The organism is Pseudomonas sp. GD04058 (assembly GCF_029836855.1).
In the GTDB taxonomy this organism is placed as follows: domain Bacteria; phylum Pseudomonadota; class Gammaproteobacteria; order Pseudomonadales; family Pseudomonadaceae; genus Aquipseudomonas; species Aquipseudomonas bharatica.
The window spans coordinates 1-57,671 of record NZ_JAOECN010000014.1; the positions used below are offsets into that span (position 1 = coordinate 1).

General features: G+C 63.9%; 48 protein-coding genes and 1 pseudogene (1 of these 49 running past the window's edge). 26 read left to right on the forward strand and 23 right to left on the reverse strand.

Going from position 1 to position 57,671, the window contains the following annotated elements:
• Positions 1 to 5,808: retention module-containing protein (locus tag N7650_RS13800; protein ID WP_279898691.1), on the reverse strand; the 5,808-nt coding region annotated here is incomplete at its 3' end.
• A gap of 352 nt (positions 5,809 to 6,160) precedes the next feature.
• On the opposite strand from N7650_RS13800, the gene N7650_RS13805 reads away from it, so the two are divergent.
• Genes N7650_RS13805 through N7650_RS13815 form a run of 3 tightly spaced genes read left to right on the forward strand, consistent with a single transcriptional unit; the run spans position 6,161 to position 11,074 of the window.
• Positions 6,161 to 7,519: a TolC family outer membrane protein gene (locus N7650_RS13805; protein ID WP_279898693.1), complete on the forward strand. Its 1,359-nt coding sequence runs from the start codon at positions 6,161 to 6,163 to the stop codon at positions 7,517 to 7,519.
• Between the two features lie 38 nt (positions 7,520 to 7,557).
• Entirely contained in the window at positions 7,558 to 9,711 is a 2,154-nt protein-coding gene (locus N7650_RS13810; protein WP_009405336.1) for a type I secretion system permease/ATPase, read from the forward strand.
• A complete protein-coding gene (locus N7650_RS13815; RefSeq protein ID WP_064304358.1) occupies positions 9,701 to 11,074 on the forward strand; it encodes an HlyD family type I secretion periplasmic adaptor subunit in 1,374 nt (457 codons plus the stop codon). The genes N7650_RS13810 and N7650_RS13815 overlap by 11 nt, the downstream gene beginning before the upstream one ends.
• A 178-nt stretch (positions 11,075 to 11,252) precedes the next feature.
• On the opposite strand, the gene N7650_RS13820 is transcribed toward N7650_RS13815, so the two are convergent.
• On the reverse strand, positions 11,253 to 11,822 hold the full coding sequence (locus N7650_RS13820) for a xanthine phosphoribosyltransferase (RefSeq protein ID WP_009395836.1): 570 nt from the start codon (positions 11,820 to 11,822) through the stop codon (positions 11,253 to 11,255).
• 66 nt (positions 11,823 to 11,888) lie between these two features.
• Entirely contained in the window at positions 11,889 to 13,898 is a 2,010-nt protein-coding gene (gene rep / locus N7650_RS13825) for a DNA helicase Rep (protein WP_009395835.1), read from the reverse strand.
• Between the two features lie 262 nt (positions 13,899 to 14,160).
• Between rep and N7650_RS13830 the strand changes: the two genes are divergently transcribed.
• Positions 14,161 to 15,825 (forward strand): bifunctional diguanylate cyclase/phosphodiesterase, encoded by a 1,665-nt coding sequence (locus N7650_RS13830; RefSeq protein ID WP_009395834.1) that lies wholly within the window; start codon positions 14,161 to 14,163, stop codon positions 15,823 to 15,825.
• A 101-nt stretch (positions 15,826 to 15,926) separates the two neighbouring features.
• On the opposite strand, the gene N7650_RS13835 is transcribed toward N7650_RS13830, so the two are convergent.
• A complete protein-coding gene (locus N7650_RS13835) occupies positions 15,927 to 17,309 on the reverse strand; it encodes a NorM family multidrug efflux MATE transporter (RefSeq protein WP_009395833.1) in 1,383 nt (460 codons plus the stop codon).
• Positions 17,310 to 17,441: 132 nt separating this feature from the next.
• Between N7650_RS13835 and N7650_RS13840 the strand changes: the two genes are divergently transcribed.
• Positions 17,442 to 18,386, forward strand: coding sequence for a LysR substrate-binding domain-containing protein (locus N7650_RS13840; RefSeq protein ID WP_009395831.1), 945 nt, complete (start codon positions 17,442 to 17,444; stop codon positions 18,384 to 18,386).
• A 154-nt stretch (positions 18,387 to 18,540) separates the two neighbouring features.
• A complete protein-coding gene (locus tag N7650_RS13845; RefSeq protein ID WP_279898695.1) occupies positions 18,541 to 20,523 on the forward strand; it encodes a methyl-accepting chemotaxis protein in 1,983 nt (660 codons plus the stop codon).
• Between the two features lie 91 nt (positions 20,524 to 20,614).
• On the opposite strand, the gene N7650_RS13850 is transcribed toward N7650_RS13845, so the two are convergent.
• Entirely contained in the window at positions 20,615 to 21,991 is a 1,377-nt protein-coding gene (locus N7650_RS13850) for a VOC family protein (protein ID WP_279898696.1), read from the reverse strand.
• 83 nt (positions 21,992 to 22,074) lie between these two features.
• A complete protein-coding gene (locus N7650_RS13855) occupies positions 22,075 to 22,986 on the reverse strand; it encodes a LysR family transcriptional regulator (RefSeq protein ID WP_009395827.1) in 912 nt (303 codons plus the stop codon).
• Positions 22,987 to 23,117: 131 nt separating this feature from the next.
• Here N7650_RS13855 and N7650_RS13860 point away from each other — a divergent pair, with 131 nt between their 5' ends.
• Together N7650_RS13860 and N7650_RS13865 are read left to right on the forward strand one after the other, a co-directional pair.
• A complete protein-coding gene (locus N7650_RS13860) occupies positions 23,118 to 24,608 on the forward strand; it encodes an aldehyde dehydrogenase family protein (protein ID WP_279898697.1) in 1,491 nt (496 codons plus the stop codon).
• Positions 24,609 to 24,726: 118 nt separating this feature from the next.
• Positions 24,727 to 26,016 (forward strand): FAD-binding oxidoreductase, encoded by a 1,290-nt coding sequence (locus N7650_RS13865; RefSeq protein ID WP_279898698.1) that lies wholly within the window; start codon positions 24,727 to 24,729, stop codon positions 26,014 to 26,016.
• A gap of 39 nt (positions 26,017 to 26,055) precedes the next feature.
• Here the strand turns inward: N7650_RS13865 and N7650_RS13870 are convergent, their stop codons facing one another.
• Positions 26,056 to 27,474 (reverse strand): mechanosensitive ion channel family protein, encoded by a 1,419-nt coding sequence (locus N7650_RS13870; protein ID WP_009395821.1) that lies wholly within the window; start codon positions 27,472 to 27,474, stop codon positions 26,056 to 26,058.
• A gap of 457 nt (positions 27,475 to 27,931) precedes the next feature.
• Between N7650_RS13870 and N7650_RS13875 the strand changes: the two genes are divergently transcribed.
• Complete coding sequence (locus N7650_RS13875; protein ID WP_279898699.1) at positions 27,932 to 28,249, forward strand: DUF3077 domain-containing protein; 318 nt, start codon at positions 27,932 to 27,934, stop codon at positions 28,247 to 28,249.
• Between the two features lie 51 nt (positions 28,250 to 28,300).
• Here the strand turns inward: N7650_RS13875 and N7650_RS13880 are convergent, their stop codons facing one another.
• On the reverse strand, positions 28,301 to 29,797 hold the full coding sequence (locus tag N7650_RS13880) for a YifB family Mg chelatase-like AAA ATPase (protein WP_279898700.1): 1,497 nt from the start codon (positions 29,795 to 29,797) through the stop codon (positions 28,301 to 28,303).
• Positions 29,798 to 30,001: 204 nt separating this feature from the next.
• Here N7650_RS13880 and N7650_RS13885 point away from each other — a divergent pair, with 204 nt between their 5' ends.
• The gene (locus tag N7650_RS13885; RefSeq protein WP_009395815.1) at positions 30,002 to 30,250 is read left to right on the forward strand and encodes a helix-turn-helix transcriptional regulator; all 249 of its coding nucleotides are present in this window, start codon (positions 30,002 to 30,004) and stop codon (positions 30,248 to 30,250) included.
• Entirely contained in the window at positions 30,240 to 31,493 is a 1,254-nt protein-coding gene (locus tag N7650_RS13890) for a type II toxin-antitoxin system HipA family toxin (RefSeq protein ID WP_279898702.1), read from the forward strand. The genes N7650_RS13885 and N7650_RS13890 overlap by 11 nt, the downstream gene beginning before the upstream one ends.
• Before the next feature lie 340 nt (positions 31,494 to 31,833).
• Here N7650_RS13890 and dmeF read toward each other — a convergent pair whose 3' ends face one another.
• From dmeF to N7650_RS13905, 3 genes are all read right to left on the reverse strand, one after another.
• Entirely contained in the window at positions 31,834 to 32,739 is a 906-nt protein-coding gene (dmeF, locus tag N7650_RS13895) for a CDF family Co(II)/Ni(II) efflux transporter DmeF (RefSeq protein ID WP_279898703.1), read from the reverse strand.
• Positions 32,740 to 32,747: 8 nt separating this feature from the next.
• Positions 32,748 to 33,023 (reverse strand): metal/formaldehyde-sensitive transcriptional repressor, encoded by a 276-nt coding sequence (locus N7650_RS13900; RefSeq protein WP_009395812.1) that lies wholly within the window; start codon positions 33,021 to 33,023, stop codon positions 32,748 to 32,750.
• Positions 33,024 to 33,181: 158 nt separating this feature from the next.
• Positions 33,182 to 33,445 (reverse strand): accessory factor UbiK family protein, encoded by a 264-nt coding sequence (locus tag N7650_RS13905; protein WP_009395804.1) that lies wholly within the window; start codon positions 33,443 to 33,445, stop codon positions 33,182 to 33,184.
• 416 nt (positions 33,446 to 33,861) lie between these two features.
• Here N7650_RS13905 and glnK point away from each other — a divergent pair, with 416 nt between their 5' ends.
• The 3 genes from glnK (at position 33,862) to sutA (ending at position 36,371) form a co-directional block, all read left to right on the forward strand.
• Positions 33,862 to 34,200: a P-II family nitrogen regulator gene (glnK, locus tag N7650_RS13910; protein ID WP_002555808.1), complete on the forward strand. Its 339-nt coding sequence runs from the start codon at positions 33,862 to 33,864 to the stop codon at positions 34,198 to 34,200.
• Positions 34,201 to 34,240: 40 nt separating this feature from the next.
• Positions 34,241 to 35,578, forward strand: a complete 1,338-nt coding sequence (locus tag N7650_RS13915) for an ammonium transporter (protein ID WP_037058946.1) — start codon at positions 34,241 to 34,243, stop codon at positions 35,576 to 35,578.
• Between the two features lie 469 nt (positions 35,579 to 36,047).
• Positions 36,048 to 36,371, forward strand: a complete 324-nt coding sequence (gene sutA, locus N7650_RS13920; protein WP_009395717.1) for a transcriptional regulator SutA — start codon at positions 36,048 to 36,050, stop codon at positions 36,369 to 36,371.
• A gap of 197 nt (positions 36,372 to 36,568) precedes the next feature.
• On the opposite strand, the gene N7650_RS13925 is transcribed toward sutA, so the two are convergent.
• From N7650_RS13925 to N7650_RS13950, 6 genes and pseudogenes are all read right to left on the reverse strand, one after another.
• A complete protein-coding gene (locus tag N7650_RS13925; RefSeq protein WP_009395715.1) occupies positions 36,569 to 37,264 on the reverse strand; it encodes an HAD-IA family hydrolase in 696 nt (231 codons plus the stop codon).
• Entirely contained in the window at positions 37,261 to 38,160 is a 900-nt protein-coding gene (gene xerC / locus N7650_RS13930; protein WP_064301074.1) for a tyrosine recombinase XerC, read from the reverse strand. Before xerC ends, N7650_RS13925 begins: the two co-directional genes overlap by 4 nt.
• The gene (locus N7650_RS13935) at positions 38,161 to 38,898 is read right to left on the reverse strand and encodes a DUF484 family protein (protein WP_009395711.1); all 738 of its coding nucleotides are present in this window, start codon (positions 38,896 to 38,898) and stop codon (positions 38,161 to 38,163) included.
• A gap of 13 nt (positions 38,899 to 38,911) precedes the next feature.
• Positions 38,912 to 39,742 carry a diaminopimelate epimerase gene (dapF, locus tag N7650_RS13940; RefSeq protein WP_009395709.1) on the reverse strand — a complete coding sequence of 277 codons (831 nt, stop codon included), beginning with the start codon at positions 39,740 to 39,742 and terminating at the stop codon, positions 38,912 to 38,914.
• Between the two features lie 4 nt (positions 39,743 to 39,746).
• The gene (gene lysA / locus N7650_RS13945) at positions 39,747 to 40,994 is read right to left on the reverse strand and encodes a diaminopimelate decarboxylase (RefSeq protein WP_009395707.1); all 1,248 of its coding nucleotides are present in this window, start codon (positions 40,992 to 40,994) and stop codon (positions 39,747 to 39,749) included.
• Between the two features lie 12 nt (positions 40,995 to 41,006).
• A pseudogene (locus N7650_RS13950) lies at positions 41,007 to 41,141 on the reverse strand (lipoprotein); the annotation flags it as partial.
• A gap of 185 nt (positions 41,142 to 41,326) precedes the next feature.
• Between N7650_RS13950 and cyaY the strand changes: the two are divergent.
• The 3 genes from cyaY to rnk all read left to right on the forward strand — a co-directional run bounded on the left by cyaY (position 41,327) and on the right by rnk (position 42,494).
• Positions 41,327 to 41,659 carry an iron donor protein CyaY gene (gene cyaY / locus N7650_RS13955; protein WP_009395705.1) on the forward strand — a complete coding sequence of 111 codons (333 nt, stop codon included), beginning with the start codon at positions 41,327 to 41,329 and terminating at the stop codon, positions 41,657 to 41,659.
• Between the two features lies 1 nt (position 41,660).
• Entirely contained in the window at positions 41,661 to 41,882 is a 222-nt protein-coding gene (locus tag N7650_RS13960; RefSeq protein ID WP_009395704.1) for a DUF1289 domain-containing protein, read from the forward strand.
• 201 nt (positions 41,883 to 42,083) lie between these two features.
• Positions 42,084 to 42,494 carry a nucleoside diphosphate kinase regulator gene (rnk, locus tag N7650_RS13965; RefSeq protein ID WP_009395703.1) on the forward strand — a complete coding sequence of 137 codons (411 nt, stop codon included), beginning with the start codon at positions 42,084 to 42,086 and terminating at the stop codon, positions 42,492 to 42,494.
• Here rnk and N7650_RS13970 read toward each other — a convergent pair whose 3' ends face one another.
• The 3 genes from N7650_RS13970 to N7650_RS13980 form a co-directional block, all read right to left on the reverse strand.
• Positions 42,495 to 45,350 carry a class I adenylate cyclase gene (locus tag N7650_RS13970; protein ID WP_279898707.1) on the reverse strand — a complete coding sequence of 952 codons (2,856 nt, stop codon included), beginning with the start codon at positions 45,348 to 45,350 and terminating at the stop codon, positions 42,495 to 42,497.
• Between the two features lie 176 nt (positions 45,351 to 45,526).
• Positions 45,527 to 45,772, reverse strand: a complete 246-nt coding sequence (locus N7650_RS13975; protein ID WP_009395701.1) for a TIGR02647 family protein — start codon at positions 45,770 to 45,772, stop codon at positions 45,527 to 45,529.
• Between the two features lie 83 nt (positions 45,773 to 45,855).
• Positions 45,856 to 46,140 (reverse strand): hypothetical protein, encoded by a 285-nt coding sequence (locus N7650_RS13980; RefSeq protein WP_009395700.1) that lies wholly within the window; start codon positions 46,138 to 46,140, stop codon positions 45,856 to 45,858.
• A gap of 147 nt (positions 46,141 to 46,287) precedes the next feature.
• On the opposite strand from N7650_RS13980, the gene N7650_RS13985 reads away from it, so the two are divergent.
• A complete protein-coding gene (locus N7650_RS13985; protein ID WP_279898709.1) occupies positions 46,288 to 46,956 on the forward strand; it encodes a glutathione S-transferase in 669 nt (222 codons plus the stop codon).
• 118 nt (positions 46,957 to 47,074) lie between these two features.
• Here the strand turns inward: N7650_RS13985 and argH are convergent, their stop codons facing one another.
• Positions 47,075 to 48,469 carry an argininosuccinate lyase gene (argH, locus tag N7650_RS13990; protein ID WP_009395695.1) on the reverse strand — a complete coding sequence of 465 codons (1,395 nt, stop codon included), beginning with the start codon at positions 48,467 to 48,469 and terminating at the stop codon, positions 47,075 to 47,077.
• A 303-nt stretch (positions 48,470 to 48,772) separates the two neighbouring features.
• Here argH and N7650_RS13995 point away from each other — a divergent pair, with 303 nt between their 5' ends.
• From N7650_RS13995 to N7650_RS14025, 7 genes are all read left to right on the forward strand, one after another.
• Complete coding sequence (locus N7650_RS13995) at positions 48,773 to 49,519, forward strand: LytTR family DNA-binding domain-containing protein (RefSeq protein ID WP_279898711.1); 747 nt, start codon at positions 48,773 to 48,775, stop codon at positions 49,517 to 49,519.
• A gap of 115 nt (positions 49,520 to 49,634) precedes the next feature.
• A complete protein-coding gene (hemC, locus tag N7650_RS14000; protein ID WP_279898713.1) occupies positions 49,635 to 50,576 on the forward strand; it encodes a hydroxymethylbilane synthase in 942 nt (313 codons plus the stop codon).
• Positions 50,573 to 51,340, forward strand: a complete 768-nt coding sequence (locus N7650_RS14005) for a uroporphyrinogen-III synthase (protein WP_009395689.1) — start codon at positions 50,573 to 50,575, stop codon at positions 51,338 to 51,340. Before hemC ends, N7650_RS14005 begins: the two co-directional genes overlap by 4 nt.
• A gap of 44 nt (positions 51,341 to 51,384) precedes the next feature.
• Positions 51,385 to 52,515: a uroporphyrinogen-III C-methyltransferase gene (locus tag N7650_RS14010; protein WP_279898714.1), complete on the forward strand. Its 1,131-nt coding sequence runs from the start codon at positions 51,385 to 51,387 to the stop codon at positions 52,513 to 52,515.
• Positions 52,512 to 53,750: a heme biosynthesis HemY N-terminal domain-containing protein gene (locus N7650_RS14015; protein WP_279898716.1), complete on the forward strand. Its 1,239-nt coding sequence runs from the start codon at positions 52,512 to 52,514 to the stop codon at positions 53,748 to 53,750. The genes N7650_RS14010 and N7650_RS14015 overlap by 4 nt, the downstream gene beginning before the upstream one ends.
• Positions 53,751 to 53,950: 200 nt before the next feature.
• On the forward strand, positions 53,951 to 54,472 hold the full coding sequence (locus N7650_RS14020) for a disulfide bond formation protein B (RefSeq protein WP_279898718.1): 522 nt from the start codon (positions 53,951 to 53,953) through the stop codon (positions 54,470 to 54,472).
• 227 nt (positions 54,473 to 54,699) lie between these two features.
• Complete coding sequence (locus tag N7650_RS14025) at positions 54,700 to 55,170, forward strand: Rsd/AlgQ family anti-sigma factor (protein ID WP_037058943.1); 471 nt, start codon at positions 54,700 to 54,702, stop codon at positions 55,168 to 55,170.
• Positions 55,171 to 55,197: 27 nt separating this feature from the next.
• Here the strand turns inward: N7650_RS14025 and N7650_RS14030 are convergent, their stop codons facing one another.
• The gene (locus N7650_RS14030) at positions 55,198 to 55,860 is read right to left on the reverse strand and encodes an FKBP-type peptidyl-prolyl cis-trans isomerase (RefSeq protein ID WP_064301085.1); all 663 of its coding nucleotides are present in this window, start codon (positions 55,858 to 55,860) and stop codon (positions 55,198 to 55,200) included.
• Positions 55,861 to 56,101: 241 nt separating this feature from the next.
• Here N7650_RS14030 and N7650_RS14035 point away from each other — a divergent pair, with 241 nt between their 5' ends.
• Positions 56,102 to 57,235 (forward strand): AlgP family protein, encoded by a 1,134-nt coding sequence (locus N7650_RS14035; RefSeq protein ID WP_279898719.1) that lies wholly within the window; start codon positions 56,102 to 56,104, stop codon positions 57,233 to 57,235.
• Here the strand turns inward: N7650_RS14035 and N7650_RS14040 are convergent.
• Positions 57,211 to 57,671, reverse strand: the 3' portion of a protein-coding gene (locus N7650_RS14040; protein WP_279898720.1) for a TIGR02444 family protein. It continues 22 nt past the right edge of the window; the window shows 461 of its 483 coding nt (coding positions 23–483); its start codon lies off the right edge, out of view; it ends in the stop codon at positions 57,211 to 57,213. The genes N7650_RS14035 and N7650_RS14040 overlap by 25 nt on opposite strands.

Genomic DNA, 57,671 nt, shown 5'->3' on the forward strand with positions numbered 1-57,671 from the left:
GGAGCTGTTGACCGGGATGGTGATGCTTTGGCCGTTGGCGAGGCTGATAACCAGCGGAGTGCCGGTGACCGGAGCCGTGACGGAGGCGGTGTAGGTGACGACACCACCTTCCACTGCGCTCGAAGTTGCGGTCAGGGTGACGGTCGAAGTATCAATCGAATCCGTAACGGCGGTGACAGCCGCGGTCGGGCTGACTTCCAGGTGCTCGAAGTCACCACCAGTAGTCCCGGTGACAGTCACGCTGACGTTGCCGCCATCTACATAGACGGTGTTGGCAGGCGCTGCGAAGGTCACGCTGCCTTCGGAGAGGCCCTTGCCAATGGTGATCACTTCGCCATTACTGAGGGTGACCTTCATTTCGCTGCCGGCCGGATTGGTCAGGCGGGCGGTGTAAACGATATCGCCACCCTCCTGGACGGTACCCGTGGCGGACAGGGTCAGGCCAGTAGTGTCCAGGCGAGCCGGATCGTCTGTCACGACGGTGGTCGGGGTGCCGGCGGTTTCAAGCTTCTCGTAATTGCCACCGGTAACGCCGGTGATGCTATTGGTCAGCGGCGTGTTGGTGTTCAGCACGTTGTTCGGTGCAATGAAATCGACCGAACCGCTGGAGCTGTTGACCGGAATGGTGATCGACTGGCCGTTCGCCAAGGAGATGACCAGAGGCGTACCAGTAACTGGCGCGGTAACCGAGGCGGTGTAGGTGACGACACCGCCTTCAACAGCGCTGGCGGTGGCGGTCAGAGTAACGGTGCTGGTGTCGATCGAGTCGGTAACGGCAGTGATAGCCGCAGTCGGGCTGACTTCCAGATGTTCGAAGTCGCCGCCAGTGGTACCGGTGATGGTGACGCTGACGTTGCCGCCGTCTACGTACACAGTGTTCTGCGGTGCAGCGAACGTGACAGAGCCCTCGCTCAAGCCCTTGCCAATGGTGATCACTTCCCCGTTGCTGAGGGTGATCTTCATCTCGCTGCCCGCCGGGTTGGTCAGGCGAGCGGTATAGACGATGTCACCGCCTTCTTGAACGGTTCCGGTGGCGGACAGAGTCAGGCTAGTGGTGTCCAGGCGAGCCGGGTCGTCGGTCACGACGGTGGTCGGGGTACCGGCGGTTTCCAGCTTCTCGTAATTGCCGCCAGTGACGCCGGTGATGCTGTTGGTCAGCGGCGTATTGGTATTCAGCACGTTGTTCGGCGCAATGAAATCGACCGAGCCGCTGGAGCTGTTCACTGGGATAGTGATCGACTGGCCGTTAGCCAGACTGATGACCAGCGGAGTGCCGGTAACGGGTGCAGTGACGGAGGCGGTGTAGGTCACTACGCCGCCCTCAACAGCGCTGGCGGTAGCCGTCAAAGTCACGGTCGAAGTATCGATGCTGTCGGTAACTGCGGTCACTGCCGCGGTCGGGCTGACTTCCAGATGCTCGAAGTCGCCGCCGGTGGTACCCGTGACGGTGACGCTGACATTACTGCCATCTACATAAACGGTATTGGCTGGTGCCGCGAAGGTCACGCTGCCTTCCGACAGACCTTTGCCGATGGTAATGACCTCGCCATTACTCAGCGTGATCTTCATTTCACTGCCGGCCGGGTTGGTCAGGCGAGCGGTGTAGACGATGTCTCCACCTTCCTGGACGGTGCCGGTGGCCGACAGGGTCAGGCCAGTGGTGTCCAGTCGAGCGGGATCGTCGGTCACGACGGTGGTCGGCGTGCCGGCGGTTTCCAATTTCTCGTAATTGCCACCGGTGACGCCGGTGATGCTGTTGGTCAGTGGGGTGTTGGTGTTCAACACGTTGTTCGGGGCAATAAAGTCCACCGAACCGCTCGAAGCGTTGACCGGAATGGTGATCGACTGGCCGTTCGCCAAAGAGATGACCAGAGGCGTACCAGTGACTGGCGCGGTAACCGAGGCGGTGTAGGTGACGACACCGCCTTCCACTGCACTCGAAGTCGCGGTCAGGGTGACGGTCGACGTATCGATCGAATCCGTAACGGCAGTGACAGCCGGAGTCGGGCTGACTTCCAGATGCTCGAAGTCGCCGCCGGTAGTGCCTGTGACGGTGACGCTGACGTTGCCGCCATCCACATAGACGGTGTTGGCAGGCGCCGGGAAGGTCACGCTGCCTTCGGAGAGGCCCTTGCCTATGGTGATCACTTCGCCATTGCTGAGGGTGACCTTCATTTCGCTGCCGGCCGGATTGGTCAGGCGAGCGGTATAGACGATGTCGCCACCCTCCTGGACGGTGCCGGTGGCGGACAGGGTCAGGCCGGTAGTGTCGAGGCGGGCCGGATCGTCATTGACCACAGTGGTCGGAGTTCCGGCAGTGTCCAGCTTCTCGTAATTGCCACCAGTAACCCCCGTGATGCTGTTGGTCAGCGGCGTGTTGGTGTTCAGGACGTTGTTCGGCGCAATGAAATCCACCGAGCCACTCGAAGCGTTGACCGGGATGGTGATCGATTGACCATTGGCCAGGCTGATCACCAGCGGCGTGCCGGTAACCGGAGCCGTGACCGAGGCGGTATAGGTCACCACGCCGCCTTCGGTGACGCTCGGGGTCGCGGTCAGGGTGACAGTCGAGGTGTCGATGCTGTCGGTGATCGCCGTCACCGCCGCAGCCGGATTCACCGCCAGTTTTTCGAAGTCACCGCCGGTGGTGCCGGTCACGGTGACGCTGACATTGCCCGCATCCACATAAACGGTGTTCGCAGGCGCCGCGAAGGTCACGGTGCCCTGGGTCTGGCCCTGGGCAATGGTGATGGTCTCACCATTGCTCAGGCTGATCTTCATTTCGCTGCCGGCCGGGTTGCTCAGGGTCGCGGTGTAGACGATCTGCCCGCCTTCGGCGACGGAACCGGTGGCGCCCAGGGTCAGGGTGGTGGTGTCCAGGCGCGCCGGGTCATCGGTGACGGTAGTGGTGGTCGTGCCGGTACCGGCGACCAGGCTCTCGTAGTTGCCGCCACTGACGCCGGTGATGCTGTTGGTCAGCGGTGCGTTGGTGGCCAGCACGTTGTCCGGCGCGGTGAAATTGACCGAGCCGGAGGTCTGGCCCACCGCGATGGTGATGCTCTGGCCGTTGGCCAGGTTGACGATTACCGGCGTGCCGGTCACCGGAGCGCCGACTGAGGCGGTGTAGGTCACCACGCCGCCTTCGGGCACGCTCGGGCTGGCGCTGAGGGTCACGGTGGTGGTGTCGGTGGAGTCGGTAACAGTGGTGACCGCCGGAGCCGGACTGGCCGCCAGGTTCTCGAAGTTGCCACCGGACACGCCGGTGATGGTGGTGCTGATCGGCGCCGCACCGTTGTAGACGTCGTTTGGTGCAGTGAACTGCACGCTACCGCTGGTGCCGCCGACCGGGATGGTAATGCTCTGGCCGTTGGACAGGCTGACGATCACCGGGGCGCCGGTCACTGGCGAGGTCACGCTGGCGGTATAGGTAATCACACCGTTTTCGGCAACGCTCGGACTGGCGCCGAGGCTGACGGTGGTGGTGTCGGTGGAGTCTGTGACAGTGGTCACGGCCGGAGCTGGATTGGCCGCCAAATTCTCGAAGTTGCCGCCGGACACGCCGGTGATGGTGGTGCTGACCGGCGCCGCGCCGTTATAGACATCGTTCGGCGCGGTGAACTGCACGCTGCCGCTGGTGCCGCCGAACGGGATAGTGATGCTCTGTCCGTTGGACAGTGTGACTATGACCGGTGCACCGGTCACCGGCGAGGTCACGCTGGCGGTGTAGGTGATCACGCCGTTTTCGGCAACGCTCGGGCTGGCGCCGAGGCTGACGGTGGTGGTGTCGGTGGAGTCTGTGACAGTGGTGACCGCCGGAGCCGGATTGGCCGCCAGGTTCTCGAAGTTGCCACCGGAAACGCCGGTGATGGTGGTGCTGATCGGCGCCGCACCGTTATAAACATCGTTCGGTGCAGTGAACTGCACGCTGCCGCTGGTACCACCGACCGGAATGGTAATGCTCTGACCATTGGACAGGCTGACGATCACTGGGGCGCCGGTCACTGGCGAGGTGACGCTGGCGGTATAGGTAATCACGCCGTTCTCGGCAACGCTTGGGCTGGCGCCGAGGCTGACGGTGGTGGTGTCGGTGGAATCGGTAACAGTGGTGACCGCCGGAGCCGGATTGGCCGCCAGGTTCTCGAAGTTGCCACCGGAAACGCCGGTGATGGTGGTGCTGATCGGCGCCGCGCCGTTGTAGACGTCGTTAGGCGCAGTGAACTGCACGCTGCCGCTGGTGCCGCCGACCGGGATGGTGATGCTCTGGCCGTTGGACAGGGTGACGATGACCGGGGCGCCGGTCACTGGCGAGGTGACGCTGGCGGTGTAGGTAATCACACCGTTCTCGGCAACGCTTGGGCTGGCGCCGAGGCTGACGGTGGTGGTGTCGGTGGAGTCGGTAACAGTGGTGACCGCCGGAGCCGGATTGGCCGCCAGGTTCTCGAAGTTGCCACCGGAAACGCCGGTGATGGTGGTGCTGATCGGCGCCGCGCCGTTGTAGACATCGTTAGGCGCAGTGAACTGCACGCTGCCGCTGGTGCCGCCGACCGGGATGGTGATGCTCTGGCCGTTGGACAGGTTGACGATGACCGGGGCACCGGTCACCGGCGAGGTGACGCTGGCGGTGTAGGTGATCACGCCATTTTCAGCAACGCTCGGGCTGGCGCCGAGGCTGACGGTAGTGGTGTCGATCGAGTCGTTGATGACGGTGACGGCCGGCGTGGTATTCGGCACCAGGTTCTCGAAGTTGCCGCCCGTCGCTCCGGTGATGGTCACGCTGACGGTGCTGCCGTTGGCGTAGACGTCATTGGCCGGGGTCTGCACCTGTACGCTGCCGCTGGATTCGCCTGCGGCGATGCTGATCACCGCGCCGTTGGACAGGGTGATGGTCACCGGCGTCTGTGCCGGGTTGTTCAGGCTGGCGGTGTAGGTGATCGCGCCGCCTTCGGTCACGCTGCTGCCAGCGGTCAGGCTGGCAGTGGTGGTATCCAGGGTGTCGGTGATGGTGGTGACCGCCGGCGCAGTGCTCGGCGTGATGTTCAGGCCATCGCCGCCGCTGGTACCGGTGATGGTGACGGCAATCTGGCGGTTGTCGAGGTAGACGTTGTCGCTGGCAGGAACCGCGACGCTGAGGCTGCCCGTCAATTGCCCGGCGGCGATGACGATGACCTGGCCGTTGGACAGGGTGACGCGGGTTTCGCTGGTCGCAGCCTGGGACAGGGTAGCGGTATAGACCACCGAACCACCCGCTTCGGAGACGTTTGGCGTCGCGCTCAGGGCCAGGCCGCTGTCTACCAGGACGGTCGCCAGCTGCTGGTTGACCGTCTGGTCTGTCGCTCCGGTGAGCTGGTCATTCAAGTTGCCGGCAAAGGTGAGGCCTTCCGTCTGATAACCGATTACCGGCGCCACGGAACCGGCGACTTCCTCCAGCATGACCACGCTGTGGCCGCCACCTGGCGCGCTACTGCCTTCCGATTGCGGGCCGGCCGCGGTCGCTTCAAGGTCCTTGGTCGGGTCGGCACCGGCGGCGATGGCCTGTTGCAGTTCCTCCACCGATGGCGCGGCCTGGGCGGTAGCCTGCGCAAGGTCACTGCTGGAGGCAGGAGCGTCGGCGCTCCACTGTGTTTCACGGCCCAGATCGAGGGTTCGACCGTCCGTCAGTTCGAGGGTCACGGCACCGGCCTGCCCCGTCAAAACCTGGTCGCCCGCGAACAGTCGGTCGCCTTCGATAAGTACACGTTGGATCCCGTCCTGGGAAACGGCGATAACCTGGCCAACAACACGTTTGACGATGGCGACAACACTGCTCATGACACTCTCCGAACTAACCGTTCAATGTGGCTTCCTTACGCGATAGGGCTGGTGTTTGCCGCGATCTGCTTGGAATGTTTCGCAAGACACTACTGATTTGCTTTATGTCAATTTTATGGCTGATTCGGGGTCTTTATTTCTTTTCGTCAAAGTATTGACCCGGGTGTCGCCATCCTAAACAATCGTTTCCTTAATGTCACATTGATATTTCACTAGGTGAAGCCCCCATGATCTGTGACAGGGTTCTCACTCGGAAATTTCCGACACGCGGCTTCCTGTATAGCCATTTTTCGCCGATTTGCCACGTTTCGCTCTGTTGTGGGACCTGCCGTCCCTAGGGAAGAAAAACCTCATGCGTCGCCCCTTGCTCAGCGCCTTGCCCCTCGCTTTCTTTGCCTCTTTCACTACTGCACAAACCTTTGCACAAACCTTGCCGCAGGCCATGCAACAAGCCCTTGAAGCCCACCCGGAGGTACAGGCGGGGATCAACGGTCGCCTGGCCGCCGATCAACAGGTGCGCATTGCCCAAGGTGGCTACCTGCCCAAGGTCGATGTGCTGGCCGGCTACGGCCGGGAAAACACCGACAGCCCGAGCACCCGCGCCGCCGCTGGCAGCTCGGAAACCCTGAACCGCGGCGAGTCCAGCCTGCGCGTGCGGCAGATGGTGTTCGACGGTTTTGCGACGTCAAACGAAGTGGGGCGTCAACAAGCCACCGCCAATGCCCGGGCGTATGCCTTGCTCAACACCTCCGAGCGCACCGCCCTGGAAACCGCCAAGGTGTATATCGAAGTCCTGACCCGCCGGCAGATGGTGCGCCTGGCCGAGGACAACCTGCGCAGCCACGAGCGCATCTTCGACCAGATCCAGTTGCGTACCGCCCGCGGCATCGGGCGCATGGCCGATATGGACCAGGCCGAAGCGCGCCTGGCGTCGGCAAGGAACAACCTGCTGACGGAACAAACCAACCTCGCCGATGCACAAACCAATTACCTGAGTGTCGTTGGCCAACTGCCCGATGAATTGAGCCCTCCCGAGCCTTTCATCGATCTGCTGCCGGCGACCCTGGATGAGGCCCGCCAGCAAATGGTCGAAAGCAACCCGGCCCTGCGCTCGGCGGAAGCGGATATCGCTGCGGCAGACAAGCAGTACGACACGGCGAAATCCAGGTTCTACCCGCGCTTCGACGCCGAGCTGGAACGCAGTGCGAACAACGACGTCGACGGTGTGAGCGGGCATAACAACGAGTGGCAAGCCATGTTGCGCATGAGCTTCAACCTGTACGACGGCGGCAGCGACAAGGCCGACCTGGAATCCAAGGCCTACCAGGCCAGCCAGGCGCTGGATATTCGCAACAACGCCTTGCGCCAGCTCAACGAGGAGTTAGGCTTGGCATGGAATGCTATGCGCAACGCCGAAGCGCAGGTGCCGATCGCCCAGCAATATGTCGATCACAGCAGCAAGGTACGCTCCGCCTACCAGAGTCAGTTCAGCCTGGGCGAGCGATCGTTGCTCGACCTGCTCGACAGCGAGAACGAACTGTTCACCGCACAGCGTCGGCTGGCCGAAGTGAAGAGCGTGCAGTTGTTTACTCAGTATCGGATCAAGGCGACCATTGGTCAGTTGCTCAGGAGCCAGGGTGTCGTCGCGCCGATGGCGACGGTCGTACACAACGATCTGAAGCCGAGGGTCAACCTGCCCGGGCTGAACTGATTAGCCAGTAGTCCTTACCAGCCAGCAAGGAAGTCCGCGTGGATTCATTTGTCAGCAGAAACCTCACCCATGATCCGCGAAGCCTGCACGACGATCCGTTGCTGGACAGCCTGCTGTCGCTTTGCGTGTTGCACCAGAAGCCGGCCAGCCGGGCCATGCTCACCACCGGCCTGCCGCTGCCGGCCCAGCGCCTAAGCCCCGAGCTGCTTGCGCGGGCCGCTGCGCGGGCGGGGCTGCAGGGGCGCCTGTTGCAGCGCAAGCTGGAGCACATTCCGTCCATCGCCATGCCCACCATGCTCCTGCTCAAGGGCGGGCGCAGTACGGTGCTGCTGGGGTGGGAAAATGAAAACACCGCACGCTTGCTGCTCAGCGAAAGCGACGGCGGCGAGGTGCACGTCAGCCGCGAAGCGCTGGAAGCCGACTACACCGGCCGGGTGTTCTTCGCCCAGCCGCAGCACAAGTTCGACGTCAACCACGGCAACCTGATTCCTCGCGCCCGCTCCTGGTTCCGCGACACCCTCAAGCGCTCGCGCTGGCTCTACGCCGATGCCATCGCCGCCAGCCTGATCATCAACATCATCGCCATGGCCGCGCCGCTGTTCGTGATGAACGTCTACGACCGCGTGGTGCCGAACCAGGCCACCTCGACCCTGTGGGTGCTGGCCATCGGCATCACCGGAGCGTACATCTTCGACCTGATCCTCAAGGGCTTGCGCAGCCTGTGTCTTGACCTTGCGGGGAAAAAGACCGACCTGATCATCTCCGCCACGCTGTTCGAGCGCATTGTCGGCATGTCGATGAAGTATCGCCCGGCGCGGGTCGGCAGCTTTGCGCAGAACATCCACGAGTTCCAGGGCCTGCGTGACTTCCTCGCCTCGCTGACCCTGGCCAGCCTGATCGACCTGCCGTTCACCCTGTTGATCCTGATGGTGATCGGCATCATCGGCGGGCATCTGGTATGGATCCCGGTAGTGGCCTTCCCGCTGGCGCTGGGTATCGGCTACGCCTTGCAAAAGCCCCTGACCGCCACCCTGGAACGCACCATGGCCCTCGGCTCGGAGCGCCAGTCGAGCCTGATCGAGACCCTGGCCGGGCTCGACGCGGTGAAGGTCAACAACGCCGAAAGCGAACGCCAGTACATGTGGGAGCAGACCATCGGCACCCTCAGCCGCCTGGAATTGCGCGTGAAAGTGCTTTCCGGCCTGGCGATGAACATCACCCTGCTGATCCAGCAGATGGCCGGCGTTACCCTGATCTGTTTCGGTGTCTACCAGATCATGGCCGGCAACCTCAGCATGGGCGGCCTGATCGCCTGCTACATGCTCAGCGGCCGCGCCCTGGCGCCATTGGGCCAGTTGGCCGGTCTGCTGACCCGCTACCAGCAGGCCAAGGTGACCATGGTCTCGACCGACCAGATGATGGAACTGCCCCAGGAGCGCAATTTCGAAGAGCGCCCGTTGAGCCGCCAGGTCATCCAGGGCGCCCTGGAGTTCCGCGGTGTCGACTTCACCTATCCGAACCAGCAGAACGCCGCGCTGAAGAACATCAACCTGGCGATCCGCCCGGGCGAGAAGGTCGGCATCATCGGCCGCAGCGGCTCGGGCAAGAGCTCGCTGGCCAAGCTGGTGGTCGGCCTGTACGAAGCCGATGCCGGCTCGTTGCTGGTCGATGGCGTGGACATTCGCCAGATCGACGTCAGCGAACTGCGCCATAACCTCGGCTACGTGCCCCAGGACATCCAGCTGCTCGCCGGCACCCTGCGCGACAACCTCGTCAGCGGTGCTCGCTACGTCGAGGACGAGATGGTCCTGCAGGCCGCCGAACTGGCCGGCGTCCACGAATTTGCCCGCCTGCATCCGCAAGGCTACGAGCTCCAGGTCGGCGAGCGCGGCCAGAACCTGTCCGGCGGCCAGCGGCAGAACGTGGCCCTGGCCCGCGCGCTGTTGCTCAACCCGCAGATCCTGTTGCTCGACGAGCCCACCGCGGCCATGGACAACACCGGTGAAGAGCGCCTCAAGCAGCGCTTGCAGGCGGTGATCGAGAACAAGACCGTGGTACTGGTGACCCACCGTGCCTCGTTGCTGTCGCTGGTCGACCGCCTGATCGTCATCGACCGCGGCCAGATCGTTGCCGATGGTCCGAAGGCGGCCGTCATGGATGCGCTGAAGAAGGGGCAGATCAGTGTTGCTTAAGTCTGGAGCGGGACGTTTCAAGGACACCCTGCGCGGCTACTTCAAGGGCTCGCAATCCTTTGGCGGCGAGCCGCTGCCGGAGGTCAACAAGGCGCTGGTGGAAGACGCCCCGCGCATCGTGCGGTTGACCATCTGGGGCATCATCTGCTTCTTCCTGTTCCTGGTGCTGTGGGCCAACTTCGCGGTGCTCGACGAAGTCACCCGCGGTGACGGCAAGGCGATTCCGTCGTCCAAGCTGCAGAAGATCCAGAACCTGGAGGGCGGTATCGTCTCCGAGATCTTTGCTCGCGAAGGCGAGGTGGTCGAAGCCGGGGCGCCGCTGCTGCGCCTGGACGCGACCCGCTTCGTCTCCAACGTCGGCGAAACCGAGGCCGACCGAGTGGGCCTGGCCTTGCGGGTCGAGCGCCTGAGCGCCGAGGTCGAGGACCGGCCGCTGAACATCGATGCCGAGCTGCGCAAGGCCGCACCGAGCCAGGCGGCCAACGAAGAATCCCTGTACCAGAGCCGTCGCCAGCAATTGCAGGACGAAATCGGCGGGCTCCAGGAGCAGTTGGTGCAGCGCCAGCAGGAGCTGCGCGAGTTTTCCTCCAAGCAGGCCCAGTACCGCAACAGCTTGAACCTGCTGCGCCAGGAAATCGGCATGTCCGAGCCGCTGGTCGCGCAGGGGGCGGTGTCACCGGTGGAGGTGCTGCGCCTCAAGCGTGCCGAAGTGGAAAACCGCGGGCAGCTCGACGCCACCACCCTGGCGATTCCGCGCGCCGAATCGGCGGTCAAGGAGGTCGAGCGCAAGATCGACGAAACCCGTGGCAAATTCCGCAGCGACGCGCTGACCCAGCTCAACGAAGCCCGCACCGACTTAAACAAAACCGAAGCCACCGGCAAGGCCCTTGAAGACCGGGTCAGCCGCACCCTGGTCACCTCGCCGGTGCGCGGGATCGTCAAGCAGGTGCTGGTCAACACCATTGGTGGCGTGATCCAGCCCGGCAGCGACCTGGTGGAGATCGTCCCGCTGGACGACACCCTGCTGGTCGAAGCGCGGATCCGCCCGCAGGACATTGCCTTCCTGCACCCGGGGCAGGAGGCCATGGTCAAGTTCACCGCCTATGACTTCACCATCTACGGCGGGCTCAAGGCCAAACTGGAGCAGATCGGTGCGGACACCATCACCGATGAAGAGGGCAACACCTTCTACCTGATCAAGTTGCGCACCGACCGCAGCCATCTGGGCACGGACGAAAAGCCGCTGCTGATCATTCCGGGGATGGTGGCGTCGGTGGATATCATCACTGGCAAGAAGAGCGTGCTGAGCTACCTGCTCAAACCCATCATCCGCGCCCGGGCCGAGGCCTTGCGCGAACGCTGAGGGCCTCATCGCTGGCAAGCCAGCTCCCACAGGGACCGGGTGCACCGCTGGACCTGTGGGAGCTGGCTTGCCAGCGATAGGGCCCTAACAGGCAACCCAAAGCTCCCGGATATGAAAAAGCCCGCCGCCACATCACTGTGGCCGCGGGCTTTTTACATCCGGGCCGGGAAAGCCTCGGTCAGAGGAAGGTGACCTGGCCACCTTCCAGCGATTTGACCCGGGCCAGCGATTCGACGCGGTAGCCCTGGCTGTCCAGTTCGGCACGGCCGCCCTGGAACGACTTCTCGATGACGATGCCCAGGCCGGCAACGGTGGCACCGGCCTGCTTGATGATCGAGATCAGCGCCTGGGACGCCTTGCCGTTGGCCAGGAAGTCATCGATCACCAGCACGCGGTCGCTGCTGTTCAGGTGGCGCGGGGAGATGGCCACGGTGTTCTCGGTCTGCTTGGTGAAGGAGTACACCGACGCGGTCAGCAGGTTTTCCGTCAGGGTCAGGGACTGGTGCTTGCGTGCGAAGATCACCGGAACGCCCAGTTTCAGGCCGGTCATCACCGCCGGGGCAATGCCCGAGGCTTCGATGGTGACGATCTTGGTCACGCCGGAATCGGCGAACAGGCGGGCGAATTCGTCGCCGATCAGTGCCATCAGTGCTGGATCGATCTGATGGTTGAGAAATGCATCGACTTTCAGGACCTGATCGGAAAGCACGATGCCTTCTTCGCGAATCTTCTGGTGCAGTGCTTCCACTGGTGTTTCCTCGGATGTAAGCAAAAGGCCCCGGCATGGGCCAGGGCGATTGAAAGGGTTGATTATCTACCGTTTGAGCATGGCGCGGATATCGGCAAGTGCCGTATTGCCCCGTGCCGCCTTGACCTCGACCGGTGCGTCGTCCAGGCCTTCCCAGGCCAGGTCGTCCGGCGGCAGCTCATCCAGGAAGCGGCTCGGCGAACAATCGATGATTTCACCATACTGCTTGCGCTTGGCGGCGAAGGTGAAGGCCAGGGTCTGGCGGGCCCGGGTAATGCCGACGTACGCCAGGCGGCGCTCTTCCTCGATGGTGTCGGCCTCGATGCTGGAGCGGTGCGGAAGGATTTCTTCCTCCATGCCCATGATGAACACGTAGGGGAACTCCAGGCCCTTGGAGGCATGCAAGGTCATCATCTGCACGCCCTCGGCGCCTTCTTCCTCTTCCTGCTGACGCTCCAGCATATCGCGCAGCACCAGCTTGCCAATGGCGTCCTCGATGGTCATGTCGCCATCCTCGTCCTTCTCCAGCGTGCTTTTCAGCGCATCGATCAGGAACCAGACGTTGCCCATGCGGAAGTCCGCGGCCTTGTCGCTGGAACTGTTGCTGCGAATCCAGTTTTCGTAATCGATGTCCATCACCATGCTTCGCAGCGCGGCGATTGGATCTTCCAGGGCCACCTGCTCGCGCACCTTGTCCATCCAGGTCTTGAAGCGGTGCAGGCGGTCGGTGAAGCGGGCGTCAAGATGCTCGCGCAGGCCCAGTTCCTCGCTGGCGGCGTACATCGAGATCTTGCGCTCGGTGGCATAGTTGCCGAGTTTTTCCAGGGTGGTGGAGCCGATTTCCCGGCGCGGCACATTGATGACCCGTAGGTAGGCGTTGTCGTCGTCCGGGTTTACCAACAGACGGAAGTAGGCCATCAGGTCCTTCACTTCCTGGCGGCCGAAGAAGCTGTTGCCGCCTGACAGGCGATACGGCACCTGGTGGTGCTGCAGTTTCAGCTCGATCAGCTTGGCCTGGTAGTTGCCGCGGTAAAGGATGGCGAAATCGCTATAGGGCCGGTCGGTGCGCAGGTGCAGGCTGAGGATCTCCATGGCCACGCGCTCGGCCTCGGCCTCCTCGTTCTTGCAGCGGATCACGCGGATCTCGTCGCCATGCCCCATCTCGCTCCACAGTTGCTTCTCGAAGGCGTGCGGGTTGTTCGAGATCAGGACGTTGGCGCAGCGCAGGATGCGGCTGGTGGAGCGATAGTTCTGCTCCAGCATGACCACCTTCAGCGACGGGTAGTCCTCTTTCAGCAGCATCAGGTTTTCCGGGCGCGCGCCGCGCCAGGCGTAGATCGACTGGTCGTCGTCGCCCACTACGGTGAACTGGTTGCGCGTGCCGATCAGCATCTTCACCAGCAGGTACTGGCTGGCGTTGGTGTCCTGGTATTCGTCCACCAGCAGGTAGCGCACGCGGTTCTGCCACTTTTCCAGGATGTCCTGGTGTTCCTCGAACAGTTTCACCGGCAGCAGGATCAGGTCATCGAAGTCCACCGCGTTGAACGCCTTGAGCGTGCGCTGGTAATGGGCATAGACGATGGCGGCGGTCTGTTCCTTGGGGTTGCGCGCCTTTTCCAGGGCCTCGGGGGGCAGGATCAGGTCGTTCTTCCAGGCGCCGATCATGTTCTTGATCTCGTCGACGCCGTCATCCCCGGAGTATTCCTTCTGCATGATGTCGGTCATCAACGCCTTCACGTCGGTTTCGTCGAAGATCGAGAAACCGGGCTTGTAGCCCAGGCGCACGTGTTCCTTGCGGATGATGTTGAGACCGAGGTTATGGAAGGTGGACACTGTCAGGCCGCGGCCCTCGCCCTTGCGCAGCAGGGTGCCGACCCGCTCCTTCATTTCCCGCGCGGCCTTGTTGGTGAAGGTCATGGCCACGATGTACTGGGCGCGGATCCCGCAGTTCTGGATCAGGTGGGCGATCTTGCGGGTGATCACGCTGGTCTTGCCGGAGCCTGCGCCGGCGAGTACCAGGAGCGGGCCGCCGACATAGTTCACGGCTTCTTGCTGCCGGGGATTGAGTCGGGACATGACGAAAACCGGGGGTGGCTGAAAAATAGCCGCGCAGTTTAACAGGGCTTCGCCGTGATGGCGCGACCGTCTGACAGTGTGATGCAGCACAATATCTAAATTTGCCGGCTCTGCTACTTTCCATCAGGATGCACCCCCGAATGGATGGATTTACCGGGGTAGTGCGGACTGCTGATTGAAAATCATTTACATTCAAGCAGCGCTCGCCAATGATCCGCCCGTTACCCGACTGCGTTCGCGTACTGCCAACTAAGGAGAGAGCTTGTCTACGCCTGCCGAACCGTTGCGTTTGCTGCTGCTGGCCGAAGAGCCCGAGTGGGCTGCTGCCCTCGGCGAGGCTTTGTCGCCGCTGGCGGGCACCGCGGTATTGCTGACGGCGCCGAGCTGGGAGTCGGTGGACAGCCTGTTCGCCCGCGACCGCAACGCAGTGGTTCTGACCACGCCGGGCCGCCAGCCCGCGCCAGGGCGTTGTGATCTGCCGATGGTATTGCTGCTGGACCTGGAGCCGGCCAAGGCTCCGCCGGGCGTCAGCGACTGGCTGGTTCGCGGCCAACTGGGCAGCGACACCTTGCGCCGCTGCCTGCGCCATGTCCGCGAGCGGGGTGTGCTGGAAGCCACCTTGCAGCGCCTGGCCGAGGAAGACCCGCTGACCGGCATCGCCAACCGCCAGGGTTTCCAGACCCTGCTGACCGCGCGCCTGGCCGAGAACGAAGGGCGTGGCGTCGCCCTGGGCCACCTTGATCTCGACAACTTCCGCCATGCCAACGATGCCCTTGGGCACCAGGGCGGCGATCGCCTGATCCTGCAGGTGGTCGGCCGGCTCAAGAGCCAGCTGGAAGCCGGCGACCGTGTGGCGCGCCTGGGCAGCGACGAGTTCGCCCTGCTGATCGATACCCGTCGTGAACCGCAGCGCGCCGAGCGCGTGGCCGAGCGGATCGTCGAGGCGCTGGCCGAGCCTTACTGGATCGACGGCGAGAGCCTGTTGATCGGTTGCAGCCTCGGCGTGGCCCACGCCCGTGCCCAGGCCGGTGCCGACCCGCTGATGTGGCATGCGCATATCGCCATGCAGCAGGCCAAGGGCGTGCATGGTTGTACCTACCACATCTTCGACGAGCGGATTAACCGCAACGCCCGCAGCCTCGCCGATCTCGAAGGCGAGCTGCGCCGTGCCCTGCGCCGTGACGAACTGGAGCTGCACTACCAGCCACGCCTGGACCTGGAAGAAGGCCGTATCGTCGGGCTCGAAGCCCTGGTGCGCTGGCGCCATGCCGAACGCGGGCTGTTGCCGCCCAGCGAATTCGTGCCGCTGGCCGAGCAGAGCGGGCTTATCGTGCCCCTGGGTTACTGGGTGATTTCCCGGGCCCTGCGCGATATGCAGATTCTCCGCGAGCGCGGGCTGACGCCGCTGCACATGGCAGTGAACCTGTCGTTCCGCCAGTTCCAGGACAGCCAGTTGCTGGCAACCTTGAGCCGCCTGATCGTCCAGCATGGTGTCGATGCGCGCTGGCTGGAATTCGAACTGACCGAAACGGCGGTAATGCGCCGCAATGACCTGGTCAAGCAGACCATGGACGCGCTGGGACGGCTGGGCGTGCGCTTCTCGCTGGATGACTTCGGTACGGGCTTCTCGTCCTTCGTTCACCTCAACAGCCTGCCGATCGCCTTGCTCAAGGTGGATCGCAGCTTCGTCGGCGGCATGGAAGGCCGGGAAGAAAACCGCAAGCTGGTGCACGCCATGATCAACCTGGCGCACAACCTTCATCTGGAGGTGGTTGCCGAGGGTGTCGAGACCGAGGAGCAACTGGACCTGCTGCGCAGCTTCGGCTGTGACCAGGTGCAGGGCTACCTGATCAGCAAGCCGCTGGCGATCGAGCCGCTGGTGGAGTTCCTGCTGCTGAATGCCGCGCAAAGGCCGGTTGCTTTGTAAATCCTGAGGGCCTCATCGCTGGCAAGCCAGCCCCCACAGCTTATGCGATCCCTGTGGGAGCTGGCTTGCCAGCGATAGAGCCCTGAAGAACAAAGCCCATCTCAGGGCCGAACCGGCACCCCCAGCCCCACCCCACCCATCATCCGCTTCATCCGCCACTCGAACGCCAGCGTCAGGCTCACCGCCGCAAACGCCAGCCCCAGGGCCAGCCCCCACCACACCCCGACCGCGCCCATCTGCAACGGAAACGCCATCACCCAGGCCGCCGGCGCGCCGATCAGCCAGTAGCAGCACAGGCCCACCAGGAAGGTGGTCTTGGCATCCTTCAATCCGCGGATCGAGCCCATGGCTACCGTCTGGATCCCGTCGAACAGCTCGAACCACGCCGCCACCATCAACAGGCTCACCGCCAGCTGCACCACCCCGGCAAACGCCGGATCCTCCAGGTCGAGGAACAACCCGACCAGCGCCTCGGGTTGCAGCCAGAACAGCACCGAGAACCCAAGCATCACCGCCGCGCCGAAGCCGATCCCGACCCGCCCGGCGTGCCGAGCGGCCAGCAGCCGGTCGGCGCCATAGTGCAGGCCGACGCGCATGGTCACCGCATAGGACAACCCCGCCGGAATCATGAACGCCGTGGACACGATCTGCAGCGCGATCTGGTGCGCCCCCAGTTCGGTACTGCCCATGGTGCCCATGCACAGCGCGGCAAAGGCGAACAGGCCGACTTCCACGGTATAGGTCCCGCCAATCGGCAGCCCCAGCCGCCACAGTTCACGCAGGGCGGGCATGGAAGGCCGCGCCAGGTGCCTGCGGATCGGGTAGGGCGCATAGGCCGGATGCCGGCGGATATACCAGGCCAGCGCCACCGCCATGCAGTTCGCGACCACCGCCGTGACCAGGCCGATGCCTACCAGCCCCAGCTTCGGCAGCCCGAACATTCCTTCGATCAGCGCGTAGTTGAGCAGGAAGTTGACCACCGTCCCGACCAGGCTGATCACCATCACGGGCGATGAACGTCCCAGCGCGCTGGTAAAGCCGCGCAGGGCCATGAAGGTCAGGTAGCCGGGCAGGGCGAAGGGCAGCAACAGCAGGAAATGACCGGCGTTCTCGACGTTGCCTGGCGTCTGCCCGAGCAGCAGCAGGACCGGCTCGAGGTTCCACAGCACCAGCGCCGCGACCACCGCCATGATCCAGCCCAGCCACAACCCGGCCTGGGTCAGGCGGGTGGCGCCCTCGGTGTCGCCGGCGCCATGGCGGATCGCGACCAGGGTGCCCACCGCCGCGATCACGCCCAGACAGAAGATCGACACGAACGAATAGCTGGCCGCGCCCAGCCCGCCGCCGGCCAGGGCCTCGGGGCTGATCCTGGCCATCATCAGGGTGTCGGTGAGCAGCATCAGCATATGCGCCAACTGCGAGGCAATCAGCGGCCCCGCCAGCCGCAGCAGTGCCTTGAGTTCATGGGTTGGCGCCGCCTGCATGGTCGGATTCCTTGAATGATGAAGGGACAAGCCGCTGATTCTCGGTGTTTGCGCGATTGTGCACAAAAGGATAAAAACGATCATTTGCATGAGTAAAACTCATGCGAAGATGCGTGCCCGAGGAGGTTCTTCATGTCCAGTCGCCTACCGCCGCTCTATGCCTTGCGCGCTTTCGAGGCTGCCGCGCGGCACAGTTCCTTCACCCGCGCCGCCGATGAGTTGAACATCACCCAGAGCGCGGTCAGCCGGCATATCCGCACCCTGGAGGAGCATTTCGCCTGCCGCCTGTTCATTCGCAATGGCCGCAGCCTGCAACTGAGCGAGGCGGCGCGTTTGCTGTTGCCCGGCGTGCGCGAAGGCTTCGGCGCCCTGGAGCGGGCCTGTAGCACACTGCGCAGCGAGGAAGGTGTGCTGCGCATGAAAGCACCTTCGACCTTGACCATGCGCTGGCTGCTGGCGCGGCTCAGCCGCTTCCGTCATCTGCAGCCGGGCAACGAGGTGCAACTGACCAGCGCCTGGATGGATGTGGATCACGTCGATTTCAACCAGGAGCCCTTCGACTGCGCCGTGTTGCTGGGCGACGGGCACTTTCCCCCGGACTGGGAGGTGAGCTGCCTGTTTTCCGAATGGCTGGTGCCGGTAGGCGCACCGGAACTGCTCAAGGACGGCCCTTGGGACGTGGAAAAGCTCGCCGCCTGCGAACTGCTGCATCCGACCCCGGACAAGCGCGACTGGCGCACCTGGCTGGCACGCATGGGCCTGACCGACGAGGTTTCGCTCAAGGGCGGGCAGGTGTTCGACACACTGGAACTGGGCATGATCGCCGCAGCCCGGGGCTACGGCGTGTCCATGGGCGATCTGCTGATGGTCGCCGAGGACGTGGCGCAAGGGCGGCTCAGCCTGCCCTGGCCGGCGGCGGTGGCCAGCGGGCTGGACTACTACCTGGTCTGGCCGCGCACCCGTCCGGGCGGCGAGCGTTTGCGCCGGCTCAGCGACTTCCTGCAGGGCGAAGCGCGGGCGATGCAGTTGCCAGATGTGGAAATGCTGCGGATAAATGCGGCTAACAGCGGCGAATGACCGTTTGCGCAAAATAACCGTGCTCAGCACTCAAGTATCGAGCGGCGCCGCCGATGATGCACTCAAGGGCCCGCCATGAGGCCCATGTTTCCCTGCCCCTTCGTGCCCCCCCGGTGATCTGGATGGTCCCGGCCTCGCTCAGCCAGGAGTTTTCATGTCTCGACCTCGTGCCCGGATTGCTTCGCAGCTCGGCCTTGCGCTCGCCGTCGTGCTCGCCATTGTGATCAGCGGCAGTACCCTGTTCGCCCTGCGCTCCCTCGACCACGCCAACCTGGTCACCCGCCAGGAACACCTCACCAGCGAGGCCCGGTTGCTGGCCGACCAGCTCGGTACCTTCCATGACTCGCTGCGGGAAAGCACGCAGCGCCTGGCCGGGCTGTTCGAAAAGCGTTTCAACCGTCTCGCGGTGCAGCCAGGGACGTCCATTCCAGTCGCCGGTGTCGCCACCCCGGGCCTGTACCTCGACGGCCAGGCGTTGAACAACGATTTCAGCGAGGTGGATGAATTCCGCCAGATGACAGCGGGTGTCGCCACGATCTTCGTGCGCAACGGCGATGATTTCGTACGCATCAGCACCTCGCTGACCAAGCAGGATGGCAGCCGCGCCATCGGCACCCTGCTGGACCGCCAGAGCCCGGCCTACGCGCGGATCATGGCCGGCCAGTCCTATGTCGGGCGCGCCCTGCTGTTCGACCGCTTCTACATGACCCAATACACCCCGGTGCGTGACGCTGGCGGCCAGGTCATCGCCATCCTGTTCGTCGGCTTCGACTACACCGACGCGCAGAAAAACCAGTTCGACAACCTCAAGCGCTTCCGCATCGGCCAGACCGGCTCCCTTGCCCTGCTCGACGAGCAAGGCCGCTGGCTGGTGCCGCCGGCGGGTGTGACCGACCTGCAACAGGCTGCTGCGGAGGCTGCCGGCTTTGTCGGAAAACCAGGCGAGGGGCGCTTCTGGAACGATGGCGTGGAAGACCTCTACAGCGTCGCCATGCCCTTCGCCGGCGGCCCCTGGACCGTGCTGGCGAGCATGCCGGAAACGGAAATCCGCGCGGTGACCTGGAGTGTCGGCACCCGCCTGGCCATCGGCAGCCTGCTGGCGATGCTGCTGGCCGTGGGCGCCACGCTGTGGCTGTTGCGGCGCAAGCTGCGGCCGCTGAGCGACCTGGTGCACCAGGCCGAGGCGCTGGGTGCGGGTGACCTGGACGTGCGCCTGCAGGTCACCAGCCAGGACGAAATCGGCCAGCTCGCCGCCAGCTTCAACCATATGGGCGAGGCACTGGCGAACATGGTCTTGCGCATCCGCGAGGCGTCGCAGCAGGTAGGGCAGCGCGCCCATGCCCTGGCCGATCTCTCGGCAGGTGCCTGCGATGGCATGGACCGGCAGTCCGGCGAGATCACCAGCATGGCCGGTGCGGTGGAGGAGTTCAGCGCAACGTCAGCGAATATCGCCGACAGCATGGGCAATACCGAGCGCATGGCCCGGGACAACGCCCAGCAGACGCGGATTGGCCGTGCCTCGATGGACGAGGCTTCGACCTCGTTGCAGCAGATCGCCGAATCCCTGGGCGATACCGCCAGGGTCATCGATATCCTCGGTGCCCGTTCCCAGGACATCGGCGGCATCGTCGGCACCATCACCTCGATTGCCGAGCAGACCAACCTGCTCGCCCTCAATGCTGCCATCGAAGCGGCCCGGGCCGGAGAGCAAGGGCGCGGCTTTGCGGTGGTTGCCGATGAGGTCCGACACCTGGCCGCACGGACGCGCCAGGCCACGGATGAAATTTCCTCGATGATCGACAGCGTGCAGCAGCAGACCGGGCACGCCATCAGCACCATGGAGCAGGGCAACCGCCTGATGCGCGAAGGGCTGGAGCGCAATGCCCGGGTCGCGGAAGCGCTGGCAAGGATCGATGAACAAAGCCGCAGTGCCGGGGAGCAGTTTGCCGTGATCACCACCGCGACCCAGGAGCAGAGTGCTACCGCGACGGTGCTGAGCAGCAATCTGCAAAGCATTGCCTCGACCAACCATGACCAGCGAGAAGTGGCGAACGATCTCGCCACCACGGCACGCCAACTGGAAGGGCTGGCGGGACAGTTGCGCCAGGAGGTGGACCGCTTCCGCGTCCGCCACTAAGTCTCTTGGTTCATTCTGGCCTCATCGCTGGCAAGCCAGCTCCCACACTGTGGGAGCTGGCTTGCCAGCGATGAGGCCAGGCCTGACAACCTCAGAGCTCAAGCCGGTTCAGGGCCTTGAGGCAGGCCTCGATAGAGCGCTTTTCGCTCTCGGCATACAACGCCAGTTCATCCTGCACCGCCATGCCCAGCGCCTGCTCGAACGCCTCCCGGTTGGCGTTGCTGCCATAGTCTGCCTGCCCGTCATCGCCCAGGTTGGACTGGAAGATCCCCGCCGCACTGACCGGCAGGAAGTCTTCGTAGACCAACGCTTCGAAGTGGACATGCCCCGCCTCGATCAGCGCCTCCAGCGTGCCCGGGCGCTCCTGCGCCGCCAGCCCTTTCTCGGTCGGGAAGTAGCGGAAATACGCCAGCCCCTGCTCGCGCATTTGCCGTAGATCATCCGGAAATGCCTGGAACGTCTCGGCCAGCAGGCTCATGTAGCGATCGGCATTGCTCTCTGCCGGCGCTCCGCCCAGGGCTTCGCGGGTGGCGTCCAGCAACTGGTCATAGAGTTGCCGCCCCTTGGGCGTCAGCGCCGCGCCGCGCTGTTCGATCTCGCCAAAGCGCGCGGTATGGCTGCCTTCGGCATCGCGGAAAGCAATGGCCTCCTGCAAAGCCTTGAAGCTGGTCTGGCGCAACAGGATCGGATGCCGGCGGCGCGGCGGCCCTTCGATCACCGCCTTGGGTGGAATGCCGTGGGCCGGCATGCCCAGCTGGATCGCGTCGATATCCAGGGTGCGCGGGGTCAGGTGATTGATGTGCGGCCCCTTGAAGGCCACCACGTCGGCGATCAGACGGTGCTGGTCGTGCAATTGCCGGTATTGCTGCGCCGTGACCGTGGCTTCGTGATGCCAGCGGAAGGTATGCAGGGCTTCATCGACGAACGCCTGGGCATCGGCTTCGTTCAGGCCGCCCTCGCGCTCGCTTCGTTCGATCAGTTGCACGACGCGCGGGGTGAAGATCTGGCGCTTTTCCAGGATAGACCCGGCCAGTTCACGCAGGGCCGGATCCTCGATCAGCTCCAGGCGCAGCAGTGACGTGAAGACCCGGAACGGACTGGTATGCAACGACTGCTCGTGCACCGGACGAAATGCGGTGGAGTGCACCGGCACGCCGGCACTGCTGAGGTCGTAGTAACCCACCGGATGCATGCCCATCACCGCGAACAGGCGGCCGATGGTCGCCAGCTCCGCTGCCGTGCCGACGCGGATGGCGCCGTGGCGTTCCTGGTCGAGTCGCTCGATCTCGCCGGTCCAGCGCAACGCCTCGGCAACTTCCGGGCGCATCTCCAGCACCTGCCGATTGACCTCGCTCACCAGCTTCAACAGCGTGCCGTAGAGCGGAACCTCCTCCTTGTACATTGACGACATGGCGGCGGAGAACCGCGCACGGATATGGTCCGGGCTGACGAAATCTTCTGCGGGCATCGCGGGCTTCCTGATGAGTGATCGAGGCCTGTACATGAAAGCGAGGAATGCTGATCGACTTCAAGCGAAAAAAAGTCGAGCAGTCATTCCTTGGATTCTTGATTTTCGGCTGCCACCTGTCCGCTGATCCAGTCCACCAGGCAGCGCACCTTGGGCACCTCGGCGGCGTGCTCGGAGAAGGCAAGGAAATGTGCGCCGTTGCTGCGCATGCGATGCGCCCAGGGCACCACCAGCTTGCCCTCGGCGATATCGGCTTCGGCCAGGTAGCCCGGAACCAGCGCCACGCCGCAGCCGGCCTGGGCTGCGCTCAGGCACATATGGAAGGTGTCGAAGCGCGGTCCGTGATAGCTGTTCGGCGAATGCAGACCCTGTTCGAGGAACCATTCGTGCCAGGCTTCCGGGCGGGTGGTGCTTTGCAGCAGGACGAAACCGGACAGCTCGCTGGCGTCCTCCAGGCTGCGCCCCTGCAACAGGTCCGGCGCGCACACCGGCAGCACCTCCTCGCCGAACAGCTCGATGCAGGTCGCCCCCGGCCAGGTACCCTGGCCGTAGAAGAACACCACGTCGGCCTTGGCCTGGAGCAGGGAAAACGGCTCCATCTCGTTGCGGATATCCAAATGGATATTCGGGTAGCGCTTGCCGAAGCCCTTCAGGTGCGGAATCAGCCAGCGCACGCCGAAGCTGGGCTGGGTGGCGACCTTGAGCACTTCAGTCTGCTCGCCGTAGGACATGATGTAGCGGCTGGACATATCCACCTGGGTGAGGATCTTGTTCACCTCGGCCAGATAAAGCGCGCCGGCCGGAGTCAGTTGCAGGCGGCGGCGAATGCGCAGGAACAGGTGATGGCGCAGCATGTCCTCCAGTTGCGCCACCTGCTTGCTCACTGCGCTCTGGGTAAGGTGCAGCTCCTCGGCCGCGCGGGTGAAGCTCAAGTGCCGGGCGGCGGCTTCGAAGCATTGCAGGGCGGCCATCGACGGCACCAGGCGCTTGGACATTACGGTAGCTCCAGGTCATTACCTGACGGAATGATGTGCGGAATAAAGGTCGTTTGTGGCGCTAGAGTGATCGGATTAATACTGACCCTCAACCACGATTACAACCTTTCACCGCCTTGCAGGAGAACAAAATGGTTGATGGACTGCTTGACCGCCTGGGTGTCCCGGCCAGCGCCTACACCAAGGGCAACCATCCCGTTCATACCCCGATCGACGGTAGCCTGATCGCGTCGGTGCACTTGGAGCCAGCGGCGTCCGTGGGCGCGAAGATCGCCCAGGCACAGCAGGCCTTCGAAGCCTGGCGCAATGTCCCGGCGCCACGCCGTGGCGAGCTGGTCCGGCTGTTCGGCGAAGTGCTGCGTGAACACAAGGCGGAACTGGGCGAGCTGGTATCGGTGGAAGCCGGCAAGATTACCCAGGAAGGCCTGGGCGAAGTGCAGGAAATGATCGACATCTGCGACTTCGCCGTCGGCCTGTCGCGCCAGCTCTACGGCCTCACCATCGCCTCCGAGCGTCCCGGGCACCATATGCGTGAAAGCTGGCATCCGCTGGGCGTGGTCGGTGTTATCAGCGCCTTCAACTTCCCGGTGGCGGTGTGGGCGTGGAACACTACGCTGGCGCTGGTTTGCGGCAATGCCGTGGTGTGGAAGCCGTCCGAGAAGACGCCGTTGACGGCCCTGGCCTGCCAGGCGCTGTTCGAGAAAGCGCTGGGCAGGTTTGGCGATGCGCCTGCCGGCTTGAGCCAGGTGATCATCGGTGATCGTGATGCTGGCCAGGCGCTGGTGGACGATCCGCGTGTGCCGCTGGTGAGTGCCACCGGCAGCACCCGCATGGGCCGCGAGGTCGGTCCTCGGGTCGCGGCACGCTTCGGTCGCAGCATTCTCGAACTGGGCGGCAACAACGCCATGATCCTCGCCCCCAGCGCCGACCTCGATCTCGCCGTGCGTGCCGTGTTGTTCAGTGCCGTCGGTACGGCGGGGCAGCGTTGCACCACCCTGCGTCGGGTGATCGTGCATCGTTCGGTGAAGGACGAAGTGGTGGCGCGGGTCAAGTCCGCATACGCCAAGGTCCGCATCGGTGACCCGCGCGAGGGCAACCTGGTCGGTCCGCTGATCGACAAGGCTTCGTTCCTGTCCATGCAGGACGCGCTGGCCCGTGCCCGTGACGAAGGCGGCCAGGTCTTTGGTGGCGAGCGTCAGTTGGCCGATCAGTATCCGGATGCCTACTACGTTGCGCCGGCCATCGTGGAAATGCCGGGCCAGACCGAGGTGGTGTGCCACGAGACCTTCGCGCCGATTCTCTATGTAATGGCCTACGATGATTTCGACGAGGCCCTGCGCCTGAACAACGAAGTTCCGCAAGGCCTGTCCTCGTGCATCTTCACCACCGACCTGCGCGAGGCCGAGCGCTTCCAGAGTGCGGCGGGCAGCGACTGCGGGATCGCCAACGTCAACATCGGCACCAGTGGCGCGGAGATCGGCGGGGCCTTTGGTGGCGAGAAGGAAACCGGCGGTGGCCGTGAATCCGGATCGGATAGCTGGAAGGCCTATATGCGCCGGCAGACCAACACCGTGAACTACTCCCGGGAGTTGCCGCTGGCCCAGGGCATCGTGTTCGACTGATTCGCAAGCAAGCACACTCCTGCAGGACCGCCACGGTCCCTGTGGGAGCTGGCTTGCCAGCGATGCTTTTTCAGGTTGAGACATAACAAGATCAATACCAGCTCCGGGGACCCCACCCATGCCTGACCTGCGTCAACAATGCTTGTGGGAACACATCACCCCGCCTGCGGCCCCCGCTTCGGTTCTCAGCACCGATGCGGTCGCGGACGTTTGCATCATCGGCGGCGGCATCACCGGTCTTTCCGCCGCCTTGCACCTGCTCGAACAGGGCAAATCGGTGGTCCTCCTCGAAGCCCGCGACATCGGACACGGCGGCTCCGGCCGCAACGTCGGCCTGGTCAACGCCGGCACCTGGATCCGTCCCGACGATGTCGAAGCCACCCTCGGCCTGCAGCAGGGCAGTCGCTTGAACAAGGTGCTGGGCGAGGCCCCTGCGGAAGTCTTCGCCCTGATCCAGCGCCTCGGCATCGATTGCCAGGCGCATAACGACGGCACCCTGCACATGGCGCACAACGCTACCGGTGTCGCCGACCTGCAGGCCCGCCACGCGCAATGGACCCGTCGCGGTGCCGACGTGGAACTGCTCACCGGAGCCCGCTGCGAGGATTACTGCGGCACCCGGCAGATCTCCGCCGCCCTGCTGGACCGCCGTGCCGGTACCATCAATCCAATGGCCTACACCCGCGGCCTGGCCGAAGCGGTGGAGCGCCTGGGCGGGCGCATCCACACGCGCTCCCCGGTGCAAGGCCTGCAACGCAACGGCAGCCGCGGCTGGCAGGTGAAGACGGCGAAAGCCGTGGTGGAAGCCGAGAAAGTGGTCATCTCCACCGGCGCCTACACCGAAGGTGACTGGACCGATCTGCAAAAGCATTTTTTCCGCGGCTATTACTACCAGGTCGCCTCGGTACCGCTGCACGGCGCCGCCGCCGACAACGTGCTCAAGCATGGCCAGGGCTCCTGGGACACCCGCACCGTGCTCAGCAGTATCCGTCGCGACGACCAGGGCCGGTTGCTGCTGGGCAGCCTCGGCCGGGTGGACAACAAGCCGTCATGGTTCATCCGCCGCTGGGCCGACAGGATCCAGGGCCATTACTTCCCGGAACTGGGCAAGGTCGAATGGGAAATGCACTGGACCGGCTGCATCGACTTCACCCCGGACCACCTGATGCGCCTGTTCGAACCGGCGCCGGGCATCGTTGCCGTCACCGGCTACAACGGCCGCGGCAACACCACCGGTACGGTGATCGGCAAGGCGTTTGCCCGTTTCCTGATGCAGGATGATCCCGCCGCGCTGCCGATCCCATTCTCGCCGATGAAGCCGGTGGCGGTACCGGCGCTGCGCACCGGCTTCTATGAAACCGGGTTCTCGCTGTATCACGCCGGGCAGTGCCTGCGGGTGGTGCTCTGAAGGCTTGCGCGGTCCAGGTAGGAGCGTCGATACCGAGGTTCAAGGCTTGCGCTGCAGCCAGTTGAGGAAGCCGCCTTTCTTGATCGCGGCGGGCTTCTGCAACAACAGTGATTGGCTGTTCTGCTCGCGGACGCTCTGCAGCTTGCCCAGGGCGTCCTTCACTTCATGGCGCTGTTCCAGGCATTGCTTCACTTCGGCCTTGTCGATGCGATAGAGCAGGCAACTGGTCAGGGTGCGGAACTCCGCCGCCGAGGTGGCTTCGTCCAGCAAGCCTTCGACGCCAAGTACTTCGCCCGGGCCCATGCGACCGGCTTCCAGCAGTTTCTCGCCATCATGGACCGCCGCCGACACCACGCCTGTGCCGATCACCAATACATGATCGGAGGCCTCGTCGACGCCGAGGATCACCTGGTCCGCCGGGTATTCGACGGCGATCATGCGCTGGCTCAGGCTGTCCTTTTCCTCGCTGCTCAGGGCGCGGAAGATGCGCACGTCTTCCAGCAGGCTGCGTTGCCGGCTCCAGGGGCGGGTGTCGTTTTCCGGGTTCCAGATCACCCCGGCAGCCACCAGGTGCCGGTGGGCCAGGTCGAACATCTGGTTGCGCACGGTGGTCTTTTGGTCCATCGCCGCGACGAAGCCGCTGGCCTCGTATTCCACCGACTCCAGGGTCGACGCCTTGATCGTCGCCTTGGGCTTGGGCACTGCCAGCAGGGCGCTGCTGCCTTGCAGGGTTTTCTCCAGGGCATCGAGCACCTTGCGCGGGCGCACGCTGGCGGGAACGACCACGCTGATGGACACCCCATGCACATCGTTGGGCCGGCTGAAGTTGAGCAGCTTGGCCTTGGCCGCCACCGAATTGGGAATCACCGCCATGCTGCCGTTGCCGGTGAGCAGGCGGGTGGCGCGCCAGTCGATATCGATCACCTTGCCCTCGGTGCCGTCGATGCTGATCCAGTCATCGATCTGGTAAGGGCGGGTGGTGTTGAGGACGATGCCGGAAAACACGTCGCTCAGGGTGCTCTGCAAGGCCAGGCCGATGACGATGGCCATCACGCCCGAGGTTGCCAGCAGGCCTTTGACCGGTAGCTGCATCACGTAGGCGGCTGCGGCGACGATGGCAACCAGGAAGATAACCGCGCCGAGGACGTCCTGCAGCAGGCGGCCGGTGTGGCCGCTGCGGGCGATCAGCATCAGGCCGATCACCACGGTCAGCGTGCGCGCGGCGAACAGCCACCAGGTGATCTCGAGGACGGTGGCGAGCAGGTTGCGGGCCAGGTCTTCGGGCCAGGGCGGCGGTTGCAGCGGGCTGATGCCGGCGCTCAGCAATACCCCGGTGAACAGCAGGAAGGCCACGACCCGCGCGGCGGTGCGCCAGTTGCGCCGTTCCACGGGAATGGCGCGCCAGAGCAGCAGGTCGAGAAGCAGGAGGAAGGCGCCGAGCAGGAGAGGGTAGGGCATGGGAGTCTCGGGAGTTGGGCCTTGGGTGGGTGTGGTGTGGCTGATGGCCTCATCGCTGGCAAGCCAGCTCCCACAGGGACTTGCGTGCACCGTACCTGTGGGAGCTGGCTTGCCAGCGATGCGATCTCAAATGTCATTCGAAACAACAGATTTCACAATGGTCTGTGGCCGTTTTCTGTCAGACGCTTCTGAATCATACTGCGTGGCCTGTTGCTCTGTTGCGAACCCAATCTCAGACCTTCATGTTGCAGCGATCGGGTGTCGCAGCTCGAAGCAATAGACATGGCTTGTCATTAGTTTCGTTCTCTTTTCGAGAGGCGTCTCCTTGATGGCGGCTGTGCGTGGGGCACCTTCGGGTGCGCCGGTTCCTATTGCCCGGTCTGCGAACCCACGTACAGCTGCCACCCTCCGTTTCGCAGCGTATCGGTGTCAGCTCAACTGCAATAGGAGTTGTGCCATGAAAAAGCCCGTCCCCGATCCACCGCCCTTCGACTTTTCCCGTTTCAAAACCAGCGGCACGCCATTTGGCCCTCACGATTTCAGCGGCAAGTGCATGTTCAACGTCAGCGAGGAAATCTGCGCAGAAGACGCGCTGGTCCACGCCTGTCTGTTGCTCAGTTGCCTGCGGGCGTCTGCCTGCGATGCCGCTGAGCACCTCACCGCCAACGATCACGCCCTGGTCGTCGGTATCGCTCAGCAAGCGGAGATGGCCAAGGCGCTGGTGGATTCGGTGTTGGCGGGGTTTGTTTGTAGTAGTAGCGACAGGCGGGAGTAGGGCACGAATATGAAGCAAGGCGTCGTTTCTCGACACCAACATCGGCAGCCCTCATTCCTGCCCCGCCGGCCGATACTGCAACGCCTCCGCCAGATGCTCCCGCCGGATATCCTCGACCTCTTCGAGATCCGCCAACGTCCGCGCTACCTTGAGCAACCGATGCGCTGCCCGCAGCGACAGGGTCAGGCGTTCGCAGGCATGTTCCAGCCATCGCTCGTCCTCTGTGGATAACCTGCAATGCCGGCGCAAGCCGGGCAGGTCGAGGAAGGCATTGGCGCAGCCTTGCCGTTGCTGCTGGCGCTCACGGGTGATGGCTACCTGGCGGGCGACGGTGGCGCTGTCGGGGCCGTCTTCGCTGCCGGGAGAGAGCGCCGTGGCTTCACGGGCGACGGTAAGATGCAGGTCGATCCGGTCCAGCAGCGGGCCGGACAGCTTGTTGCGATAGCGCTGCACCAGTTCGCTGCTGCAGCGGCAGCGACCGGTGGGGTCGCCGAGATAGCCACAGGGGCAGGGGTTCATTGCTGCAACAAGCTGGAAGCGAGCGGGGAAGCGCACCCGGTCCCGCGCCCGGGCGACCACGATCTCGCCTGACTCCAGTGGCTCGCGGAGCACCTCCAGCACGCGACGCTCGAACTCGGGTAGTTCGTCGAGGAACAGCACGCCGTGGTGGGCCAGGGTGATTTCGCCGGGCGTCGGACGTGACCCTCCTCCGACCAATGCAGGCCCGGAAGCAGAGTGATGGGGATGTCGAAAAGGCCTCTGTGGCCAGCAGTCCAGCGGCTTCGGGCTCGCAACCGATTGAATCGCCGCAACCTCCAGCGCTTCGCGTTCATCCAGCGGCGGAAGCAGCCCGGGCAGGCGGCTGGCAAGCAGGGTTTTCCCCGTCCCGGGCGGCCCCGTGAACAGCAGGTTATGCGCCCCCGCCGCAGCCACCAGCAGCGCCCGCTTCGCCGCGAGTTGCCCTTGCACTTCGCTCAGGTCCGGGTAGGGCCGGGGACTGAGCAACAGCCCGTTAGGCTGATACGGCATCAACGGCTGTTGCCCGCTGAAATGCCCGACCAGCTCCAGCAGATTGTCCGCCGCATACACCTCCAGCCCCGACGCCATGCAGGCTTCCTCGGCATTCGCCTTCGGCACCACCAGCGCCCGCCCGGCATCGCGGGCAGCGAGTGCCGCAGGCAGCACGCCTTGCACCGGCCGGACCGCCCCGGACAACGCCAGCTCGCCGAGACACTCCACCTTGTCCAGCGCCGCCTGGGTGAACTGCCCATTGGCCGCCAGCAAGCCCAGCGCAATCGCCAGGTCGAAGCGCCCGCCGTCCTTCGGCAGATCGGCGGGCGCGAGGTTGAGGGTGATCCGCCTCTGGGGGAATTCCAACCGGGAATTGACGATCGCACTGCGCACCCGGTCCTTGCTTTCCTTGACCGTGGCTTCAGGCAATCCGACCAGGGTCAGGGTCGGCAAACCGTTGGCGAGATGGGCTTCGATAAGAACCGGCGGCGCCAGCACCCCCACCTGGGCGCGGCTGTGGACGATGGCGAGGGACATGAACGCTCCATGATCGATGCGGGGCCGCGTCGTGCGGTTTTGCAAGGATAGTGGTGGGTTCGGAGGCGGGTTGGGGGAGATTACTTCCTGGTGTGTCCGGAGGGTGAGCAGTAGAAACTCGACGATCGCTTAATACCCAGAATGAATGCTATACAAGTCATATGCTAGCCTTCAGCCAGAAATGTCTTGTATACGGTGCAAAAAATGGAAGCCATCGGCCGGACCATCAAGAACCTCCGCAAACAGAAAGGTCTTTCGCAGTCAGAACTGGCAAGCCAGTTGGGCATGAGCCGCTCGACCATTTCCGGGATCGAAAACAATACCGTGCCCGAGATTGGTATTCGCAAGGTCGAGGCCATCCTCAACATGCTTGGATATACCCTGACGGCTGTCGCCCAGCGCCGGCGACCAACGCTGGACCAGCTGAAAGAGGCCAACTTCCATGAGCAATGAAGCCTTGAACGTGGCAGTAAGGGGCTTGGAGGTTGGCAGCCTGGCGCGCGCGGACTCTACACCGGGCGCCACGTCCTTCAGATATCGCGATTCGGCGGCCGAAGGCCAGGCGGTGTCATTGACGATGCCAGTACGCCGGGATGACTACCTTTGGGAGCGCGGTCTGCATCCCATCTTCGAGATGAACCTGCCCGAGGGCTTTCTCAGAAGCCGCCTGCAGCAGATGTTCGCCAAGGTCATCCATGGCTTCGACGATCTCGATCTGCTGGGCATCGTAGGCCCTCACCAGTTGGGGCGAGTGATCGTGGGAGGTCATTCGGAAGGCTCGATGCCGGGCACCTCCATCAATGAGCTGCTTGTCCATGATGGTGCGCAGGGGCTGTTCGAGGATCTGCTTTCCAGATATGCCAAGTATTCAGGCGTTTCCGGGGTGCAGCCGAAGGTGCTTGTGCGCGACGAGGATGTCGAAGGCGTCGAGCGGGTTACGCACCGGGGAGCGACGCACATCGTCAAGGCCTGGCGCGATGAGGATTACCCTGAATTGGCCGCGAATGAGTTCTTCTGCATGCGAGCCGCCAAGCTGGCTGGTTTGGAGGTGCCCGGATTTCAATTGAGCAACGGCGGCAAGTTTCTGATCGTCGAGCGATTCGATATCGGCGAGCAGGGCTATCTGGGCCTTGAAGACTTCTGCGTGCTCAACGGCTGGGGCGCCAACCGCAAGTACGACGGCAGTTATGAAGGTGGCGTGCGACAGATTAATACGTGGGTCGAGCCATCGCTGCGTCAGGCGTCATTGCTGCAGTATTTTCGTTGTGTGGCCCTGTCGGCGGCGGTGCAAGGCGGCGACGCTCACATGAAGAATTTTGCGCTCATGTACGACAGCACCAGCGAGGATGCCGTGATCAAGCTGGCCCCTGCCTATGACATCGTCACCACCACGCCCTACAGCCCGCAGGACATGATGGCGCTGATGATGGAAGGGAGTAAGGCGTTTCCAAAGCATAAGCGGCTGGCTCAGTTCGGACGCGTGACGTGCGGGTTTTCCGAGCGGGTCGTTGAACAGACCCTGCAGCAGATCGCTGACGGTATCAGCGATGCTCGAAAGGAAATGCTCGAGTACCTCGGGCAGAACCCGCAATTCGAACTGATCGGCACCAGGATGCTGGATGCCTGGAACACTGGTGTGGCCCGCAGCTTGATGTCGGAGAAGCGGGCCAAGGTCGTTGATAAGGTTAAAAAGTGATGGAGAGGCAATCGCGGGTAAACCCCCACAGGGGCCGGGTACCTCGCCGGATCCACGGTGAGGCTGATGGCCTCATCGCTGGCAAGTCGGAGCGCCGAACCGCAGCTCCCACAGGGTTCTGGGTCAACCGCAGCATTCGTGCCCGGCGTGGACCTTGTGGGAGCTGGCTTGCCAGCGATTGCGGTAGTGAATTCACCATCGCAATCGCGGGTGAACCCGCCACACAGGGTTCGCGCCGCACCAATGGATGTTGTACAGCCTGGAATTGCATCGTATAGGAGTCATTTCACGGTCTTTGCTACGAAATGTCTTATATACGATGCAATTGGCAGGGCCGTTCTCACCCCGCTTGCACCTCAACGGTCAAATGCCGCACCTCATGCACCGGCACCAGTCGCTGCCGGATACTCGCCAGGTCCACCCCGGCCTTGCCTACCACGCTGACAATCGCCGCATGCGCCTCCGGCCCGACCCGCCAGACGTGCAGGTCGGTAATCCGTGCATCCCCCGGCTTCTCCACCAGCTCGCGAATCTCTTCGGCGACATGCTCGTCCGTTTGGTCCAGCAGCACTCCGGCCGTGACCTTCATCAAGCTCCATGACCAGCGGGCAATCACCAGTGCCCCGACAATCCCCATCAGCGGATCCAGCCACACCCAGCCCAAGAACCGCCCGGCCAGCAGCGCGGCGATCGCCAGCACTGACGTCAGCGCATCGGCGATTACATGCAGGTAGGCCGAACGCAGGTTGTTGTCGTGGTGATGAGGGTGGTCGTGGCCATGCTCATGATGATGGTCGTGATTGTGGCCATGCCCAAGCAGCAGCGCACTGGCGATATTGACCAGCAACCCGATCACGGCGATGAAGATCGCCATGTCGAACTGCACCTCGCCCGGCTGGAACAGGCGGATAGTCGATTCGACGCCGACGCTGAGCGCGACGATGCCAAGGATCAGCGCCGAAGCGAAGCCACCCAGGTCGCCGACCTTGCCGGTACCGAAGCTGTAGCGAGAGCTGCCCGCATGCCGCCGCGCGTAGGCATAGGCCGCCGCCGCGATACCCAGCGCCCCGGCATGGGTCGCCATATGGAAACCGTCGGCCAGCAAGGCCATGGAGCCGGTGATGTAGCCGGCGGCGATTTCGGCCGCCATCATCACCAGGGTGAGAATCACCACCCACAAGGTGCGGCGAGCGTTCTGGTCATGGGCGGAGCCGAGAAACTGATGGTCGTGCGTGTGCTCGGTCATGACGGTGCTCACTTCGAATAGCGGCGGATGGCTTCGAGCAGTTCTTCCACGCCCCGGGCGCGCTCTTCGTCGCTTAGCTCGGGGTTGGCGACATGCTCGCGGGCGTGGTCTTCGATGATCTCCTCCAGCAGCCCGTTCATCGCGCCACGGGTGGCCGCCACCAGGTGCAGGGTCTTGCCGCAGTCGGCGCCTTCTTCCAAGGCCTTTTCCACCGCCTGCAACTGGCCGGCGATGCGCTTCACGCGCTTGAGCAGCGCGTCCTTTTTCACGTGGGTGTGTGACATGGCTATACCCCCCCTGCCTATCGGATGGGGTGCAGCATTGCATACCCCCTCCCCCTATACAAGCGACAGGCGAACGAAGGCCGGGACGAGCAGCGGAAAAGGCAGGAGGGTTGGCCGCAAGACCAGCGCAGGGGCGCGCCGGTCGGCAACCGGGAACATCACTCGCTGGTGATGGGGTTCAGGCGGGCTTCGAGTGCTTCGACCTTGGCTTCCAGCGCTTCGAGGCGGGCGCGGGTGCGGGCCAGGACGACCATCTGGCTGTCGAATTCTTCACGGCTGACCAGGTCGAGCTTGCTGAAGCCGCTTTGCAGCAGCGCCTTGAACTGGCTCTCCAGCTCGCTGCGCGGTTGCGTGGGGTCATTGCTGAACAGGCGCGAGGCCTGGTCGCTCAGGGCATCGAGAAAGGCTTTGGGCGCGAGCATGTCGGACGCTCCTGTTTCGAAAAGAGGGCGGGCAGTGTAGCACGGGCGATTGGCCACCTCTTACTGCACACTTTTTGAACATGTCTCGCCGATGTTGCGCACCGTTGTAGTGCGTCCATTTGTCTGCTGGCTACTGGCCAAGACAGGATATTCCCCCCAAGTCGTTGTAATCCGCAGGTTTCCCTGACATGGCACTGTTTCTGCTAAGACCATCGTGACCCATGCACTGATGCAGTCCCAGGACGAGGCAGTGCTCAGGCGGAGCGATGACACGAAGTTTGTTGCCTGGTGCCGGTTTCGCCAGTCAGCCCTACGGATTAAAGGCTGACGAAACGTTACAAAGCCCAGGCACTGCGCTTAGACTTGAGTCGGGTTTGTTTTCCTGGGGCAAGTCCACCTATTCGGGAGAGAGTTTCATGAAGCTAGTCACTGCCATCATCAAGCCGTTCAAACTGGACGATGTGCGCGAGTCGCTGTCCGAAATCGGCGTGCAGGGCATCACTGTCACTGAAGTCAAAGGCTTCGGTCGGCAGAAGGGTCACACCGAGCTGTATCGCGGCGCGGAGTACGTGGTCGACTTCCTGCCCAAGGTCAAGATCGACGTCGCCATCGACGACAAGGATCTGGACCGGGTCATCGAAGCCATCACCAAGGCCGCCAACACCGGCAAGATCGGTGACGGCAAGATTTTCGTGGTGAATCTGGAACAGGCTATCCGCATCCGTACCGGCGAAACCGATACCGACGCGATCTAACAAAAGCCGCCCCAAACCCAACGCCCCAGGAGAAAACAACATGACTCTGCGTAAATTCGCAGGGCTAGGAGCCCTTTTGTCCCTCGTGATGCCAGCTGTCGCGCTGGCCGAGGAAACCGCTGCGGCCACTGCGGCTCCTGCGCTCAATTCCGGCGATACCGCCTGGATGCTGACTGCCACTGCCCTCGTGCTGTTCATGACCATCCCCGGCCTGGCGCTGTTCTACGGCGGCATGGTGCGTTCGAAGAACGTGCTGTCGGTGATGATGCAATGCTTCGCCATCACCGGCCTGATCAGCGTGCTGTGGGTCGTCTTCGGCTACAGCCTGGCCTTCGATACCACCGGTATGGAACAAGGCGTCACCAACTTCAATTCCTTCGTCGGCGGCCTTTCCAAGGCCTTCCTCGCCGGCGTGACCCCGCAAAGCCTGACGGCGGCCTTCCCGGAAGCGGTCTTCGTGGTCTTCCAGATGACCTTCGCGATCATCACCCCGGCGTTGATCGTCGGTGCATTCGCCGAGCGCATGAAGTTCTCCGCGATGCTGGTGTTCATGGGCGTCTGGTTCACCCTGGTCTATGCGCCAATCGCGCACATGGTCTGGGCCGGTAACGGCGGCCTGATGTGGGACTGGGGCGTGCTGGACTTCGCAGGCGGCACCGTGGTGCACATCAACGCCGGTATCGCCGGCCTGGTGGCGTGCCTGGTACTTGGCAAGCGCAAAGGCTTCCCGACCACCCCGATGGCTCCGCACAACCTGGGCTACACCTTGGTCGGCGCGGCGATGCTGTGGGTCGGCTGGTTCGGCTTCAACGCCGGTTCCGCTGCTGCTGCCAACGGCACTGCCGGCATGGCCATGCTGGTGACCCAGGTCGCCACTGCCGCCGCTGCGCTGGGCTGGATGTTCGCCGAATGGATCACCCACGGCAAACCAAGCGCCCTGGGCATCGCTTCGGGTGTGGTTGCTGGCCTGGTTGCCATTACCCCTGCCGCCGGCACTGCCGGCCCGATGGGCGGCCTGGTGATCGGCCTGGTATCCGGCGTGGTCTGCTTCTTCTGCGCCACCAGCCTGAAACGCAAGCTGGGCTATGACGACTCGCTGGATGCCTTCGGCGTGCACGGCGTCGGCGGTATCGTCGGTGCAATCCTTACCGGTGTGTTCGCCGCACCGGCCCTGGGCGGCTTCGGCACCGTGACCGACATCGGCGCGCAAGTCTGGATCCAGGCCAAGGGCGTCGGCTTCACCGTGATCTACACCGCCATCGTCACCTACGTGATCCTGAAAGTGCTGGATGTAGTGATGGGCCTGCGTGTGAACGAAGAAGAAGAGTCGGTCGGCCTCGACCTGGCTCAACACAACGAGCGTGGCTACAACCTGTAACCCGCCGAGAAAAAAACTTGCCCGGCTTGCCGGGCATTTTTTTGTCCTGGATTTGCTCTGCGCACGGCAGGCAAACGGTTTTTCGCTGCAGGTTCATTCTTGTTGCAAAGGCTGTCCGATTGTCAGCGGAAAACTTACAGTCTGCGGGGCGTTTTAGGCACTTTGCTTTTTCATCCGGCACGCTAGAATGCGCGCCGTGGGGTGATGGTGGCCTGTTCACACACTTCATGGCCCTTTGCTAGGCTTGCTGTTGAGCGAGCCGATCGGCGGGGACGAAACCGGGGTTATTTGAACCGGCAGCTCTTTATTTGGTCAGGCTCTGAAGGGCCTGCACAGCGTTCGCCAGGGGTAGCGGCGGGCGTTGTCGATCATGGGCAACACGTGATCGATGATCTTTCTCCAGCAGTCGTAAACCTCTACGGCGACTGGTCTATAACTAATCTGCTTTTCGCAAGTCATGAGGTAGAACATGAGCGACGACGATCTGGAAAATGACGACCTCGAAGTAGGCGATGAAGACGAGGGCGATGAAGGCCTCGAAGCGGCGGCCGATGACGTAGCCGAAGACGCTGGCGACGATAGCCCGGCCCCTGCGGCCAAGGGCAAATCCAAGGCAGCGGTCTCGGTCGACGAGATGCCGAGCATGGAAGCCAAGCAGAAGGAGCGCGACGCGCTTGCCCGTGCCATGGAAGAGTTCCTGGCGCGCGGTGGCAAGGTGCAGGAAGTCGAGGCCAACGTGGTCGCCGATCCGCCCAAGAAGCCTGACAACAAATACGGCAGTCGTCCTATCTGAGACCGTCGTAACGAAAAGCCCGCCATTACACAGCGGGCTTTTTTATGCCTGAAGGGCGACTCGTACCCTGTGGGAGCTGCGGTGCGGCGGTCCGACTTGCCAGCGATGAGGCCGGCCATGACAGCGATGTTGTCCGGGCTTACGCAATCGCTGGCAAGCCAGCTCCCACAGGGTTTTTGCAAAGGCTCATGGAGAGGTCAGCGCCAGCGGGCGAGGACGTCCGGTAGTTGCGACAGACGCTGGATTTCCGCATCCGGCTTGCCATCCGCTTCCCACGCCTTGCCCTGCGGGTTGAACCACACCGCTCGCAGGCCGGCGCGCTGGGCCCCGGCAATGTCATCGCCGGGATGATCGCCGATATGCACGGCCGCCCCGGCAGCCGCCTCACCCTGGCGCAGCGCTTCGAGAAACGGCGCCGGATCCGGCTTGCCGATCCCCAGGTCCTCGGCGCAGAGCGCAAACTTGAAGTAATCCGCCAGGCCCAAGCGCCGCACGTCGGCGTTGCCGTTGGTGACCACGCCCAGGGTGTAGTGGCGACGCAGCAGTTCCAGCACCGGCTGCACCTCGGGGAAGACTTCGATCTGATGGCGTGCGTGCAGGAACACTTCGAAGCCTTCGTTGGCCAGCTCGCGGGCCTTGTGCTTGCTGTAGCCCACCTCTTCCAACGCATGGAACAGCACGCGCCGGCGCAGGGCGCTGATGCGGTGCCTGAGGCTTGGCTCGGCCTGCACCACCCGCTCGCGAATGGCGTACAGGTGTTCCACCGGCACTGCGCCGAGGCTTGGCGCATTGGCCGCCAGCCAGTCGCGCAGAACCGCTTCGGCACTGACGATCACCGGCGCGGTATCCCACAGGGTGTCGTCAAGGTCGAAGGTAATCAGCTGGATACTCATGAGTCGTCGCCCTTACTGCGTTTGGCACGAGGATGCGCGCTGTCGTAGACCGCGGCAAGGTGCTGGAAATCGAGGTGGGTGTAGATCTGGGTAGTCTTGATGTCGGCGTGGCCGAGCATCTCCTGGACGGCACGCAGGTCCTGGGACGATTCCAGCAGGTGGCTGGCGAAGGAGTGCCGGAGCATATGCGGATGCAGGTTCTGGCCCAGCTCCCGCTCACCTGCAGCCTTTACCCGTAGCTGGATGGCCCGAGGCCCCAGGCGCCGGCCCTGCTGGCTGACGAAGACGGCACTGTCCTTGGGGTTGCTCAGCGCGCGCAGGGCCAGCCAGTGTTCCAGTGCCTCGCGAGCCTTGCGCCCCACCGGCAGGACGCGGGTCTTGCTGCCCTTGCCATGCACCTGGACCAGCCCTGCCGGCAGGTCGAGCTGCTCCAGGTCGAGGCTGGTCAGCTCCGACAAGCGCAGGCCCGAGGAATAGAACAACTCCAGGATCGCCTGGTCGCGACGGGCGAGGAAATCGTCTTCGACACCGCCTTCCAGCAGTTGCAGGGCCCGGTCTGTATCCAGCGTGCGCGGCAGGCGCCGCTCGCCTTTGGGCGCAGAGAGCCCGTTGGCCGGGTCGTGCTCGCAGAGGCCCTCGCGGTTGAGGTATCGGTAGAAACCGCGTACCGCCGAAAGCAGGCGGGCCAGGCTGCGGGACGACTGGCCCTGATGGTGCCGGCGCGCGATGAACTGACGCAGATGCTGGATCTGCAAGGCTTTCCACTCGGTGATACCCACCGTGGCGCAGAAGGCCAGGACGCTGTCGAGGTCGCGTCGGTAGGCCAGCCGGGTGTGCTCCGACATCTGCCGCTCGCTGCGCAGATGGTTGCAGAACGCCTCCAGCTGGCGCTCCATTCAGCGTACCGGGCGCAGGGTCTGGGTCAGGCGTGGTACGACGCGACCGAGCACTTCGGCGATGTAGCCGAGGAACAGGGTTCCGACGGTGCTCTTGTAGTGGTGCGGATCGCGGCTGCCGATCGCCAGGACGCCGTGCAGTCCCTGGTTTTCCAGGGCCGCCACCGCGCTGGAGCCGACTTCCTTGCGCTGTGCCTCGCCAAACAGGAAGTCCAGCTCGTGGTCGCGCAGGTTGCCGCTCACGGTCTTGCCGCCACACAGCAAGCCGCCGATGGCCTGCTGGGCTTCGCTGGCCGGAACCCAGCGGCCTACCGGCGCGGCATTTTCGCCGAACAGGATGAGGCTGACGAAGGGCACCTGGAAGTCCTGGCGCAGCCGGTCTTCCACGGCCATGACCACGGTTTCCAGGCTGTCGGCGTCGAGCAGGTCGAGAATCAGGCGGCGGGTCTTCTCGAACAACCGGTCGTTGTCGCGGGCGACATCCATCAGGTGCGAAAGACGGTGGCGCATTTCGATGTTGCGGTCGCGCAGCAGCTTGAGCTGGCGTTCCACCAGCGAGACGCTGTCGCCGCGCTGGTGGGGAATCTGCAGTTCCAGCAGCAGCTCGTCATGTTCGGCAAAGAACGTGGGATGGGCGCGCAGGTAAGCGGCCACGGCCTCGGCCCCGACGTCGGGCGTGGAGCCCTCCACGAGGTTGTCGTCGGGTTCCGCGGCTGGCGCCTGGGGCTGATCGGTCATGGCTGGCACTCACTCATAGACGAACCTGTCCTTCGTAGACCCGCACCGCCGGGCCGGTCATCAGCACCGGTTTGCCCGGGCCGCCCCACTCGATGGACAGGCGTCCGCCGGGCAGGTCGATCAGCAGCGGCGAGTCCATCCAGCCCTGGCTGATGGCGGCCACTGCGGCAGCACAGGCGCCGGTACCGCAGGCCTGGGTTTCCCCGGCGCCGCGCTCCCAGACGCGCAACTGGGCGCGGTGACGGTCGACGACCTGGAGGAAACCGACGTTGACCCGCTGCGGGAAGCGCGGGTGGTTTTCGATCTGCGGGCCGAGATCGTGGACCGGTGCGTTGTTGACGTCATCGACGCGCAATACGGCGTGGGGATTGCCCATCGACACGGCCGCCAGCTCGACGGTCTGCCCGCCGACTTCCAGGGGGTAGCTCAAGGCCTGGGCCGGCGCCTGGAACGGGATTTCCGTCGGGGCCAGGCGCGGTGGGCCCATGTCGACGCAGATCTGCCCGTCGTTGCGCACGTCCAGCTCGATGATGCCGCCTTTGGTTTCCACGCGGATGCGTTTCTTCGCGGTCAGGCGTTTGTCGAGGACGAAGCGGGCGAAGCAGCGCGCGCCGTTGCCGCATTGCTCCACTTCGGAGCCGTCGGCATTGAAGATGCGGTAGCGGAAATCCACTTCCGGGTTGCTCGGCGCCTCGACGATCAGCAGCTGGTCGAAGCCCACGCCGGTATGGCGATCGCCCCATTGCCTGGCGTGCTTGGGCAGGATGTGCGCGTGCTGGCTGACCAGGTCGAGGACCATGAAGTCGTTGCCCAGGCCGTGCATCTTGGTAAAACGCAAAAGCATCGTGTCACTCCGGCAGCAGGCTTTCGCCGGCGAACAGCTCGGCTACGGTCTCGCGGCGGCGCACTTCGAAGGCCCGGTCGCCATCGACCAGCACTTCGGCGCAGCGGCCACGGGTGTTGTAGTTGGAGCTCATGACGAAACCATAGGCGCCCGCGGAGCGAACGGCCAGCAGATCGCCTTCGGCCAGGTTCAGGGCGCGGTCCTTGGCAAGGAAGTCGCCGGTCTCGCAGATCGGCCCGACCACGTCGTAATGGCGTGGTTCGCCGGCGCGTGGTCGCACGGCGCTGATGTCCATCCAGGCCTGGTACAGCGCCGGGCGGATCAGGTCGTTCATCGCCGCGTCGACGATGGCGAAATCCTTGTGTTCGGTGTGCTTGAGGTATTCCACGCGGGTCAGCAGCACGCCGGCGTTGGCCACGATGTGCCGGCCCGGTTCGAAGACCAGGGCCAGGTCGCGGTCGCCGAGGCGCTCGCGCACAGCCTTGATGTAGTCGCCGGCCAAAGGCGGCTCTTCATCGCGATAGCGCACGCCGAGGCCGCCGCCGAGGTCCAGGTGCTGGAGCAGGATGCCGCAATCGCCAAGGCGATCGACCAGCATCAGGATGCGGTCGAGGGCGTCGAGGAACGGTTCCAGCGAAGTCAGTTGCGACCCGATGTGGCAGTCCACCCCGACCACGTCCAGGCTCGGCAGCTGTGCGGCGCGGATGTAGACCTCTTCGGCATCGGCGATGGCGATGCCGAACTTGTTCTCTTTCAGGCCGGTGGAGATATACGGGTGGGTGCCGGCGTCGACATCCGGGTTGACCCGCAGCGACACCGGGGCGCGCACGCCCATTTCGGCGGCGACCTGGGCCAGGCGCTCGAGCTCTTCGGTGGACTCGACGTTGAAGCAGTGCACGCCGACCTCGAGGGCGCGGCGCATGTCTGCGCGGGTCTTGCCGACACCGGAAAAGACCACGCGGTCGGCGCGGCCGCCTGCAGCCAGGACACGCTCCAGCTCGCCGCCGGAAACGATGTCGAAGCCCGCGCCGAGGCGCGCCAGGACGTTCAGCACGCCCAGGTTGGAGTTGGCCTTGACCGCGAAGCAGACCAGGTGCGAGGTGCCCTGCAGGGCATCGGTGTAGCTACGGTACTGGGCCTCGATATGAGCGCGGGAATACACGTAGGTCGGCGTGCCGAAACGTTCGGCAAGGACCGACAGGCCTACACCTTCCGCGAACAGCTCGCCGTCGCGGTAGTTGAAAGCGTCCATCGGGTTCCCTTACTGGTGCTGGTGCGATTGCGACTTCTTGCCGTCCTTGCTGTCATCAGGAAGGTACAGCGGGCCTTTCTGGCCGCAGGCGGAGACAAGGCAGGCAACCGCGACGAGCGCCGCGAGGGAGGAAATCAGGCGCTTCATGGCGAAATCCTTTGATTTAAGCAGTATTGCGCCGGAGTATACCGAGCGTCCGGCGCCTTGCCTATGTAGCCGGCCAGCCGTCGGGCGGCACGTGCCGGGCCTGGCGTTTGTCTTTGCATTCGCGGCGCGGCGCTCGTATCTTGCCCGGCTTGCGTGTTGAGCAGACATTTTTCGAGGTTCCTGCAATGAGTTTGAGCGAAGCGCGTTTTCACGATCTGGTAGACGCGACCCAACAGGCACTGGAAGACCTGTTCGATGAGAGCGACCTGGACCTGGACATGGAAAATTCGGCCGGTGTGCTGACCGTCAAGTTCGACAACGGCGCCCAACTGATCTTCAGCCGCCAGGAGCCGCTGCGCCAGCTATGGCTGGCCGACCGCTCGGGTGGCTTCCACTTCGACTACGACGAAGAAAGCGGCAAGTGGGTCTGCGAGAAGACCGAGGAGCTGCTGGGCGAGATGCTGGAGCGCATCGTCTGGGAGCGTGCCGGCGAAAAACTCGATTTCGAAGAGATCTGAGGTGAGCAGCGAAATCCGGCCACCCAAGCCGCTGTACAGCAATGTGAGCCCGGCGGTGAAGTCGCCCTGCATCAGCACCTGCCGCCTGGATGAGGCGCGGGTGTGCATCGGCTGTTTCCGCCATGTGGAGCATATTCGCGAGTGGCGTTCGGCGGATGACCAGCGGCGGCGGGAGATCTGTGCCGAGGCGAGTGCGCGGCGGCTGGCTGCGACTGGCTCCTGAGTCTGTGGGGCTTTTGCTGGCCTCATCGCTGGCAAGCCAGCTCCCACAGGTCCGGCGGTGCACGCCAGCGATGAGGTCTTGAGAAATTGCTGGGCTGTGTTAGTGTCAGTCTCACACCGGCCATCTGCCGAACATTCGAAAACCCCGCCCTTGGGCGGGGTTTTGCTTTATGCGATCTACCAAAAGGAGTCTGAACGGATCATGAGCACCAAACCTTCCCTTACCCTCACCCGCCTGGACGTGCAGCGTCTGGAGCGCCTGATCGACAGCCTCGACGAGAACGCGCCGGGCGTCCTGGCCCTGCAGGGCGAGCTGGATCGCGCTGCTCAGGTGGTGGGCCACGATGAGGTGCCGGCAGGTGTGGTGACCATGAATTCCCGCGTGCATTGTCGCGAGGAAGCCAGCGGCAAGGACTATCACCTGACCCTGGTCTACCCGCAGGACGCCGGCAAGGAAGGCAACGTGTCGATCCTCGCGCCAATCGGCTGCGCGCTGCTCGGCCTGTCGGTGGGCGAGCAGATCGACTGGCCGGCGCCCGGCGGCAAGACCCTCAAGCTCAAGCTGCTGGAAGTCGAATACCAGCCGGAAGCGGCGGGCGACTTCGATCTCTGATCAGACCGCCGCCAGGGCCTGGTTGAGCACGCGCTCCAGTTCCTGCTTGTAGCGCAGGTACAGGATGCTCGAACCCTGGCCGTCGGCAAGCAGGTCGGAGAGATCCAGGTCGGTGATGTAGCAGCGATAGCGCTGCGCATCGCGGCGCTGCTCGATGATCTCGCGGGCGACCACGGCGTATAGCTGGTCGCCGTGATCCAGCTCGGAAAACTCCTTCTGGTTGCAGTACAGGGTGACGTGCATGGCGTCGTCCGCGGCGGCTTGGATGATTGCCTGTACTTCGTAGTAGGGCAGGTCGAAGGCCAGCTCCGGCGCCTGCCACGGCTCGACCTGCCGCGCTCGGCCGCTGCCCAAGGGCAATATCCGGTAATACAGGGTGTCCAGTGGATGGGCCTGTTGCTCGTCCATCGGCAGCCGCGCATTGCGGCGGAACACCACCGATTGCAGGAAGCGCTGCAACGGCAGGAGCAGGCTGCTTTCATCATGGAAGGGCAGGCGCTGTTGCCACAGGGCGTTGTATTCGTCCAGCACGTAGACGTCCGCCCAGGTGTCCTGCACCCGGTAGAACACCTGCACGCACTGCGGCTGGCCCAGCGGCAGGACCAGCGCCAGGTCGTGCTCCTCCAGTACATTGCCGTCCAGGGCCAACGGGCTGTAGCCGTGGCGTTCTTCGCCGAGGTACGCCAGCAGCGCGGCCTGGCTGTCCACCGAGACCAGGTTCACCCCGCCGGCGAACAGTTCCAGCACGTGGGTATGCTGCTGTACCTGGATCAGGTAGCGGTAGTCCAGGCGCTGGTCGAACAGGGCCTGGGCGGTGACGAACACTTCCTCGACCCGCTGGGCGATGGCCAGGGCGCGGTTGTGGCAGAAACTGCGCACCCGCAGCCTTGGCCGGTGCGGGGCTTCCACGGGGCTGTGGTCGAGGCTGTTGAGGTAGTCGCGCAGGCAGCGCAACAGCGCATGCTCGCCGTCGTAGCGCAGCACCTGGACCTCGTTCCAGCTGTTGAGGGTCACCTGGTCCAGGGTGAGGACCAGGTTTTCCCTGACCCCGGCGTAGCTCAGCGAATCGGTGCGCTCGGTGGTCATCAGGATGTTCAGGTCGCGGTGATGGCGTAGCGGGTCGACGCCTACGTTGACCAGCAGCAGTACCTCGTCGGCCACGCTCGGGCGCAGCAAGCGCGCGTCGCTGACCGTGCTCAATGGCAGCATCACGCTCTGTTGCAGGCTGCCGATCAGGTTGAACAGCTCGTACTCGCTCAGGTCGCTGCTGCCCGGATGCAGGGCCAGGCGCGTGGCGCTGTCGATCACGCCGTTGCGATGGGCCCAGGCCAGCAGGTCGAGAAGGTCGCGGCTGCGCTTGATCGGGGTGAACTGCTCCCATTCGTGCACGGCCAGGTTGCCGTTGTACAGGCCCCAGTGGGTCTGGCCCGGCTCCTTGCGGTCCGGCGAGTTGACCAGCGTCAGGGTGTCTTCGGCCAGGTCCGGCGCCACGCCCGGGTTGACGAACTCGACCTTGCCGGCGCGACGCTCGAAGGCGGCATACAGGCGCCGGCCGAGGATGTTCAGGTCACGCTGGTCGATGCGCGCGGTAGCGCCGAGATTGCGGGCGAACTGGTCGAGGAAGCGATAGCTGTGGTTCAGCTCGGCGACCAGCACCCGGCGTTCGGCCGCCACCTGGCGCACTTTCCATTGGCTGCGGCTGTCGAGCAGGGCCAACTGGCGTTCGTCCCAGCCCCACTCGTGCGTCAGGCGCTGCAGCAGCTCGCTCTGCCAGTTGGGTTTTTGCCGGGCCATCTGGCTGATCTTGCGGTTGACCTTCAGGTACAGGCTGCGTCGTACCAGCTCCAGGCGCTGGGTTTCGTTGCGCCGTTGCAGGTACTGCTCGATGCGGCGGTAGACCATCATGTACGGGTCCAGCTCGTCGATATCGAGGATGTTGGCGAACACGGCCTGCTTGAAGTGCAGGCTCAGGCAGCGCACGTCGGGGTGTTCGCTGGCGTAGACCTCGGTCAGCAATAGCTTGAGCACCGATTTGTAGGGTGACTCGATCCCCTTGTACAACTGCCACAGCCCGGCGCCGACGAACTCACCGGGCGGGATTTGCGCCAGGTTGCCGAGGTCCAGCACCTCTTCGCTGCGCACGAAGCGCTTGGACAGCAGGGTCTCGGTGTACTGCGCGTAATTGCTTTCCTCATAGACCGGCACCAGCCACCACAGCGGTGTGCGCCCGGCGAGCCAGATCGCGGTGCGGTAGAACTCGTCGAGCAGCAGGTAATGCTGGGTGGTGCCACAGTTGTCGGAACTCAGGCGGCTGTCGCGCTCGCCGCGCACGAACTGGCCTGGCTCGATCAGGAACAGGTGCGCCTCGGCACCCTGGCTGGCGGCCCAGGCTTCCAGCAGCTGGCATTTCCTGCGCAGCTCGGCCAGGGCCGCCTCGTCCGCATCGGGCGCGTGGCAGACCCAGATATCCATGTCGCTCTGTTCGGCCTGGGCCAGGGTGCCCAGGCTGCCCATCAGGAACAGGCCGTGGATCGGCTGTTGCCGTTCACCACGCCTGGCCTTGTAGGAAAACGATCGGGTCAGGCGCTGGGCCTCGGCCAGCACCTGCGGGCCCGGCTCGTAGGCGGAGACACCGGCCAGGGTATTGCCGGACACATAGCCCGGCAACAGCGGATGATTGACGTGAAAGAACAGCGGCAACAGGGTCAGCACCTGTTGCTGACGGCTGGACAGCCCTTCCATGGCGCGGGTCAGGCGACCCTGGTTGAGGTCCATGAAGCGCTTGCGCAACTGGCCGAGGACCTTGCGGTCGATACCCTGGTCGAGATCAGGGCGGATTTCGTGAGGAAGATTCATCGCAAGCTCAAACCAGCCGTCGTGGAGGCAGGGGCGAGTTTAGCCGCAGTCGGAGTACAGCGATAAGCGCTATTTGATTTTTGACGTCATTTTTCCAGCGCCGTTTGTCGGCGCCGCCGAATCTGTCGTGGCAAGCCCGTTGCAAAGGCGACGGGCTTGGCCGTTGGCGGGCTGTATCAGGCGGGCTCGGCGACGTTCAGGATGGTCAACAGTTGTTGGGTGGCTTCCGCAGCATCATGGCCAAGCTGCGTCAGGTAGCCGCCGTCGGGCTGGTCGATCAGTTTCTTTTCATAAAGGCGTTTTGCCGCGGCAATGGTTTGCGGGGCGGCAGTGGCATGGACCTTGAGTCCTTCCTGAGTGCTGTCCAGGTTGAACAGCGCGAGAATTTCCAGTTCGGCAACCAGCTCGGGGGTGAACGACATAGATACTCCGACTTCAAGAAAAGGAGGGCGGCACCTCTGCGGATGCCTGGTCTTGCAGTGTAGTCGCCTTGCCTGGGTTTGCCTTATTCCTTCTCGGGCGGCAGCTCCGGCAGGGCGCGCAACGCGGTTTCGTACCACTCGGCGTTGAACGGGCGGTCTTCGCCGAGCATGGCATCGATCTCTATCGCCAGCACGTGGGCCATCAGGTTGAGGATGTCATCGCGCTCATAGCCCACCAGGGTCAGCTTGTTGAACACGGCCTGGGCGGCCGGCGGCTCGCCGCTTTCAAGCTGGTTTTCAATGGCCTGGATCAGGGTCGATTCGGCGAATGCTTCATCGTCGTCGTGGTCGATCTCGTGGTCGCTCATGGTGTGCTCCTTGGGACAAGGGAGCCAGTGTGCCACGGCCTTGCCGGCAATGCCGGGGTATCTGCCGTCCGCATGATGCTGGTCAGTCGCCTGGCGTTGCGGCTATAACAGCGCGGCCAACCCCTTACGGCCTGGAGGCTGTTCCTCATGCTCAAGCTTCATGGATTCGCGGTCAGCAACTACTACAACATGGTCAAACTGGCGCTGCTGGAAAAAGGCCTGCCCTTCGAAGAAGTGCTGTTCTTTGGCGGCCAGGTTCCGGATTCGCTGAAGATCAGCCCGCGCGGCAAGGTCCCGGTGCTTGAGACCGAACAGGGTTTCCTCAGCGAGACCGACATCATCCTCGACTATATCGAGCAGACCCAAGGCGGCAAGCCGCTGCTGCCGGCCGAGCCTTTCGCCCGGGCCAAGGTCTGGGAACTGGTCAAGGAAATCGAGCTGTACATCGAGTTGACCGCCCGCGTGTTCTACCCGCAGTCCTTCTTTGGCGCCGAAGTACCGGAACCGCTCAAGGCCAAGGCCTGGCCGGAGCTGCTGGCTGGGCTGGCAACCCTCAAGCGCAATGGGGTGTTCGCGCCTTATGTGGCAGGTGAACGCTTCACCGTGGCGGACCTGTATTTCTTCTTCAGCGTCGATCTGGCCCGGGTGGTGGGCAGGAAGGTATATGGCGTGGATGTACTGGAAGACTTCCCGCAGGCGGTAGCGCTGCTGGAACTGATCGGGCAGAACCCGCACGTGGCGGCGATCAATGAAGCGAAGGCGGCGATGTTCCCGACCTTCCTGGAGAAGGTGGTGAAGGCGCGTAGTCAGCAATAAGGAAGAATACAGGACCCTGTGGGAGCTGGCTTGCCAGCGATAGCTGTAGTGAATTCACCATAGTTATCGCTGCGGTTCGGCGGTCCGACAAGCCAGCTCCCACAAGGGGCCAGTGTACTTAGCGGCTGGCCAGCAGGGCCTTGCCGCGTGCTACCGCAGCGCGAACCTGCGCCGGAGCGGTCCCACCAATGTGGTTGCGCGCGTTGACCGAACCTTCCAGGGTCAGCACGGCGAACACGTCCTGATCGATCTGGTCGCTGAACTGGCGCAGTTCTTCCAGGCTCATTTCGGCCAGGTCCTTGCCGGTATCAACGCCATATTTCACCGCATGGCCGACGATCTCGTGGCAGTCACGGAACGGCAGGCCGCGGCGCACCAGGTAATCGGCCAGGTCGGTGGCGGTGGAGAAGCCGCGCAGGGCCGCTTCGCGCATCACCGCATGACGCGGCTTGATCGCCGGGATCATGTCGGCGAAGGCCCGCAACGAGTCGCGCAGGGTGTCGGCGGCGTCGAACAGCGGTTCCTTGTCTTCCTGGTTGTCCTTGTTATAGGCCAGTGGCTGCCCCTTCATCAGGGTCAGCAGGCCGGTCAGGGCGCCGAACACCCGGCCGGTCTTGCCGCGTACCAGCTCCGGCACGTCAGGGTTCTTCTTCTGCGGCATGATCGAGCTGCCGGTACAGAACCGGTCAGGCAGGTCGATGAACTGGAACTGTGCGCTGGTCCACAGCACCAGCTCTTCGGAGAAGCGCGACAGGTGCATCATCGCCACGCTGGCCGCAGCGCAGAACTCGATGGCGAAATCGCGATCGGAGACGCCATCCAGCGAGTTGCCGGCCACGGCTTCGAAGCCCAGCAACTGGCAAGTCAGCTCGCGGTCGATGGGGTAGGTGGTACCGGCCAGGGCGGCACTGCCCAGGGGCATGCGGTTGGTACGCTTGCGGCAATCCACCAGGCGCTCGTAGTCGCGGCTGAGCATTTCGAACCAGGCCAGCAGGTGGTGGCCGAAGGTTACCGGCTGGGCGGTCTGCAGGTGGGTGAAGCCGGGCATGACGGTTTCCGCCTCGCGCTCGGCCTGTTCCAGCAGGCCCTGCTGTAGGCGGGTGATCTCGCCGAGGATCAGGTCGATCTCGTCACGCAGCCACAGGCGGATATCGGTAGCCACCTGGTCGTTGCGGCTGCGGCCGGTGTGCAGTTTCTTGCCGGTGATGCCGATGCGGTCGGTCAGGCGTGCCTCGATGTTCATGTGCACGTCTTCCAGGTCGACGCGCCAGTCGAAGTTGCCGGCCTCGATCTCGGACTGGATGGTCTTCAGGCCGTCGATGATGCTGTCGCGCTCGGCGTCGGTGAGCACGCCGACCTTCGCCAGCATGGTGGCGTGGGCGATCGAACCCATGATGTCGTGGCGGTACAGGCGCTGGTCGAAGGTGACGGAGGCGGTGAAGCGGGCGACGAAGGCGTCGACGGGTTCACTGAAGCGGCCGCCCCAGGACTGGTTGGTCTTGTCAGTGCTCATGGATTCGCTCGTTGAAGGCGTGAACGGGAAAAAGTGTGCGGATGATAACAGGGTTGCCGGCCGCCACGGGGCTCGGCGGTCGGTACAAGTGCGGGTTTATGTCGCGCTGGCGGGGGATATTCAACGATTGAACGGCAGTGTTGCGGCAACCGTCTACAGTTGGACAGAGGATCGGCATTGTTTGCTGTCGACCAGTGAATCTTTAGCCATCGTGCGAGTCAGAGCGTGGGTCGCCGTGACGGCCTGTCACCGTGATTGTCCACGTATGCCTTGTGCGAGACTCACGCAGGAATCCAGCGCAATATGAATGTCCTGATCGTTGATGACGAACCCCAAGCCCGCGAACGCCTGAGCCGCCTGCTCGGCGAACTGGAGGGCTATACCGTGCTGGAGCCCAGCGCCACCAATGGCGAAGAGGCTTTGGCGCTGATCGATAGCCACAAGCCCGACGTGGTCCTGCTCGACATCCGCATGCCCGGCATGGACGGCCTGCAGGTCGCCGCCCGCCTGTGCGAGCGCGAAGCCCCGCCGGCGCTGGTGTTCTGCACCGCCGAAGATGAGTTCACCCTCGAGGCGTTCAAGGAAAGCACCCTTGGCTACGTATTGAAGCCGGTGCAGAGCGATGCCCTGCACGATGCCCTGCGCAAGGCCGAGCGCCCCAACCGCACGCAGCTTGCGGCCCTGACCCGCCCGGCCGGAGACAGCGGCAGCGCTCCGCGCAGCCACATCAGCGCGCGGACCCGCAAGGGCATCGAGCTGATTCCCCTGGACCAGGTGATCTACTTCATCGCCGACCACAAGTACGTCACCTTGCGCCATGAACACGGCGAGGTCCTTCTGGATGAGCCGCTGAAGGCGCTGGAGGATGAATTCGGCGAGCGCTTCGTGCGCATCCACCGCAATGCCCTGGTCGCGCGCGACCGTATCGAACGCCTGCAACGCACGCCCCTCGGGCATTTCCAGCTGTTCCTCAAAGGTTTGAATGGCGATGCGCTGATCGTCAGCCGCCGGCATGTGGCCGGCGTCCGCAAAATGATGCAGCAGCTTTAGGGCGGGGATGGAGCGATCGCGGCCACGGACGGTCACTTCTTTGCTGACATGGATCTGCAAGGGACTTTGATCTAGCTGTTATCATCCGGCGAATCTATCTCGTACGGATCGTTCCATGTCCACTCGCGAAATCCGCATTGCCACCCGCAAAAGCGCCCTTGCCCTGTGGCAGGCCGAATATGTCAAAGCCCGCCTGGAACAGGCGCATCCGGGCCTGATCGTGACCCTGGTGCCGATGGTCAGTCGCGGCGACAAGCTGCTCGACTCGCCGTTGTCGAAGATCGGCGGCAAGGGCCTGTTCGTCAAGGAGCTGGAAACCGCGCTGCTCGAACAGCAGGCGGATATCGCCGTGCACTCGATGAAGGACGTGCCGATGGACTTCCCCGAGGGCCTCGGCCTGTTCTGCATCTGCGAACGTGAAGACCCACGCGACGCCTTTGTTTCCAATACCTTCTCCAGCCTCGATGCGCTGCCGGCCGGCAGCATCGTCGGCACTTCCAGCCTGCGCCGTCAGGCCCAGTTGCTGGCCCGCCGCCCTGACCTGCAGATCCGTTTCCTGCGCGGCAACGTCAACACCCGCCTGGCCAAGCTGGACGCCGGTGAATACGACGCCATCATTCTTGCGGCTGCCGGGCTGATCCGCCTTGGTTTCGAAGACCGCATCACCGACACCATCAGCGTCGATGACAGCCTGCCGGCAGGCGGCCAGGGGGCCGTCGGTATTGAATGCCGCAGCGCCGACAGCGAAATCCATGCACTGCTGGCGCCACTCCATCACGCCGACACTGCCGACCGCGTCAGTGCCGAGCGGGCACTCAACAAACATCTCAACGGCGGCTGCCAGGTGCCGATTGCCTGCTACGCCGTGCTCGAAGGTGACCAGTTATGGCTGCGCGGCCTGGTGGGCGAGCCGGCTGGCGGTGCGCTGCTGAACGCGCAAGGCCGGGCCCCCCGTGGCGATGCCGAAACCCTTGGCATACAGGTCGCCGAAGCGCTGCTGGCCCAGGGCGCCGGCGACATTCTCAAAGCCGTCTATGGCGAGGCCGGTCACCCGTGACCGCCTGGCGGCTGCTGCTGACCCGGCCGGGCGAAGAGTGCGCGGCCCTGGCCGCCACCCTGGATGCCGCCGGTGTGTACGGCAGTTGCATGCCTTTGCTCGACATCCAGCCGCTGGCGGTTTCGGAGAAGCAGCGGGCGTTGGTGCGCAACCTTGATCACTACCGTGCGGTTATCGTGGTGAGCAAGCCGGCAGCCCGCCTGGGGTTGGCGCTGTGTGCCGAACACTGGTCCTCGTTGCCGCCGCTGGCCTGGTTCACCGTCGGCGCGGCGACCGCCGCGGTGCTTGAGGAGCAGGGGCTGGAGGTGCATTACCCGCAAGGCGCCGACGACAGCGAAGCGCTGCTGCGCCTGCCTCGCCTGCAGGCGGCCCTGGCCTGCGCAACGCCGCAGGTGCTGATCATGCGTGGAGAGGACGGCCGCGAACTGCTGGCCAGCCAGTTGACTGCGCAGGGTGCGCATGTCGACTATCTGCCGCTGTACCGTCGCGGGCTCCCCGACTACCCTGCCAATGCCCTGGTGCAGCGGATCGTAGCGGAACGCCTGAACGGGGTGGTGGTCAGCAGTGGACAGGGCTTCGAACACCTGCGCGCGCTTGCTGCGCAGGATTGGCCGCGACTGGCGCGGCTGCCCTTGTTCGTGCCGAGCCCGCGGGTCGCGCAGATCGCCCGACAGGCCGGTGCGCAGAATGTGGTGGATTGCCGTGGCGCCGGTGCCGCGGCTTTGCTGGCGGCGCTGCAGGAAACCCCTGCACCCGCTTCCTGAGGCGCTAAGCTGAGGCGACGCGCCTGAAAACAAAGGATGGATACGTGAGCGAAACAGCCTTGCCCAACGAAGAACAGCAAACGACGTCCGAGGCTTCGACGAATCCTGCGCCTGCGTCTTCCGGGCGTTCCGGAAACGGTCTGGCGGTCCTCGCCCTGCTGCTCGGCGCCGCAGGTGTGGCAGCCGGTGGCTGGGGGCTGTGGCAGGTGCGGCACCTGCAGCAGGTGAACCAGGACCAGGTCGAGCAGGTTCGCCAGCTCAATCAGCAAAGCGAGGCCTTGCAAGCCCGCGAGCAGCAGCTATCGGCGCAGCTCGACAGCTTGCCTCCGGCCAGCGAGCTGGAGGACCGCCGCCGCCTGGTCGCGCAACTGCAGGGCGACCAGCAACGCCTGAGCCAGCGCCTGGAAACGGTACTGGGCGCCAGCCGCAAGGACTGGCGCCTGGCCGAGGCGGAACACTTGCTGCGGCTGGCCAGCCTGCGCCTGTCCGCCTTGCAGGACATCGCCAGCGCCCGGGCGCTGGTGGAAGGCGCCGACCAGATCCTGCGCGAGCAGAGCGACCCGGGTTCCTTCGCGGCCCGCGAGCAACTGGCCCGCAGTCTTGCCGCCTTGAACAGCGTGCAACAGCCGGACCGCACCGGCTTGTTCCTCAAGCTTGCCGCGCTGCGTGAGCACGTCGTGCAGCTCAATGCGCTGGCGCCGGAATTCAAGAATGATGGCGAACCCCTGTTCGGCCTGGGGGCCGGCGCCGACAGTGACAGTCGGTGGGCGCAATGGTGGGCGCAGATCTCGCGTTACTTCCGTATCGATTTCAACGCCGATGACAACATTCGTCCGTTGCTCGCCGGACAGGCCCTTGCCCAGGTGCGCCTGGCCCTGAGCCTGGCCCTGGAACAGGCGCAGTGGGCAGCGTTGAACGGCGAGGCCAAGGTCTACGGCCAGGCCCTGGATGAAGCGCGCAGCGTGTTGCTGGGCAGCTTCAACAAGGACAACGAACAGAGCCGCCTGATGCTGGACCAGCTCAACGCGCTGGTGAAGGAACCGGTGACCGTGGTCACGCCGGACCTGGCTGAAAGCCTGGCCGCCGTACAGGCCTATCTCGAGCGCCGGCATCTGCCCGCCGAGGAAGCGATCCTGCGCCAGCCGGGTGAGAAAGCCGGGGAGGCGACGCCATGAAACGCGCCTACATCCTGGTGATCGTGGCGATTGTCGTCGCGACCCTGCTGGGTATCGCCGTAGCCAGGCACACAGGCTACGTGCTGATCGCCTATGACGGTTTCCGCTATGAATCGAGCCTGTGGGCGACCCTGGCGCTGCTGGCAGCCGTGGTTCTGGTCCTGTGGTTGCTCAAGCTGCTTATCGGTCTGGTGCTGACCTCTACCGGTGTGGTCAATCCATGGTCGCGGCGCAACCGCAGCCGGCGTACCCGGCTCGCCATCGAGCAGGGCCAGCTGGACCTGGCCGAGGGGCGCTGGGCCAGCGCCCAGCGGCATCTGCATCGTGCTGCCGAGGCCGAGCGCCAACCGCTGCTGTACTACCTCGGCGCGGCCCGTGCGGCCAACGAGCTGGGGCGCACCGAAGACAGCGACAGCCTGCTGGAACGGGCGCTGGAGCGTCAGCCACAGGCGGAACTGGCGATCGCCCTGACTCATGCGCAGTTGCAGGTCGATCGCGGCGACACCGATGCCGCTCTTGAAACCCTGCAGGCCATGCACGAGCGTCACCCGCACAATGTGCAGGTCCTGAGGCAGTTGCAGCGTCTGTATCAGCAGCGTGGCGACTGGTCGGCACTGATCCGCCTGATGCCGGAACTGCGCAAGGACAAGGTGCTTTCGGCCAAGGAACTGGCGGAACTGGAGCGCCGGGCCTGGGGGCAGAACCTTTCCCTGGCGGCCCAGCGCGAGGACGACGGCCAGGCCGCGCGACAGTCGCTGGAGCGCGCCTGGCAGCAACTGACCAACGCCCAGCGGCAAGAGCCGCAGTTGGTCTTGGCCTATGCCGAGCAGCTTCGTCAACTTGGCGCGGAAAACGAGGCGGAGGAAATCCTTCGCACTGCCCTCAAGCGCGATTATGAGACTCACCTGGCGCGTCTGTACGGCCTGGTGCGCGGCAGCGACCCGGCGAAGCAATTGCAGACCGCCGAAGGCTGGCTCAAGGCCCATCCGCAGGATCCCGGCCTGCTGCTGACCCTGGGGCGGCTTAGCCTGCAGAATCGCTTGTGGGGCAAGGCGCGGGATTATCTCGAAGACAGCCTGCGCTTGCAGCGCAACCCGGAAGCCTGCGCCGAACTGGCTCGCCTGCTGGCCGGCCTGGGTGAGAACGAGCGCAGCAACCAGCTGTTCCAGGAAGGACTTGGTCTGCTCGACGAACGCCTGCTCGCCCTGCCACTGCCTGACCCAGTGCGGGCTTGACAGCGATCACGGGCTGATCGCCAGGGTCAGCCCGTGAAAAAGGCTCTAGTAGAGGCTTCTTAGCAGGTTTGTGGATTTTTCCTACTGATCTAGGTGAATTTTCCATTAAAAATCAGAGACTTGTCCCTTTAGTCGCTTCTTGAAACAACGAGGCGCTTTCCTCTACCGTTGCCAAATGTCTTTTCTGCCCTGGTCCTGTCATGCCTCTGGCTTGTCTGCGCTCCTTCTTTTTCCCGGCATTCCTGGCGTCCTTTCTGGTTCTGTGTGGCTCGTTCTACCTCGAGCTCGGCCTGGGGCTGGCGGCATGTCCGCTGTGCCTGGGGCAACGTTTCCTGCTGGCGACGTTCTCGCTTACCTGCCTGATGGCGATGCTGCGCGCGCCCGGGCGCAGTGGCGCACGCATCTGGCTATGGGCCTGCCTGGGACAGTCGCTGGCCGGTAGCGCACTGGCGGCGCGGCATGTATGGCTGCAAGGGCTGTTTCCATCACCCGAGATTCCGTGCGAGCAGAACCTGGCCTACCTTCTCGAACAGGGAACAGCCAGCCAATGGCTGCATGCCCTGGTGCTGGGGTCGGCCGAATGCGTGCCGATCACCTGGAGTTTCTTCAGCCTGAGCGTGCCGGAATGGAGCCTGCTGGCGTTCGTCGGGCTGGCGGTGGCGGTGCTGATTCGCTTGCTGCCGCAACGCCGGCTGAACCTGGCCGATTCCTCGGGGTCATGAAAGGGTTGGTCGCCATTTCAAACGGCCGGCGGCGATGGGTCGCAGGATCAAACACTTGTATGAAACTAGTCGACTGCGTACCTTGAAGCCAAGGGCGTGCGGGAATAATCTCCCTGCACGCATACCGAAAACACTGCTGCTCAATGCCGTTCTGCCGTTGTTCCTTTTTCATCGCGACTTGCGATATCGGGGCGCAGGGGGCACGACCCTTAAGGGATGAGACCGCCATGTTAGATAGTTGTCAGAATGCTCAGGAACGCTGGGGTGGGGTTCACAAGCTCATTGACCGCTGGCTGCAGGAGCGAAAGGAGCTGGTCACTGCGTTCCGCGAATTGCGCGATGCCAAACCGGCATTTGCCGACAAGTCACTCAATGGCCGGTTCTGCGAGATCCTCGTGGATTATGTCTCGGCCTGGCACTTTGAAATCTGGGAACAGTTGATCAGCGAAGCCAAGGCTTTCGGTGACGATAGCGGCGTGCTCAAGGCACAAGGGATCGATGAGTTCATCCGTCTCAGCACTGAACAGGCGCTGCAGTTCAATGATCATTGCAGCAAAGGCGAATGTACCGATCCCGAGCATTTCGCCGAAGAGTTGAAGAAACTGGGCAGCAAGTTGCGTGAGCGCTTCGAACTTGAAGATGGCCTCATCGACGCGTTGCACACGGCGCACAAGGAAAACGCAGCAGCGCTTGCCTGACGCCTGGCCCTGTAACGTTGCCGACGCTCAGTCGGCAACGTCGAGCAATTCGATCTCGAATACCAGTGGCGTGTAGGGGGCGATCAGGTCGCCTGCACCATCGGCGCCATAAGCCTGCCCGGACGGGATCACCAGGCGGTATTTCGAGCCCGCCGCCATCTCCGGCAGCGCCGCCTGCCAACCCGCGATCACGCTGTCCAGGTTGAACCACTGGGGCTGGTCGTTCTGGTCGAAGACCGTGCCGTCCGGCAATCTCCCTACATAACGCACCTTTACCTTGCCGCCCGCTTTCGGCCTGGCGCCCGTGCCTTGCTGCAACAGGCTCATCAGTACGCCATCGCTCAATTCACGCACGCCGGCACGGCCGCGTTCGTTGGCGATAAAGCGTCGCTCCGCAGCCAGTGCCTGTTCGACATGGGACTGTGCGGCCGCATCGTTGGCTTGCTGGTCATGTTGGGCGAGGATGGCATCGATACGTGCCTGGGGCAGGGCAAGTGGTTTGTTCTGGTAAGCCTGCTGCAACCCTTCGATCAGGGCCTGGAGCTGCAGCCCGGGGACTTCCGCACGCAAGCGTTCGCCAAGGCTGGCGCCGAGGCTGTAGGCCAGATCATGATCCGATGCAGCGGCGGATTGTTCCGCATGGGCCGGGGGCAGCAGGAAGAATAACGACAGCAGCAAATAGCGCGGCACGGGCTGGCTCCGAAGATGAAAAAAGAAGAGTTGCAGCGGGTTTGATTATGCCTGTTCGCCGAGGCAAGTTAGTTAATTGTCTGCATTCTGTAACGCAGCAACTACACTTGCCCCCAGCGGCAGCTTCGACAACTTTGCCCAGGCATGCAACGCGGCGACTTCTTTACTGTCAACATGCCCTAGCGGCGATAGCAGCACAGGTCTAGTATGAGCCGCAATTTCGTCAGCCAGGAGGAAAGCCATGTCGGCCAACAAGAAGCCAGTCAACACGCCGTTGCACCTGCTGCAACAACTCTCGGGCAGCCTGCTCGAGCATTTGGAAGATGCCTGCTCGCAAGCGCTGGCCGATGCGGAAAAACTGCTCGCCAAGTTGGAAAAACAACGTGGCAAGGCTCAGGAGAAACTGCACAAGTCGCGCCTGAAACTTCAGGACGTTGCCGCCTCTGGTAAAGCCAAGGCGCAGGACAAGGCAAAAACCGCGGTTGGCGAACTGGAAGCACTGCTCGATTCTTTGAAAGATCGCCAGACCCAGACCCGTACTTATATTGTGCAACTGAAAAAAGATGCCCAGGAAAGCCTGAAAATTGCCCAGGGCGTCGGCAAGGTTCGTGAGGCTGCGGCCAAGGCCCTGTCCTCTCGCGTTCCGGCTAAACCTGCTGCTGCTGCCAAGGCCGCCGCGAAACCGGCCGCCAAGCCTGCTGCCGCCAAGGCGCCGGCCAAACCTGCCGCCAAGGCTGCTGCTGCCAAGGCTCCGGCCAAGCCAGCCGCGAAGGCTGTTGCTGCCAAGGCTCCGGCCAAGCCAGCCGCGAAACCAGCTGCTGCCAAGCCTGCCGCAAAAACCGCCGCTGCCAAGGCTCCAGCCAAGCCAGCCGCGAAACCAGTAGCTGCCAAGCCTGCTGCCAAAGCCGCTACCGCCAAACCCGCTGCGAAAACCGCTGCTGCCAAGGCACCCGCCAAGCCAGCCGCGAAGCCTGCTGCTGCCAAGCCAGCAGCGGCCAAACCGGCCAGCACTGCGGCTAAAGCTCCAGCCAAAGCCGCTGCCAAGCCTGCTGCTGCGAAACCCGCTGCCAAGCCAGTTGCTGCCAAACCGGCGGCCAAGCCTGCTGCTGCGAAACCAGCCGCCAAGCCTGCCGCTGCCAAGCCGGCTGCCGCAAAACCAGCCGCCAAGCCCGCCGCCAAGCCGGCCGCGACCAAGGCACCTGCCAAACCTGCAGCAGCCAAGCCAGCGGCAAAACCTGCCGTCGCCAAGCCCGCTGCGGCCAAGCCCGCTACTCCGGCTGCCACTCCGGCACCGGCGCCTGCTGCTTCGCCAGCGCCGGCGGCAACGCCTGCTGCTGCCACCCCAAGCACTCAGACGCCGTCTTCGGCTTCCTGAGTGGTTCCCGCCGCGACGCGCAGCACACGCAGCGCGTCGTGATCGCGGGAGGCTGCCGGCGCCAGCCGGGCCAGCCAGCTTTCCGACGGGGCTTCGGCTCCGTTCGGCCAGCCACTGCACATGTCTTGCAGGCGTTGCAGTTGCAGGCGTTCCGCATCCAGTTCAAGTGCCTTCAATCGTTCACGCAGGGCCGCCAGTTGCGCATCCTTCAGCGCGTCGGCGCGCCATTGCTGGCGCAGTGCGCGTAACGGTCGGACCACATCGGTTTGCCAGGGCCTGGCCAGTTGCCGAAGCCCTTCGACACGCCCGTCGCTGAGTGCCACGCAGCGCTGTTCCAGCCAGGCGCCGCAGAGCAGCAGGCAGACATCGGCGTCCAATGCCTGCAATTCCAGGCAGGCTGTTTCCACGCCAGGACGGGCATAAAGCCCGACGGCGA

Bases quoted from the DNA above. Each gene is read 5' to 3' on its own strand.
- N7650_RS13850 (WP_279898696.1), bottom strand. From the start codon at position 21,991: ATGCCCGCAGAAGATTTCGTCAGCCCGGACCATATCCGTGCGCGGTTC.
- N7650_RS13855 (WP_009395827.1), bottom strand. From the start codon at position 22,986: ATGTCCAAGCGCCTGGTGCCGTCGATGGCCGCCCTGCAATGCTTCGAA.
- N7650_RS13860 (WP_279898697.1), top strand. From the start codon at position 23,118: ATGGTTGATGGACTGCTTGACCGCCTGGGTGTCCCGGCCAGCGCCTAC.
- N7650_RS13985 (WP_279898709.1), top strand. From the start codon at position 46,288: ATGCTCAAGCTTCATGGATTCGCGGTCAGCAACTACTACAACATGGTC.
- N7650_RS13840 (WP_009395831.1), top strand. From the start codon at position 17,442: ATGTCCAGTCGCCTACCGCCGCTCTATGCCTTGCGCGCTTTCGAGGCT.
- N7650_RS13890 (WP_279898702.1), top strand. From the start codon at position 30,240: ATGAGCAATGAAGCCTTGAACGTGGCAGTAAGGGGCTTGGAGGTTGGC.
- N7650_RS13805 (WP_279898693.1), top strand. From the start codon at position 6,161: ATGCGTCGCCCCTTGCTCAGCGCCTTGCCCCTCGCTTTCTTTGCCTCT.
- N7650_RS13835 (WP_009395833.1), bottom strand. From the start codon at position 17,309: ATGCAGGCGGCGCCAACCCATGAACTCAAGGCACTGCTGCGGCTGGCG.
- N7650_RS13975 (WP_009395701.1), bottom strand. From the start codon at position 45,772: ATGTCGTTCACCCCCGAGCTGGTTGCCGAACTGGAAATTCTCGCGCTG.
- N7650_RS13915 (WP_037058946.1), top strand. From the start codon at position 34,241: ATGACTCTGCGTAAATTCGCAGGGCTAGGAGCCCTTTTGTCCCTCGTG.
- N7650_RS13880 (WP_279898700.1), bottom strand. From the start codon at position 29,797: ATGTCCCTCGCCATCGTCCACAGCCGCGCCCAGGTGGGGGTGCTGGCG.
- N7650_RS13900 (WP_009395812.1), bottom strand. From the start codon at position 33,023: ATGTCACACACCCACGTGAAAAAGGACGCGCTGCTCAAGCGCGTGAAG.
- N7650_RS13925 (WP_009395715.1), bottom strand. From the start codon at position 37,264: ATGAGTATCCAGCTGATTACCTTCGACCTTGACGACACCCTGTGGGAT.
- sutA (WP_009395717.1), top strand. From the start codon at position 36,048: ATGAGCGACGACGATCTGGAAAATGACGACCTCGAAGTAGGCGATGAA.
- dapF (WP_009395709.1), bottom strand. From the start codon at position 39,742: ATGCTTTTGCGTTTTACCAAGATGCACGGCCTGGGCAACGACTTCATG.
- lysA (WP_009395707.1), bottom strand. From the start codon at position 40,994: ATGGACGCTTTCAACTACCGCGACGGCGAGCTGTTCGCGGAAGGTGTA.
- N7650_RS13870 (WP_009395821.1), bottom strand. From the start codon at position 27,474: ATGCCCTACCCTCTCCTGCTCGGCGCCTTCCTCCTGCTTCTCGACCTG.
- glnK (WP_002555808.1), top strand. From the start codon at position 33,862: ATGAAGCTAGTCACTGCCATCATCAAGCCGTTCAAACTGGACGATGTG.
- rnk (WP_009395703.1), top strand. From the start codon at position 42,084: ATGAGCACCAAACCTTCCCTTACCCTCACCCGCCTGGACGTGCAGCGT.
- cyaY (WP_009395705.1), top strand. From the start codon at position 41,327: ATGAGTTTGAGCGAAGCGCGTTTTCACGATCTGGTAGACGCGACCCAA.
- dmeF (WP_279898703.1), bottom strand. From the start codon at position 32,739: ATGACCGAGCACACGCACGACCATCAGTTTCTCGGCTCCGCCCATGAC.
- N7650_RS14035 (WP_279898719.1), top strand. From the start codon at position 56,102: ATGTCGGCCAACAAGAAGCCAGTCAACACGCCGTTGCACCTGCTGCAA.
- hemC (WP_279898713.1), top strand. From the start codon at position 49,635: ATGTCCACTCGCGAAATCCGCATTGCCACCCGCAAAAGCGCCCTTGCC.
- N7650_RS13885 (WP_009395815.1), top strand. From the start codon at position 30,002: ATGGAAGCCATCGGCCGGACCATCAAGAACCTCCGCAAACAGAAAGGT.
- N7650_RS14020 (WP_279898718.1), top strand. From the start codon at position 53,951: ATGCCTCTGGCTTGTCTGCGCTCCTTCTTTTTCCCGGCATTCCTGGCG.
- N7650_RS13875 (WP_279898699.1), top strand. From the start codon at position 27,932: ATGAAAAAGCCCGTCCCCGATCCACCGCCCTTCGACTTTTCCCGTTTC.
- N7650_RS14015 (WP_279898716.1), top strand. From the start codon at position 52,512: ATGAAACGCGCCTACATCCTGGTGATCGTGGCGATTGTCGTCGCGACC.
- N7650_RS13970 (WP_279898707.1), bottom strand. From the start codon at position 45,350: ATGAATCTTCCTCACGAAATCCGCCCTGATCTCGACCAGGGTATCGAC.
- N7650_RS13935 (WP_009395711.1), bottom strand. From the start codon at position 38,898: ATGACCGATCAGCCCCAGGCGCCAGCCGCGGAACCCGACGACAACCTC.
- N7650_RS13995 (WP_279898711.1), top strand. From the start codon at position 48,773: ATGAATGTCCTGATCGTTGATGACGAACCCCAAGCCCGCGAACGCCTG.
- N7650_RS13905 (WP_009395804.1), bottom strand. From the start codon at position 33,445: ATGCTCGCGCCCAAAGCCTTTCTCGATGCCCTGAGCGACCAGGCCTCG.
- xerC (WP_064301074.1), bottom strand. From the start codon at position 38,160: ATGGAGCGCCAGCTGGAGGCGTTCTGCAACCATCTGCGCAGCGAGCGG.
- N7650_RS14025 (WP_037058943.1), top strand. From the start codon at position 54,700: ATGTTAGATAGTTGTCAGAATGCTCAGGAACGCTGGGGTGGGGTTCAC.
- N7650_RS13980 (WP_009395700.1), bottom strand. From the start codon at position 46,140: ATGAGCGACCACGAGATCGACCACGACGACGATGAAGCATTCGCCGAA.
- rep (WP_009395835.1), bottom strand. From the start codon at position 13,898: ATGTCCCGACTCAATCCCCGGCAGCAAGAAGCCGTGAACTATGTCGGC.
- N7650_RS13865 (WP_279898698.1), top strand. From the start codon at position 24,727: ATGCCTGACCTGCGTCAACAATGCTTGTGGGAACACATCACCCCGCCT.
- N7650_RS13845 (WP_279898695.1), top strand. From the start codon at position 18,541: ATGTCTCGACCTCGTGCCCGGATTGCTTCGCAGCTCGGCCTTGCGCTC.
- argH (WP_009395695.1), bottom strand. From the start codon at position 48,469: ATGAGCACTGACAAGACCAACCAGTCCTGGGGCGGCCGCTTCAGTGAA.